The 45457-nt window shown below is 72.7% G+C and carries 38 protein-coding genes and 2 tRNA genes; 25 read left to right on the forward strand and 15 right to left on the reverse strand.

Annotated elements, in window-relative coordinates; translation table 11 throughout:
* Nucleotides 1-90 precede the first annotated feature (90 nt).
* From dnaX to H3C53_00040, 8 genes are all read left to right on the forward strand, one after another.
* Nucleotides 91-1722, forward strand: a complete 1632-nt coding sequence (dnaX, locus tag H3C53_00005) for a DNA polymerase III subunit gamma/tau (GenBank protein ID MBW7915058.1) — start codon at nt 91-93, stop codon at nt 1720-1722.
* Between the two features lie 302 nt (nt 1723-2024).
* Entirely contained in the window at nt 2025-2489 is a 465-nt protein-coding gene (locus tag H3C53_00010; protein ID MBW7915059.1) for a hypothetical protein, read from the forward strand.
* A 69-nt stretch (nt 2490-2558) separates the two neighbouring features.
* Nucleotides 2559-2879 (forward strand): YbaB/EbfC family nucleoid-associated protein, encoded by a 321-nt coding sequence (locus H3C53_00015; GenBank protein ID MBW7915060.1) that lies wholly within the window; start codon nt 2559-2561, stop codon nt 2877-2879.
* Nucleotides 2880-2922: 43 nt separating this feature from the next.
* Entirely contained in the window at nt 2923-3525 is a 603-nt protein-coding gene (recR, locus tag H3C53_00020) for a recombination protein RecR (GenBank protein MBW7915061.1), read from the forward strand.
* Between the two features lie 90 nt (nt 3526-3615).
* Nucleotides 3616-6564: a type I DNA topoisomerase gene (gene topA / locus H3C53_00025; protein ID MBW7915062.1), complete on the forward strand. Its 2949-nt coding sequence runs from the start codon at nt 3616-3618 to the stop codon at nt 6562-6564.
* The gene (locus tag H3C53_00030; protein ID MBW7915063.1) at nt 6561-6863 is read left to right on the forward strand and encodes a hypothetical protein; all 303 of its coding nucleotides are present in this window, start codon (nt 6561-6563) and stop codon (nt 6861-6863) included. Before topA ends, H3C53_00030 begins: the two co-directional genes overlap by 4 nt.
* 9 nt (nt 6864-6872) lie before the next feature.
* A complete protein-coding gene (gene recO / locus H3C53_00035) occupies nt 6873-7610 on the forward strand; it encodes a DNA repair protein RecO (protein ID MBW7915064.1) in 738 nt (245 codons plus the stop codon).
* Nucleotides 7610-8278 carry a glycerol-3-phosphate acyltransferase gene (locus tag H3C53_00040; protein MBW7915065.1) on the forward strand — a complete coding sequence of 223 codons (669 nt, stop codon included), beginning with the start codon at nt 7610-7612 and terminating at the stop codon, nt 8276-8278. Before recO ends, H3C53_00040 begins: the two co-directional genes overlap by 1 nt.
* Here H3C53_00040 and H3C53_00045 read toward each other — a convergent pair.
* Both H3C53_00045 and H3C53_00050 read right to left on the reverse strand, forming a co-directional pair.
* A complete protein-coding gene (locus tag H3C53_00045) occupies nt 8238-9536 on the reverse strand; it encodes a bifunctional folylpolyglutamate synthase/dihydrofolate synthase (protein MBW7915066.1) in 1299 nt (432 codons plus the stop codon). The genes H3C53_00040 and H3C53_00045 overlap by 41 nt on opposite strands.
* Nucleotides 9523-10047: an HDIG domain-containing protein gene (locus H3C53_00050; protein MBW7915067.1), complete on the reverse strand. Its 525-nt coding sequence runs from the start codon at nt 10045-10047 to the stop codon at nt 9523-9525. Before H3C53_00050 ends, H3C53_00045 begins: the two co-directional genes overlap by 14 nt.
* An 82-nt stretch (nt 10048-10129) precedes the next feature.
* Between H3C53_00050 and H3C53_00055 the strand changes: the two genes are divergently transcribed.
* The gene (locus H3C53_00055; GenBank protein MBW7915068.1) at nt 10130-11308 is read left to right on the forward strand and encodes a hypothetical protein; all 1179 of its coding nucleotides are present in this window, start codon (nt 10130-10132) and stop codon (nt 11306-11308) included.
* On the opposite strand, the gene H3C53_00060 is transcribed toward H3C53_00055, so the two are convergent.
* The 6 genes from H3C53_00060 to H3C53_00085 form a co-directional block, all read right to left on the reverse strand.
* Nucleotides 11305-12195 carry a hypothetical protein gene (locus tag H3C53_00060; GenBank protein ID MBW7915069.1) on the reverse strand — a complete coding sequence of 297 codons (891 nt, stop codon included), beginning with the start codon at nt 12193-12195 and terminating at the stop codon, nt 11305-11307. The genes H3C53_00055 and H3C53_00060 overlap by 4 nt on opposite strands.
* A gap of 50 nt (nt 12196-12245) precedes the next feature.
* Nucleotides 12246-13259 carry a tryptophan--tRNA ligase gene (gene trpS / locus H3C53_00065; protein MBW7915070.1) on the reverse strand — a complete coding sequence of 338 codons (1014 nt, stop codon included), beginning with the start codon at nt 13257-13259 and terminating at the stop codon, nt 12246-12248.
* A 26-nt stretch (nt 13260-13285) separates the two neighbouring features.
* Nucleotides 13286-14893: a DUF3459 domain-containing protein gene (locus H3C53_00070; GenBank protein ID MBW7915071.1), complete on the reverse strand. Its 1608-nt coding sequence runs from the start codon at nt 14891-14893 to the stop codon at nt 13286-13288.
* Complete coding sequence (locus H3C53_00075; protein MBW7915072.1) at nt 14890-15531, reverse strand: M23 family metallopeptidase; 642 nt, start codon at nt 15529-15531, stop codon at nt 14890-14892. Before H3C53_00075 ends, H3C53_00070 begins: the two co-directional genes overlap by 4 nt.
* Nucleotides 15532-16055: 524 nt before the next feature.
* The gene (gene hpt / locus H3C53_00080) at nt 16056-16583 is read right to left on the reverse strand and encodes a hypoxanthine phosphoribosyltransferase (protein ID MBW7915073.1); all 528 of its coding nucleotides are present in this window, start codon (nt 16581-16583) and stop codon (nt 16056-16058) included.
* Nucleotides 16584-16676: 93 nt separating this feature from the next.
* Nucleotides 16677-17573, reverse strand: a complete 897-nt coding sequence (locus H3C53_00085) for an rRNA pseudouridine synthase (protein ID MBW7915074.1) — start codon at nt 17571-17573, stop codon at nt 16677-16679.
* Nucleotides 17574-17611: 38 nt separating this feature from the next.
* On the opposite strand from H3C53_00085, the gene H3C53_00090 reads away from it, so the two are divergent.
* The 3 genes from H3C53_00090 (at nt 17612) to H3C53_00100 (ending at nt 19371) form a co-directional block, all read left to right on the forward strand.
* Nucleotides 17612-18070, forward strand: a complete 459-nt coding sequence (locus H3C53_00090; protein MBW7915075.1) for a hotdog fold thioesterase — start codon at nt 17612-17614, stop codon at nt 18068-18070.
* A 10-nt stretch (nt 18071-18080) separates the two neighbouring features.
* The gene (locus H3C53_00095) at nt 18081-19169 is read left to right on the forward strand and encodes an aminopeptidase (protein ID MBW7915076.1); all 1089 of its coding nucleotides are present in this window, start codon (nt 18081-18083) and stop codon (nt 19167-19169) included.
* 115 nt (nt 19170-19284) lie between these two features.
* A tRNA-Leu gene (locus H3C53_00100) sits at nt 19285-19371 on the forward strand.
* Between the two features lie 149 nt (nt 19372-19520).
* On the opposite strand, the gene H3C53_00105 is transcribed toward H3C53_00100, so the two are convergent.
* Together H3C53_00105 and H3C53_00110 are read right to left on the reverse strand one after the other, a co-directional pair.
* Complete coding sequence (locus H3C53_00105) at nt 19521-21689, reverse strand: glycine--tRNA ligase subunit beta (protein MBW7915077.1); 2169 nt, start codon at nt 21687-21689, stop codon at nt 19521-19523.
* Nucleotides 21682-22551 (reverse strand): glycine--tRNA ligase subunit alpha, encoded by an 870-nt coding sequence (locus H3C53_00110; protein MBW7915078.1) that lies wholly within the window; start codon nt 22549-22551, stop codon nt 21682-21684. The genes H3C53_00105 and H3C53_00110 overlap by 8 nt, the downstream gene beginning before the upstream one ends.
* Before the next feature lie 263 nt (nt 22552-22814).
* On the opposite strand from H3C53_00110, the gene H3C53_00115 reads away from it, so the two are divergent.
* The 11 genes from H3C53_00115 to H3C53_00165 all read left to right on the forward strand — a co-directional run bounded on the left by H3C53_00115 (nt 22815) and on the right by H3C53_00165 (nt 36354).
* Complete coding sequence (locus H3C53_00115; GenBank protein MBW7915079.1) at nt 22815-25028, forward strand: ATP-dependent Clp protease ATP-binding subunit; 2214 nt, start codon at nt 22815-22817, stop codon at nt 25026-25028.
* Between the two features lie 33 nt (nt 25029-25061).
* Nucleotides 25062-26396 carry a DNA repair protein RadA gene (gene radA / locus H3C53_00120; protein ID MBW7915080.1) on the forward strand — a complete coding sequence of 445 codons (1335 nt, stop codon included), beginning with the start codon at nt 25062-25064 and terminating at the stop codon, nt 26394-26396.
* Nucleotides 26393-27523, forward strand: a complete 1131-nt coding sequence (locus tag H3C53_00125; GenBank protein ID MBW7915081.1) for a hypothetical protein — start codon at nt 26393-26395, stop codon at nt 27521-27523. Before radA ends, H3C53_00125 begins: the two co-directional genes overlap by 4 nt.
* A gap of 39 nt (nt 27524-27562) precedes the next feature.
* Nucleotides 27563-27638, forward strand: a tRNA-Ala gene (locus H3C53_00130).
* Nucleotides 27639-28078: 440 nt separating this feature from the next.
* Entirely contained in the window at nt 28079-28741 is a 663-nt protein-coding gene (locus H3C53_00135; GenBank protein ID MBW7915082.1) for a cytochrome c3 family protein, read from the forward strand.
* Nucleotides 28738-31722: a TAT-variant-translocated molybdopterin oxidoreductase gene (locus H3C53_00140; GenBank protein ID MBW7915083.1), complete on the forward strand. Its 2985-nt coding sequence runs from the start codon at nt 28738-28740 to the stop codon at nt 31720-31722. The genes H3C53_00135 and H3C53_00140 overlap by 4 nt, the downstream gene beginning before the upstream one ends.
* Nucleotides 31722-33161: a polysulfide reductase NrfD gene (gene nrfD, locus H3C53_00145; protein ID MBW7915084.1), complete on the forward strand. Its 1440-nt coding sequence runs from the start codon at nt 31722-31724 to the stop codon at nt 33159-33161. The genes H3C53_00140 and nrfD overlap by 1 nt, the downstream gene beginning before the upstream one ends.
* Nucleotides 33158-33727, forward strand: a complete 570-nt coding sequence (locus tag H3C53_00150) for a DUF3341 domain-containing protein (protein MBW7915085.1) — start codon at nt 33158-33160, stop codon at nt 33725-33727. Before nrfD ends, H3C53_00150 begins: the two co-directional genes overlap by 4 nt.
* Nucleotides 33728-33798: 71 nt before the next feature.
* Nucleotides 33799-34317, forward strand: coding sequence for a cytochrome c (locus H3C53_00155; protein ID MBW7915086.1), 519 nt, complete (start codon nt 33799-33801; stop codon nt 34315-34317).
* Nucleotides 34314-35510, forward strand: a complete 1197-nt coding sequence (locus tag H3C53_00160) for a hypothetical protein (GenBank protein ID MBW7915087.1) — start codon at nt 34314-34316, stop codon at nt 35508-35510. Before H3C53_00155 ends, H3C53_00160 begins: the two co-directional genes overlap by 4 nt.
* A 238-nt stretch (nt 35511-35748) precedes the next feature.
* Nucleotides 35749-36354, forward strand: coding sequence for a cytochrome c (locus H3C53_00165; protein ID MBW7915088.1), 606 nt, complete (start codon nt 35749-35751; stop codon nt 36352-36354).
* 114 nt (nt 36355-36468) lie between these two features.
* Here the strand turns inward: H3C53_00165 and H3C53_00170 are convergent, their stop codons facing one another.
* Together H3C53_00170 and H3C53_00175 are read right to left on the reverse strand one after the other, a co-directional pair.
* The gene (locus tag H3C53_00170; protein MBW7915089.1) at nt 36469-38445 is read right to left on the reverse strand and encodes a type IIA DNA topoisomerase subunit B; all 1977 of its coding nucleotides are present in this window, start codon (nt 38443-38445) and stop codon (nt 36469-36471) included.
* A 208-nt stretch (nt 38446-38653) separates the two neighbouring features.
* Complete coding sequence (locus tag H3C53_00175; protein MBW7915090.1) at nt 38654-40012, reverse strand: glutamate-5-semialdehyde dehydrogenase; 1359 nt, start codon at nt 40010-40012, stop codon at nt 38654-38656.
* A gap of 52 nt (nt 40013-40064) precedes the next feature.
* Between H3C53_00175 and H3C53_00180 the strand changes: the two genes are divergently transcribed.
* On the forward strand, nt 40065-40805 hold the full coding sequence (locus H3C53_00180) for an SDR family NAD(P)-dependent oxidoreductase (GenBank protein ID MBW7915091.1): 741 nt from the start codon (nt 40065-40067) through the stop codon (nt 40803-40805).
* Nucleotides 40806-40824: 19 nt separating this feature from the next.
* Here H3C53_00180 and H3C53_00185 read toward each other — a convergent pair whose 3' ends face one another.
* The 3 genes from H3C53_00185 to H3C53_00195 are packed head-to-tail and all read right to left on the reverse strand — an operon-like array spanning nt 40825 to nt 43563.
* Entirely contained in the window at nt 40825-42399 is a 1575-nt protein-coding gene (locus H3C53_00185) for an amidohydrolase (GenBank protein MBW7915092.1), read from the reverse strand.
* A complete protein-coding gene (locus H3C53_00190) occupies nt 42400-43176 on the reverse strand; it encodes an enoyl-CoA hydratase/isomerase family protein (protein MBW7915093.1) in 777 nt (258 codons plus the stop codon).
* 48 nt (nt 43177-43224) lie between these two features.
* Nucleotides 43225-43563 (reverse strand): RNHCP domain-containing protein, encoded by a 339-nt coding sequence (locus H3C53_00195; protein ID MBW7915094.1) that lies wholly within the window; start codon nt 43561-43563, stop codon nt 43225-43227.
* 117 nt (nt 43564-43680) lie between these two features.
* On the opposite strand from H3C53_00195, the gene H3C53_00200 reads away from it, so the two are divergent.
* On the forward strand, nt 43681-45457 hold a 1777-nt coding region (locus tag H3C53_00200; protein MBW7915095.1), incomplete at its 3' end, for an ABC-F family ATP-binding cassette domain-containing protein.

Genomic DNA, 45457 nt, shown 5'->3' on the forward strand with positions numbered 1-45457 from the left:
AGCCGGCCGCGCGGAGCCGACCGCGCGCATGGCCGACCGCCCGCGGAGCCGACCGGCCGGGCGGGAGGCCGGTGGTAGACTCCTTGGGTCATGTCGGCTCTGTACCAACGGGCGCGGCCGGTCACCTTCGACGAGGTCGTCGGGCAGGACCACGTCAAGGACGTGTTGACGTCCGCCATCGCGCGCTCCCGCGTCGGCCACGCCTACCTCTTCTCCGGGCCCCGCGGCGTCGGCAAGACCACGACGGCCCGCCTCCTCGCCATGGCGGTCAACTGCGAGGCTCCCGCCGCGGAGCGGCCTTGCGGCCGGTGCGAGTCGTGTCGGCTGGTGCAGGCCGGGTCTCACCCCGACGTGGTCGAGCTCGACGCCGCCTCGAACAACTCCGTCGAGGACGTGCGCGACCTGCGCGAGCGCGTCATGTTGACGAGCATGCGGGGCGGCACGCGGGTGTGGATCCTCGACGAGGCGCACATGCTCAGCAAGGCCGCCGCCAACGCCCTCCTCAAGACGCTCGAGGAGCCGCCGCCCGGCCTGGTGTTCGTCCTCGCGACGACGGAGCCGGAGCGCCTACCGCCAACCGTCCTGTCGCGCTGCCAGCACTTCCGGTTCAGGCGCCTCACCGACGACGAGATACGGGGCAAGCTGGCGCGCCTCGCGAACGCCGCCGGGGTGGCGGCCGAGACGGCCGCGCTCGACCTCGTGGCCCGGAGCGCCGACGGCGGCATGCGCGACGCAGAGTCGCTCCTCGAGCGGCTCTTGGCCTCCGGCGAGGCGGTCACCCTCGTCCGCACGGAGGACGCCCTGGGCCTGCCGCCTCACGAGCGGCTGCGGGCGATGGCGTCGGCCCTGGCGAACGGCGACCTGGCCTCCCTGCTGGCGGAGGCAGACGCCCTCTACCGCGCCGGCTTCGCTCCGCGGACGGTGGCGGACCAACTGGCGCGCAGCCTACGCGGCGCCCTCCACGCCCTGCTCGCCGGCGAGCCGTGGCTGGCAGCGGGCGAGGACGACCTGCTGAGGTTGCTGCACGCCCTCGACGACGAGCAGGAACGCTTCGTGCGCCACGACGACCTCTACTCCCTCGAGGTCGCCCTCATCAAGGCGCGTAACGCCCTGCTAGGGAACGGGCCTGCGGCGGGCGCCGCGGTCGCGGCGTCCGCGGCGGCGGCCGCCGCGGCGGGCGCCGTGGCGGACGGCGTCATGCCCGTGGCGAGGGGCGCGGTGACCGGGACGGTGGGCGAGACGGCGAGCGAGACGGTGGGCGAGGCCGTGTCCGGGGACGCGACCGGCCCTGCCGTCGCGCGCCGCCGTCCGAGCGGCAGCACCCCCCGCGCCGCCGGGGCCGAAGCGCCGCCCTCGGGCGGTGCTCGCGGGGCCTCCCCGGAGCCGGACGCCGCTCCCGGCGGGGACCCCGCGCAGGTCCCTGCTGACGGGGAGCAGGTCGGTCAGTTCTCCTGGCACGCGGTGCGCAGCCAGGCCGACGTGCGCCTGAAGGCCTTCCTGGCGCCGGTGCGCGTGGAGCACTCGGGCAGCGCCGTGCGCGTGACGTTCCCCGAGGCGAACGAGTTCCACCACAAGCAGTTGATCATGCGCCTGGCCGCGTTCGAGGAGCTGCTGACGGCCGTCGTCGGTCCCGGCTTCGACGTCACCATCGATGGCCCGGCGGGCACCTCGCGCTTCACCACGAGCGGGAGCACCCGAGGGGGCGGTCCAAAAAAAGCGTGACGGGGCAGGCGGCGCCTGGCCCCGAGGTCACGGAGCGCGGCCCGCTTCCCACCGCCTCGCCCGCGGCGCCGCGGTCGGCGCCCGCCAATGCGGCCGGCCCGCAGGCACCGGCCGCACCGGGGGCCGCTGGTCGCGGCGCGGGACGCGGCGCGGGACGCACCGCGGGACGCAGCGCAGGACGCGATGCGGTCGCCGCGCCCGACCGCGCCGGGGATCACGGCGCGGCCCCACGCCCACAGGCGGCCGGCGCGGACCGCCCCCCGCCTCCACAAGCGAGCCCACCAGGAGCGAACCCACCGGAGGTGGGCGACCTAATCCCCGACGACGTCGTCTCCTCGGCGGGCGGGGGTACCGGGGACCTGTGGGGGGAGCCTTGGGGCGAGCCGCCCGTCGAGCCTTGGGAGGACGAGGCGCGCACCCCCCAGGCGGCCGCGGTGTCCACAGCTGACCCGGCCGCTGGCCCGGCCGCCGCCCCCGCTCAGACCAGGGCCGCCGGCCGGGCGCGCTCGGCCGCGAAGCGGCAAGGGGGCGGCGCGCGCTCCGAGCGGCGGGGCGCGGCGGGGTCGGCGCACGGTCGCGGACCTGTCGACAGCGACACACCCCAGGGCAAGGCGTTCGCGGAGGTCGTGGCGCTCTTCCCCGGCCGCGTGATCGAGGTGTTGCCGCTCGGCCGCCCCCCGGACACCGACGACAAGGGCACCGGCGACGAGACCGAAGCGCCGTTCGCTGCCGGTTACGATGACCCCATGGAGGCGGGCTCCGAGTAGGGCGACGCCTGACCCGCCGACCCGTCGCCGCGCCCGCGCGCCGCGCCGGGCCGCGCCTTAGGAGTGGACGTGAACATCCAGAAGCTGATGAAGGAGGCGCAACGCGCCCAGCAGAAGGTCGCGGAGGCGCAGGAGCGCCTGGCGAGCATGTCGGTCGAGGGCTCCGCCGGGGCGGGGCTCGTGCGGGCGGAGGCCACCGGCGACGGCACCGTCACCAAGGTCCGCATCGACCCGAAGGTCGTGGACCCGTCCGACGTCGAGATGTTGGAGGACCTCGTCACGGCGGCGGTCAACGAGGCGCAGCGCAAGGCCAAGGAGCTGCAGGAGCGGGAGATGGGCGCGGCGATGGGCGGCGTGGGCGGCCTCGGCGGCCTGGGGGGCATGCTCTGAGCGAGCTGTCCGCCGGCCGGAGCGGCACCCGAGGGGCGCCACGTTGAGCGTCCGCTTCCCAGGTCCGCTCCTGACCCTCATCCGCGAGCTCGGGCGCCTGCCGGGGATCGGTCCCAAGAGCGCACAACGCCTCGCGTTCCACCTCTTCAACCGCCCCGAGGCCGAGGTCAGGGCGCTGGCAGAGGCGCTCGTCGAGGCCAAGACCGGCCTGGCGCGCTGCCCGATCTGCTACAACGTCATGAGCGCCGACGCTGACTGCTGCGCGGTGTGCGCCGACGCGCGCCGCGACCGCGGCCTGCTCTGCGTCGTCGAGCAACCGGCCGACCTGCTCGCCATCGAGCGCTCCGGCGAGTTCCAGGGGCTCTATCACGTCCTCCACGGCGCCCTCAGTCCCATGAACGGCGTCGGGCCCGATCAGCTCACCATCGCGGCGCTCGAGCGCCGGGCGGCGGGGCTGCGCGAGGTGGTGCTAGCCACCTCCACCACCGTGGAGGGCGAGGCGACCGCGCACTACCTGGCGCGTCAGCTGGCGCGAAGCGGCGCGACCGTCAGCCGCATCGCCTACGGACTGCCGGTCGGTGGCGACCTGGAGTACGCAGACGAGGTCACGCTGGGGCGCGCCATCAGCAACCGCCGCCCCGTCTGAGCGCCCCCCCTTGACCTCGCAGGGGCCGTGCGTATAATGTGCGCGCTTCGCGGGAGGATTGGGGTCAGTGCATTGTCGTCAACTCATGCCATGAAGCGGCTCGTCATCGTGGAGTCGCCCACCAAGGCACGCACGATCAAGCGGTTCCTGCCGGCCGACTACCAGGTCGAGGCGAGCATGGGTCACGTGCGCGACCTGCCGTCCAGCGCCGCCGAGATCCCCGACAAGTACAAGGGGAGCGAGTGGGCGCGCCTCGGGGTGAACGTGGACGCCGGCTTCGAGCCCCTCTACGTCGTCTCGCCCAAGAAGAAGGCCGTGGTCAAGAACCTGCAGAGCGCGCTGGCGCAGGCGGGCGAGGTCTACATCGCGACTGACGAGGACCGCGAGGGCGAGTCGATAGGTTGGCACCTCGTCGAGGTCCTGAATCCGCGGGTGCCGGTCAAGCGCATGGTGTTCCACGAGATCACCGAGCGCGCCATCCTGGAGGCGCTCAGCAACACGCGCGACATCGACGCCCACCTCGTGGAGGCGCAAGAGACGCGCCGCGTGCTCGATCGGCTGGTCGGTTACGCCATCAGCCCGCTACTGTGGCGCAAGATCGCGCCCAAGCTGAGCGCCGGCCGCGTCCAGAGCGTCGCCGTGCGCCTCCTCGTCATGCGGGAGCGCGAGCGCATGTCGTTCGTGCCGGCCGCCTACTGGGACCTGAGCGCCAGGCTCGCCAAGGGCGGCGCAGGCACGAGCGGGCGCTTCGAGGCCGCGCTCACGCATGTCGGCGGGCGCCGGGTGGCGGGTGGGCGCGACTACGACGCGGCCACTGGCCGCCTCAAGGCGGAGCTGCGCCGCGGCGACGACGTGATCGAGCTGGCCGAGGCGGACGCGAGGCGCCTGGCGGCCGCCGCGGAGCGGGCCGCCTGGAAGGTGCTCGGGCTGGAGGAGCGGGAGCAGACCCGCGCGCCTGCCGCGCCCTTCACCACCTCGACCTTGCAGCAAGAGGCGAGCCGCAAGCTGGGCCTCGCCGCGCGCGACACCATGCGCGTCGCCCAGAGCCTGTACGAGAACGGCTACATCACCTACATGCGCACGGACTCGACCAACCTGTCGGAGGAGGCGCTCGCGGCCACGCGCGCCGCCATCGAGGCGCGTTACGGCCCCGATTACCTGGGCGGGGCACGGAAGCACAAGGGCGCGGCCCGCAACGCCCAGGAGGCGCACGAGGCGATCAGGCCCGCCGGCACCGAGATGCGCACGGCCGACGAGCACGCCCTCAAGGGGCTCGAGGCGGCCGTCTACGACCTGGTGTGGAAGCGAACGGTCGCCTCGCAGATGGCCGACGCGCGCCTCAAGTTCGTGACCGCCCGCATCGGCGCCACGCCTGACGGCGAACCCGAGCTGAGCTTCCGGGCCAGCGGCCGCACCGTCCTCTTCCCGGGCTTCTTCCGCGCCTACGTGGAGGGAAGCGACGACCCCGACGCCGCGCTAGACGACCGTGACCAGCCGCTGCCGCCACTGACGCAGGGCGACTCCCTCGACTGCGCCGGCGTGACGGCGGCGGGTCACGAGACCAAGCCACCGGCCCGCTACACCGACGCCTCGCTCGTGAAGCTGCTCGAGACGGAGGGGATCGGGCGGCCGAGCACCTACGCGAGCATCATCGACACCATCCAGGCGCGCGGCTACGCCCGCAAGCAGGGTCAGCAGCTCGTGCCGACGTTCACGGCGTTCGCGACCAACAACCTGCTCGAGCGGCAGTTCAGGCAGCTCGTCGACACGGAGTTCACGGCGCGCATGGAGCGCGTCCTCGACGACATCGCGGCCGGCGAGCGCGCCTCCGACACCTACCTGAAGGACTTCTACCTGGGTGACAACGGCATCGTGCGGCTGGTGGACGACGCCCTCGGCGCCATCGACGCGCGCCAGATCTCGACGGTCGAGAACGCCGCCTGGGCGCCGTACGTGGTGCGGGTCGGCCGCTACGGACCGTACGTGGAGGGCCCGCTGGACGGCGAGGTCAAGACGACCTCGCTCCCCGCCGACCTGGCACCCGGCGACATCACGAAGGCCGAGCTGGAGCGGTACCTGGTGGAGGCCAACATGGGCGACGTCGTCGTCGCCACCGAGCCCGCCTCGGGCCAGCCGGTGCTTCTGAAGCGCGGTCCGTTCGGGCCGTACCTGCAGCTGGGCGACGCCGGCCCCGGCGGCGAGAAGCCCAAGCGCGTGTCGCTCCCGCCCAACGTGGCGCCCCACGACGTGGGCGCCGAGCTCGCCCTCGAGCTGATCGCGCTCCCCGCGCGCCTGGGCGAGCATCCAGACGACGGCAAGGTGGTGGAGGTCGGCATCGGCCGCTACGGTCCGTACGTCAAGCACGGCGGCGTCTACGCCAGCATCCCCAAGGGCGAGTTCCTGCTGGACGTCACGCTCGCGCGCGCCCTCGAGCTCCTGGCGCAGAAGAAGCGCCGCGGCAACGCCCCGCTCAAGGAGCTGGGCCCCGACCCGCGGACCGGCGAGCCCATCGAGCTCTACGAGGGGCGCTTCGGTCCCTACGTCAAGCGCGGGAGCGTGAACGCGTCGTTGCCCCGGACGCTGCCCCTCGACGTGGTGACCGTGGAGCAGGCGAGCGACCTGCTCGACGCGCGCGAGGCGGCGGGCGGCGGTAAGCGCCAGGCGAAGGGCAGGGCCGCAGCGAGGGGGAAGACGCGACCGGCGACCAAGGGCGCGACCAAGGGCACGGCGAGGGGCAAGAAGGGCAAGGCGGCCAGCAAGGCGGGCAGCGCCCGGGCGAGGGGCGCCAAGGCGCGGGCAGCCGACGCCAAGCCCAAGGCGACGCCCGAGCAACTCGCCGCCTACCTCGACGAGCTGGCGCCCGACGACGCCGCCGTCCTGCGCCTGACGCTCGGCGCCGGAGCGCCGGCCTTGAACGTGGCGGAGGCCGCCGAGCGCCTGGGAATCGACGAGGCGGACGCCCTGGCGCGCAACAAGCGCGGGCTGTTCAAGCTGCGCATGAGCTTCGGGCGGGACCGCACGCGGGGTTCCGGCGGGTGAGGCCGGCGGGGCCCGGCTCTGCCCTGAACCTGCCGGCGCTCGCCGCGTCCGCCGCGGGGGAGCCGCTCGCCGTGCCCGGCGGGCCGTTCGTCGTCCAGGAGCTGCGCGCCAGGAGCGCCATGACGGGAACCGGCCCCCGCTGGCTGCTGGTGCTCAGCGGCGAGGTCATCGTGGACCTGCCGGGGGGCGACTTCCGGGTGCTGCGCCGGGGCGACGCCCTCCACTTCCCCGAAGGCGAGGGGGCGACCTTGAGCAGCGTCGCAGCGCCGGCGGTCCTGGTGTGGCACGCCTCGCGCTAGACTCGCCGCGTGAAGCGCTACACCGTCGCCGACGGTCTGGTGATCAAGCGGCAGGCCCTGCCCTCGGGTGACGTGATCGTCACGCTTCTCGGGCGCGAGGGCAAGTGGCGCGCGGTCGCGCGCAAGGGCAAGCTGCCCGGCGGCAACGTCGGGCGCCTCTCCCTGTTCCACGACGTGACGGTCCAGTTCTACCGCCGCCAGGAGGACGACCTGGCCCTCCTGACGCAGGTCCAGCTGAACGGCGCGCTGCCTGGGCTCACCGAGCCGACGGCCTACCCCTACGCCCACCTGCTCTGCGAGCTCGCCGACGCGCTCACCGTGGACGTGCACCTGGAGTCGCGCGTGTACGACTACCTGACCTCGGCGCTGCGCGGCCTGGCCTCCCACCACGACACCGAGCTGGTGACGCTGCTCTACGCCTGGCGCCTCCTCGGCGTGGCTGGCCTCGCGCCGCGGGTCGACGCCTGCATCGCCTGCGGCTCGGCCGGTCCCCTGGTGGCGTTCGACGTCGAGGCCGGCGGCCTGACCTGCGCCGATTGCCGCGCGGGACGGGCCCTACAGGGGGCGGCGGCCGACGAGTTGGCCCGGCTGGTGGCCGGCCCGATGAGCGCCGCCCTCGCGACCGACTACCCCGACCGACGGGGGCAGTGGCGCCTGCTCGAGGCCTACGTCGCCTACCACGTTCACGACCTGCGGAGCTTCGCCGCCGCCCGCGAGCAGGGGGCGGCTCGCCCGGAGCCGGCCTGATGGGGGCGGCGCTGGCGGCGCTCGCGGTGGGCTACCTGCTCGGTTCGGTGCCGACCGCCGCGCTGGTGGCGCGGGCCCGGGGCCAGGACGTCTTCCGGCTGGGCTCGGGGAACATGGGCGCCATGAACACCGCGCGCAACCTCTCGCTCGGCTGGGGCGTGATCGTGCTCCTGCTCGACGTCGGCAAGGGCGCCCTCGCCACCTACCTTGGGCTGCTCATGGCCTCGGCCACCGCCAACGCGCTACAGCTGGCGCCGAGCCCGGCGGCGCCGAGTCCGGCGGTCCCGCTCGCCGCCGGCCTCGGCGCCGTGCTCGGGCACGCCTTCTCCATGTTCGTGCGGTTCAGGGGCGGCAAGGCGCTCGCCACGACCCTCGGCGTATCGCTGCCCTACTACCCCGCGGTGGGGCTGGCCGGGCTCGTGCTGATCGTGGCGCTCTACCTGATCACCAGGCGCGCGGGCGCCGCCGCCGTCGTGACCATGCTCGCGTACCCTGCCTTGGCGTTCCTGGCGCTCGAACGGCTCGGGTGGCCGCGCGACGAGACGTTCGCCGTCGTCACCGGAGTCTTGCCCATCGTGGCGATAGTCCTCCTCAAGCACCTGTTGGCGCGGCGCAAGGAGGCGGCGCTCACTGCCAACGCTGACGGCGCTCGGGAACGGCGCCGCTGAGCAGGTCCCGCGCCTCGCCCACCAGGAAGAGGCTGCCGGCCACGACCACCGTGTCGCCGGGGGCCGAGAGGTCGAGGGCCGCGCGCAGCGCCGCGCCCACCCCGGGCGCCGCCACCGCGCCCGGCAACCACGCGGCCAGGTCGGAGGCGGGCACGGCCCGCGGGCTGTTGGACGCCGCCGTCACGACGAGGCGCCGCGCGCGGGGGGCAAGCGCGGCGACGATGCCGGGCACGTCCTTGTCGGCCGAGGCGCCCACGACGAGCACCGCCACCTCCCCCGTCAGTTCCTCGATGGCGCGCGCCAGCGCCCGCGCGCCGGCCGGGTTGTGGGCGCCGTCCAACACCACGCGCCGCCCCTCGCACCAGAAGCTCTCCAGCCGCCCGGGCCAACCGGCGGCGGCCACGGACGCCACGGCGCGGCCGGGCTCCACGCCGAGCGCCACGGCCGCCTCGAGCGCCACGGCCACGTTGGCCACCTGATGCAGACCGACGAGGGGGGTGCGCACCCACGCCCCGTCCTGTGTCGCGCCGGGGTGACGCCAGACGAACTCGCTGCCGTCCCAACCGATGCCGCTCACCTCGCCCCAGAACCCCGCGCCGTACTCGAGGAGCGGCGCCCCGAGCCCGGCCGCCCGCGCGGCCACCACCGTGGCGGCCGCCGGCTCCGTCACCCCCGAGACGACGGGCACGCCCGGGCGCATGATCCCCGCCTTCTCGAAGGCGATCTGGGCCAGGTCGTCGCCGAGGACGGCCGTGTGATCCAGTCCCACCGAGGTGATGACGCTCAGGACGGGCGTCACGACGTTCGTGGCGTCCAGGCGCCCACCCAACCCCACCTCGAGCACGGCGACGTCGACCGCGGCGTCGGCGAAGCTCACCAGCGCCGCCGCCGTCATGACCTCGAAGAACGTGTTCCCGAGTCGTTCCGCCGTGGGCCTTAAGGCGGCCACCGTCGCCTCGAGGCGATCCGCGTCGGTCTCGCGCCCGTCCACGACGACCCGCTCGCCCACCCGCTGCAGGTGAGGGCTCGTGTAGAGGCCGACCGTGCGGTCGGGCGCCACGAGCGCCGCGGCGAGGGTGTGCGCCACGCTCCCCTTGCCGTTCGTGCCGGCGACCAGCACGCTCGAGTAGCGCTCAGCGGGCGCCCCGAGCGCCGCCAGCAGCGCCCGCATGGGCCCCAAGCCCGGCTTCACGCCGAAGCGCTGCAGCCCGAAGAGCCAGTCGAGCGCCGGGGTGGGCGCGGCGTCAGGTGCTTTCATCGCACTCCCTGAGTAGGGCGGCCTCGGGGTCGGCGCCCGCGCCGGGACCGTGGTGACCGGCCACGAGGTCGACGACCCGAGGCGTCACGCCGGCGCGCGCGAGGAGCGACGCCCCGTAGGCGGCGTGGTGGACCCGCGCCTGACGAGCGCCCGCCAGGCCCCGCAACCGCGGTTCGCCGGGCAGCGTCACCGGGGGCAGTAGGTGGGTGAGGACGCGCCACAGGGCGGCCTGGGGCGTGTCGAGCTTCCCGACGTCGTGCAGCAGCGCGGCCGCGACGAGCTCGCGTGACGCCCGCGGGGAGAGCACCAGGACGCGCCGCGCCACCTCGAGCCCATGGGCCCTCTCGTGGGCCGGCATGCGCCCGAACAGCGCGAACTCCGCGGCCGTCAATCGCGCGCGCGCCCAGTCGTCGTCGGGGCGGGCCAGTGCCGGCGCCGCCGCGAGCAGGGTGCGGCGCGCGGCGTTGACGTACCAGGCGCGTGGTCTCCTGTTCGCGGCGGCCCCTCTCATCCCACCGCCGAGTCTACGGCCGCCGACCGGGCCCGGACGGTATGCTGGCCGGGTTACCGCCGCCATGGCGGCCCAGGAGTAGATGGTGTCCACCACTTCCGACCGCCCCTCCCCCCTGCCCGCCGCCCTCGCCGTGGCCGCGCTGCTGTTCGCCTTGGGCCCGGGCTGGGTCCGGGCGCAGCCCGGCGCCGCGCCCACCGACGACGCGTCTCGGAGCGCCGTCACGCGAGAGGCCACCGTCGACCCGGTGCCCGCCGCCGCCGACGCGGCGGTGGCGACCTGGCTCGCCAGGAAGCCCGTCTCCCTCGAGACGCTGGCCGGGCTCGACCCCAAGGAGCTCTGCCTGCGGCTCCCCGACCTCGTCACCAACCCAGCGCCGCCGCCCGGCACGCAGGTGAGGATCGAGGACCGCATCGAGGGTCCGAGCGACGACCCCGACGTGCGCCGCTTCACGTACGCGGCCGTGAGACCCGGCAACCAGCTCGACGTCGTCGAGGTGGTGATGGAGCGCGGCGCGGGCGAGTGGCGGGCCGCCCGCGTCGGCTTCCGCGCCGCGGGCCAGCCGACCGGCGTGCGCGCCTGGTTGCAGACACCCGCCGCCGGGTGGGCGTTCGCCGCCTTCTCGTTGCTCGTGCTGTTGGGGCTGCTGCGGCGGGGCTCGCTGCTCAGGCGCTGGCTTGCCGGCGGGTTCCAGGCCATCAGGGAGCACAGGCGCCTCGTGACCCTCACCCTGCTGGGACTCTACGGGCTGTTCGCCCTCGGCGCCTACACGGGCACGACGCTGCCGCAGGAGTGCGAGCAGGCGGTGCTCGACGTCGTGAACGCCGCCATCGGGAGCGTCGGCGCTACCGCGGCCTACGGTAGCGGCAACGTGCTGCGGGCGGCGGCCACGACCTACTTCCAGAACTTCGGGGTGGTGACGGCGTCCGTCACCTTCCCGTTGGCGGCCCTGTTCGGGGTCCCCGCCTACGCCTTCGCGGCGGCGTCCTTCTTCACGCAGGGAGTGCCGTTCGGGCTGCTCGCGACGGGCGGACCCCTCTACCTGTTCTTCCTACTGGTGCTCCTCGCGCTCGAGCTGACCTCTTACTTCCTCGTGGTCGCGGGCGGCGGCATGCTGCTTGCCACGGTCGTGGGGCGCGGGGCGCCGGGCAGGTTCGCGCGCGGGTTCCGCAAGCTTCTGCTCATGCTGCCGGTGGCCGGCGTGCTGCTGCTGATAGGCGCGTGGTACGAGGCGCTCATCATCATCCTCGGGCTCGCCTAGGCGCGGGGCGGTTCCCCCCACACGCGCCTGACGGCGGGGGCGACGTCGAGTAGCGAGCGGGCCACGCCGAACTCGGCGGCGCGCGGTCCGGCGGCGAGGAGCGGCACCGGGTTGCGCGTGTGGTGACCCGACGCCACGTCTTCCAGGTTCCCGTGGTCCGAGGTGACGACCACCGTGACCCCCCCGGCGAACAGCACGGCCAGGAGCTCGTCCAAGCGCCCGAGCAGGGCGACGGCGCCGGCGAAGTCGCGAGCGTGACCCAGGGCGTCGGTGGGCCACACGTCGAGGAACACGAAGCTGGCGCCCTTCGCGAGGTGCAGGAGCACGGCGCCCGCCGCAGCTGCGCTCTGCGGCGCCAGGTTCGCGTCGAAGCCAAGGAGGCGCCCGCCCCCCACGTCGGGCGCGACCGCCTGCCCCGCGCGGTAGGCGTCGAGATCGCGCAGCTCCACGCCGGCCGCCATGGCGGCGACCACGGGCGCGTTGGGCCGCTGCCTCCGGCCACCCAGGTGCTCGAAGTACGGGGGCGGGTAGGCGTTCGCCAGCACGGCGCCACGCCGGCGCGCGCCGTCCTCGAACAGCGTGCCGTGTTGCAGCAGGGCCTTGAGGGTCGGGCCGGGCCACGGCCCGTAGTGGCGCCCCATGGCGAGCGCGCCGTTCACGCCCGTCAGCAGGGTCGTCTGGCCCGTGGCGGACTGCGGCAGGCCCTCCACGCCGAGGGTGGCGTCGAGGCGGCGGTAGACAAGTGTCTCCTCGTCGAGCTCGTTCAGGTCGCGCGTGAGCGGTCCGCCCAGCACACCGCGCAGGAACGGCATGGCGGCCGCCGCCAACGGGTTGGTGGCAGCGTCGTTGGCGCCGAGCCCCACGCCGTCCAGGAACACGAACAGCACGCCGTCGGCCGGCGGCGCGCCCTGACCACCCCGCGGCCCCTCGGTCGGCGTCAGCCCACCCCCATGGCGGTCCGCACGCGGCGCATGGTGGCGTCGGCGATGCCGCGCGCGCGCTCCGCGCCCTTCGCCAACAGGTTGTCGAGCTCGGCGGGGTCGCTCATGTAGTCGCGGTAGCGCGCCTGCACGGGCGCCAGCGTGCTCACGACCGCCTCGACCACCGCCTTCTTCAGCTGCCCGTACCCAGCCCCCGCGAACTCGCTCTCGATCTCGGCCATGCTCCGCTTGGTGAGCACCTGGTAGATGGCGAGCAGGTTGCGCACCCCCGGCGAGGCGTGGTCGAAGCGCAGCTCGCGGCCGGAGTCGGTCACGGCGCTCATGACGGCCTTCTTGACGGTGGCGGGGTCGTCGAGGAGGTTGATGGCGTGCCCGGGCCGATGCACGGCCACGCTCTTCGACATCTTGGCCGTGGGCTCGTCCAGGCCCATGATGCGGGCGCCCACCGCGGGGACCTGCGCCTTGGGCACCACGAACACGTCGCCGAACAGGTGGTTGAAGCGTTGCGCCAGGTCGCGCGTCAGCTCGATGTGCTGCACCTGGTCCTCGCCGACGGGCACGCTGACCGTGTCGTACAGGAGGATGTCGGCCGCCATCAGCACCGGGTAGTCGAGCAGGCCGGTGCCCACGCTCTCGCGCCCCTCCGACTTGGCCTTGAACTGCGTCATCCGGTAGAGCCAACCGAGCGGGGTGACGCAGTTGAGGAGCCAGGTCAGCTCCGTGTGCTCGCGCACGGCGGATTGCACGAAGACGACGTTGCTCTCCGGGTCGATACCCGCCGCGAAGTAGATGGCGGCGGCGCTCCGCACCTGATCGCGGAGCCTCGCGGGGTCCACCTCCTCGGGGACGGTCAGCGCGTGGAGGTCGACCACGCAGAAGATGCTGTCGCGTTCGTGCTGCTGGGCGACCCACTGGCTGAGGGCCCCCACGTAGTTGCCGAGGTGGAGGGCGCCGGTGGGTTGGATGCCCGAGAAGACGCGCGGCTTGACGGCGCTCGTGGTCTGGTTCATGACGGCCAAGTATACGGGGCGGGCCGTCAACGGGCCTGGAGGACGAGCAGCGCGAGGGCGGGCACCTCGAGGGCCCCGTCCGGGTCGACCGTGACGGGTTCGCCCGTCACGAGGTCGACGCCCGAGTGGGGCGGCAGGCGCCCGGCGGAGAGCGCGACGCGCTTGGTGGCGAGGTTGGCGACGACCAGCAGCCCCTCGTCGCCCGCCCGGCGCTCGAGCGCCAGCACCGACGGCGCGCCCGAGTCCACCACCCGCCACTCGCCTCGTCTCAGGGCGGGCAGTTCGCGCCGCAGCGCCAACAGCCGCCGGTAGCGGGTGAGGAGCGAGGTCGGGTCGCCCGCCTGCTCCGCCACGCTCACGCCCGGCGTGCCCTCGCCGGCGTCGGTCCATGCCGCCGCCGAGCTGAACCCGAAGCGACCGGCCGCGTCCGCGGCCTCCCAGCGCATGGGCGTGCGCTTCGCCAGGTCGCCGCCACCGGGGCCGTCCGTCATACCGATCTCCTCACCGTAGTAGAGGAAGGGCGTGCCGGGCAGGGTCAGGAGCAGGCCGGCGGCGAGCGCCAACCGGGCCTCGTCGCGGCGCGGGAACGACAGGCGCGTGGCGTGGCGGGTCTGGTCGTGGTTGGACAGGAAGGTGCCGCGCGCGGCGCCTTCCGGGTAATGGGCGAGCGTCTGCTCGAGGGCGGCCGCCAGGTCGCGCGCGCTGCGCGCCTGCAGCGCCGCCAGCACCACCTTCCAGAGTGGGTAATCGAACGACATGTCGAGCTGAGCGTCCACGTGGTAGCGGACGATGGCGGGCATCTCCGTCCAGGTCTCGCCCACCAGGAACGCGCCCGGCGCCGCCTCGTGCAGGAAGGCCTCGAAACCGGCGACCCAGGCGTAGGTGGCGGGGGTGTTGGCGATCCGACCCCCATCGCCCTCGACGAGGTGCTGGATGGCGTCCACTCGGAAACCGTCCACGCCGAGCTCGAGCCAGTGGCGGGCCGCGCGCTCGAGCTCCGCCGTGACCGCCGGGTTGGTCAGGTCGAGGTCCGGCATGCCCGCGGAGAAGAGCCCGAGGTAGCTGGTGCCGTCGCCGGCGTCGTGCCAGGCGTTGCCGCCCCGCGTGCCGCGCATGGGCGGCGGGTCGTCCTCGAAGCGGTAGTAGCCACGGTAACGCGCGTCGCCGGCCAGCGCCGCCGCGAACCAGGGGTGGCGGTCCGAGGTGTGGTTGGGAACGAAGTCGAGGATCACGCGGATGCCGAGCGCGTGCGCGGCGGTCACCAGCGAGCGCAGGTCCGCCTCGGTGCCGTAGTCCGGGTGGACGCCGAGGTAGTCGGTGACGTCGTAGCCGTGGTAGCTCGGGCTGGGGTGGATGGGCATGAGCCAGATGCCACCGACCCCGAGGTCGGCGAGGTAGGGCAACCGCGCCTCCAAGCCGCGCAGGTCGCCGACGCCGTCGCCGTCCGAATCCTGGAACGAGCGCACGAACACCTCGTACCAGACGACCTCCCGCCACGGCGGGGTGCCGTCCGGCACCCGGCCGGGCGCCGGCACCGGCACCTGCGCCTGCGAGCCCGCGCCGGACGCCAGGACGAGTCCGGCCAGGACCGCACGCCAACCGAGCCCGCGCCTCGCGCTCGGCGGGAGCTTCACGGGTAGGTCTTGCCCACCCAGGCGAGCGGGCTACTCGCCACGCCGCGCACGCGCATCTCCCAGTGCAGGTGCGGGCCGGTGGAGAGGCCCGTCGTGCCGACGAGCCCGATCACGTCGCCCCGGTCAACGCGCTGCCCGACCACCGCCCGCACCTCCGACATGTGGAAGTAGTAGCTCATGAGGCCGGCGCCGTGATCGATGGCCACCCACCCCCCCTTGATGGGGTAGGCGCCCGCGACCACGACGACGCCGGCGTTGGTGGCGTGAACGGGCGTCCCCTGCGGCACGGCGAGGTCGAGGCCGTAGTGGTACGAGACCGGGCCGCCCTGCTCGTAGCGCCGCGCGTCGCCGAAGCCGCTCGTCGTGACCCCCTCGATGGGCGGCGCGAACGGCTCCTTCCACTGCGGCGCGGGCAGCGCGCCTGCCCAGGCCGCCGCCACCGTGTTCGCCTCCAGTTCGCGGCCCTCGGGGGTGATCACCGCCAAGGTGGCGGCCGAGAGCCTGAGCTGCTCCACCTCGACCGGTAGCGGCTCCAGCACGACGCTCGCCTCTCGCGCTAGGCTCCGGCCGAACTCGTCGACCACCACGAGCCCCACCTGAAGGGTGAGCGGGTCGACGGACATGGGTGCGGCGAGCATGCCGCGATAGCCGCCGTCCGCATCGGCCAACAGCGGGATCTCCGCGCCGTCGACGGTCAAAGTCACGGAGCTCACGGCGGCGGTGGTGGCCGCGTCGGCGTTCGGTCCCGGCAGGCCGGCGACGGAAAGGCCGATCGGGTCGCCCGATCGCGCCGCGGCCGGCGCGCTCAGCACGGGCGCGAGCTCGGGCACGCCGATGACGACGGCGTCGCGCTCCGTGACGTTCCCCGCGCCGTCGGTGGCGATCAGCCGCGCCGGCTGCGCGCCAGGCACCGCCGGAACGTCGAAGGTGGCGTCCTGGTCCACCCGCTCGACCCTCGCGCCCCCGTACTCGAGCACGTACGTCACCGGCTCGTCCGCGCTGACGAACAGCCCGAGCGGCGCGCCGACCGGGAGCCGCGTGGGCGCCTCCACGTAGAGTCGCGGCGGTGTGGTGTCGCGCAGCGCCGCCGCCACAGTGAGGGTGAGCAGTACCGCTGTCAGCACGGCGAGCGCGCCGAGGGCGTAGCGGCGGGGGCGCAGCATCACCCGGCTTGGCTGGTGACGAACGGCAGGTTGCGCTGGCGGTGGTCGACGTCGAGCCCGTAGCCGTACACGAAGGCGTCGTCGATCACGAACCCGACGTAGTCGATGGGCACGTCGACCTTGCGCCGCGACGGCTTGCTGAGGAGGGTCGCCACCTTGATCGACGCGGGTTGCCGCCCCTTCAGGTACGACTGCAGGTACTGCATGGTCAGGCCGGTGTCCACGATGTCCTCGACCAGCACGACGTGCCGGCCCTTCAGGCTCTGCTCGAGGTCCTTGACGAGCCTGACCTCGCCGCTCGACTCGGTCCGCGAACCGTAGGACGACACCGACAGGAAGTCGAGCGTCAGCGGGCGATCGATGGCCCTGACCAGGTCGGCCATGAACATGAACGCGCCGTTCAGGACGCAGATGAGGTGCAGGTCGCCCTCGGCGTGGTCGGCGGCGATCTGGCGCCCCAGCTCTTGCACGCGGCGCGCGATGGTTGCCTCGTCGATGTGGACCGCGCCGTTACCGCGGTGGAAGATGCTCGTAGCCGGCGCCTCGGCGCCTGTACCGTTGGGTTGCACGCTGGGCCACTCCCTGGCGCGGACCGGGTCCGGCGCGGTGCCGCGGGCGGCTTACCCCGGCCGCTGCTCGCGAGTATAACCAAGGGCCCGCAGGTCCTTGGCCGACAACTCGCGGAAGGCCCCCACGGCCAGGTCGCCAAGCTTGAGACCGCCCACCCTGACGCGGACTAGGCGGTCCACCGTGTAACCGAGCGCCTTGAACATCCGGCGGACCTCGCGCTTGCGCCCCTCCGCGAGCACCACCGCGGCGCCTCCCGGTGCCGGGCGGGCGCTCAGGGCGGCGGCGCGACCGTCCTCGAGCTCCACCCCGTCGACCAGCCGCTTGAGGCTCGTGCCGTCGACGCGCCCCTGCTTGGTCCACACCCTGTACTCCTTCTCGAGCTCGTAGCGCGGGTGCGTGAGGTGAAGCGTCAGGTCGCCGTCGGTCGTCAGGAGCAGCAGCCCTTCCGAGTCGCGGTCCAGGCGCCCGACCGCGTGGAGGCCGGGCGTGGGCGGTAACAGGGCGAAGACGGTGGCGCGGCCGCGCTCGTCCTTGGCGGTCGTGACGTAGCCGGGCGGCTTGTTCAGGGCGTAGGTGACGTTGCCCTCCGCCACGTGGAGCTGCTTGCCGTCGACGCGCACGTCGTCACCGACCTCCGCGCGGTCGCCGAGTCGCGCCACGCGGCCGTTGATCGTCACCCGCCCGGCAACGATGAGCTGCTCCGCGGCGCGCCGGCTCGCTCGCCCCGCGCGGGCGATCAGGCGCTGCACGCGTTCGCCCGAGCGCGCCTCGCCCGCCTCGGCGGGCCCGCTGGCATGCCGCGATCCCGGCCGCGATCGGAATCGCGACCGCCCGCTCCCGGCCGTCGCCGGAGTGCGCCCGGGTCGCTGCTCAGTGGCGCGATCGGGGTGGGCCGCGCGCTGGGTCCTGCTTGCCGGGCTCCGTTTGGGGGGGCGGTGCGCGCTCATCAGCGCCAATGATAGTGGACGCGCGGGTAGCATGGCGCATGGCTCCTCGCACCGCCGAGACCCTCGACAGCACCCTCACCGCGCTCCTGGAGGGGGTCATACCGTTCAACCGGCACATCGGCGTGAAGGTCGCGAACATCGACCGCGCCGGCCTCAACCTCACGCTCACCCTCGCCCTGCGCGACGAGCACATCGGCAACGTGATCAGGCGCATGCCGCACGGCGGGCTGGTGGCGGCGCTGGTGGACGCCGCCTCGGGCGGCGCGGCCGCCCTCACGCTCGACGATCTCACGCAGGCGCCCAGCATGGCGACGATCGACATGCGGGTGGACTTCCTCCGGCCGGGGCGCGGGCCGGAGCTTCGCGCCGTGGCGCAGGTGATGCGCAGTGGCAGGAGCGTGATCGTGGTGCGCACCGAGGTGCTCGACGCCGACGGCTCGCTCGTGGCGCTCGGCTCGAGCGCCTTCACCGTGGAGCGCGGCGGGCGGACCGAGTGAGGAGTAGAGCATGATCCACCCCTTGACCTTCCGTCACGCCCAGTTGCTGGTCGACTACTGCCTTGAGGTGCGTCCCGGCCAGGCGGTGCTCGTGCAGGTCGACACGCCGGCCATCCCGCTGGCGCGCGCCTTGACGCGGGCGGTGCTGGCGGCGGGCGCGGAACCGCACCTGCGCCTCGCCTACCCGGAGCAGGCGGCCGACCTGCTCGAGCTGGCGAGCGACGAGCTGCTCGCCGCCGAGCCCGTCCTGCAACTGGAGGAGATCAGGCGCATCGACGCGTGCGTGCGCGTGAACGCGCCCACGAACTCGCGCCACCTCGAGGGGACCGACGCGGCGCGCCAGGCCGCCCTCGGGAGGCGCATGCGGGAGGTCACCCGCCACCGCGTGACGCGCACCCGCTGGGTGGGCACGCTCTACCCCACGCCCGCCGCCGCGCAGGCAGCCGGGATGACGACGGACGCCTACGAGGAGTTCGTGCACGGCGCCATGTTCCTGCACGACGTGGACCCGGCGACGCGCTGGCGCGAGCTGGGCGCCGCCCAGCAGCGGTGGGCGGACCGGCTGGCGCAGGCGGACGTGGTGAGGATCCAGGGGCCCGGGACCGACCTGCGTCTCAGCGTGAAGGGGCGTCGCTGGGCCAACTCCGACGGCAAGCGGAACATGCCGTCGGGCGAGGTGTTCACGGGGCCGGTCGAGGACAGCGCCGAGGGCACCATCCACTTCGCGATCCCTTCCAGCGTGGCGGGCACCGTGGTGGAGGGCGTGACCCTCCGCTTCGAGGCTGGCCGGGTGGTGGCCGCCACGGCCGAGCGGGGGCAGGCGACGCTGGAGGCGCAGCTCGCCGCCGACGCCGGCGCGCGCTTCCTGGGCGAGCTCGGGGTGGGCACCAACCCCCACATCACCACACCGACGCTTCAGACGCTGTTCGACGAGAAGATCATGGGAACCGTCCACCTGGCGCTGGGCGCGTCGTACCCCGAGACGCTGGGGCGCAACGAGAGCAGCATCCATTGGGACCTCGTCTGCGACCTCCGGCGCGAGGGCGTGGTGACGCTCGACGGCGAGCCGTTCCTGGTGGACGGCAAGCTGGTCGGCTGACGACCCCCACCACGCTTCGGCAGCAGCTGCTGCTGCTGCTGCTGCTTGCGTTCGAGCGCGGCGCCAGGTATCCTTCTAAGCCGCGGCCGCCCTCGGGGCGCGCCGCGAAGCGCGTGCCGAAGTGGCGGAACCGGTAGACGCGTACGATTCAGGGTCGTATGTCCGTGAGGACGTGTGGGTTCAAGTCCCACCTTCGGCACCACGCTGCAATGCTCGTCCGCAGGCAATGCTCGTTCACAGGGCGGAGCGCCCCGGTCACCCGGGGCGCTCCGTTCGTCTGCGATGCGAGTTGCAGGGCGGGTTGCCATGCTTCGGCCCATCGGCCCCGCTGGGCGCCCTCGGGGCTCCCGATCAGGCGCCCGCGAGGTGCTCGAGGCTGCCGAGGCGGCGCAGCACCCTCACGACCTCGCCGAGCAGCGCCAGGCGGTTGCGGCGCAGGTCACCGTCGTCCGCGAGCACCAGCACGCCGTCCAGGAACGCGTCGAGGGGCGCCTTGATGCCGACGACCGCCGCCACGTGCGGCTCGAGTCCGCTCAGCGCCGCGGGCGCCGGGTCGCGCAGGTCCCAGGCCGGGAGCTGCGCCTTTGCCGCGGCCAGCAGCTCGTCGACGCCCCGCTGCGCTCCGGGCAGCGCCGCCAGCAGCGGCGCCTCGAGGGGCGACTGGAACAGCTCGCGCTTCACGCCCGCCCCCGGCTCGCGCTTGGGGCGGTCGAAGGCGTGCACGTCCACCGCCTGCGGCTCGCCCTTGGCGAGGTTGGCGGCGCGCTTGTAGAGCGCCATCAGGTCGTCCATCTCGCCGAGACGCAGCATGGCCGTGAGCAGCTCGACGCGCCTGGCGGCGCCGATGGCGGTGACCGAACCCTGGATGGCCGCCCGCACCACGTTCACGGCCGCGCCGTTGCCCTCGAGGAGCGAAGCGACGCGGTCCCAGACGAACTCGACCACCTGGGCCTGCACCTCGGTCGTGGCCGTCACCGGCCCGCCGGCGTAGGCGGCGGCGCTCGCTTCAACCAGGGTGGTCAGCGGTAGCGGCCAGCCCATGGCCCCGAGGACACGGGCCACGGCCAGCCCGTCGCGCCTGAGCGCGTACGGGTCGGCGGAGCCGCTCGGGCGCTTCCCGAGCGCGAAGAAGCCGATCAGCTTGTCGACCCTGTCCGCCACGGCGAGGAGGGCGCCGGCCGCGCCAGTCGGGACGGCGTCCTCGTGCGTCTTGGGACTCACGCCGCCGAGCAGGGCGTCCGCGGTGGCGACCGGCAGCCCCTCGGCGAGCGCGTACGCGCGCGCCATCACGCCCTCGAGCTCCGGGAACTCGAAGACCATCTCGGTGGCGAGGTCGGCCCTGAAGACCGGCAGCGCCTGGGTGGCCGCGTCGGCGTCGGCCTGCGGGAGGTCGAGCGCGTCGACGAGAGCGACCACCGCCTCCCCCACCCGCGACGTCTTGTCGGCCATGCTGCCTAGTTCCTTCTGGAAGGCGATGCCGCTCAGGCCCCAGGCGTGCTGCGAGAGGCTCTTGCGTCGGTCCGCGCGCCAGAAGAAGCGGGCGTCCTCCAGCCGACCCGCCAGGACCTGCTCGTAGCCGGCGCGCACCAGCGCCTCATCGGGGACGCGGTTGTTGGAGATGCCCACGAACGCGTTGGCGAGCCGGCCGGTTGCCCCCATCGTGGGGCAGAAGCGCTGGTGCTTGATCATCACCGTCGCGAGCACCTCGTCGGGCAGCTCGAGGAAGGCGTCCGCGAAGCGGCCCAGGACGCCGAACGGGCTCTCCACGAGGTCCGTCACCTCGTCCAGGAGGGCGTCGTCGTGCGCGGGGACGAGACCGGCCTCGGCGGCGGCGGCCTCCGCGGCCCGGCGCGTCGCCTCCCTGCGTGCAGCGCGGTCGGCGATCACGTGCCGCTCGGCGAGGAGCGGCGCGTACTCGGCGGCGGAGGCGACCTCGAACTCGGCGGGCGCGAGGAAGCGGTGACCGCGTGACCGGGTTCCCGAGCGGACGCCCGCGACCTCGAGCGGCAGGAGCGCCCCGTCGAACAGGGCAAGCAGCCACGCTACCGGTCTGATGAACGGCGTGGTCTGCTCGCCCCAGCGCATCTTGCGAGGTGCCGGCAGGTCGAGGACCACGCCGGCGAGCAGCTCCGGCAGCACGGCGGCGGCGGGCTCGCCCCCCACCGGCACGAGCGCGTACAGGTAGCTGCCCTTGGCGTCGTCGCGCCGCGCGAGCTCGGCGGCGCCGACACCGTTCTTGGCCGCGAACGCCAGCGCGGCCCGGGTGTGGCCGCCGGCGGCGTCGTAGGCGACCGACGCGGGCGGTCCGCGCCGCTCCTCCACCCGCCGCGGGGTCGCCGCCGGGATGCCCTTGACCCACACGGCGAGGCGCCGCGGCGTGGCGTAGCCGACCACCTCGCCGGGCGTCAGCCTGGCGGCCACCAAGCGCTCGTTGATCAGCTCCACCAACGCCTCGCCGCCACCCTTGACGTACCAGCTGGGCAGCTCCTCCGTGCCGATCTCGAACAGGAGGTCAGGCACGGCGCGCCTCCTCCTCGGCGCCGGGCCGGCCGCCCAGGTAGGCCTTGGCGGTGGCCTCGGCCATGCGCCTGACGCGCTGCACGTACCCCTGCCGCTCGGTGTGCGAGAGGACGCCGCGAGCGTCGAGGAGGTTGAAGGCGTGTGAGCAGCGCAGCACGAACTCGTAACCCGGGTAGACGAGGCCCTTGGCGAGAAGGCGGTACGCCTCGAGCTCGAACTTCTCGAACAGCAGGCGCTGCAGCTCGGGATCGGACTCCTCGAAGTTGTAGCGCGAGTGCTGCACCTCGAAGTCGCGGCGCAGGTCGCCCAAGGTGACGCCCGGGGCGAAGTCGACGTCGAAGGCGTGCGTCTTGCCCTGCAGGTACATGGCCAGCCGCTCGAGCCCGTAGGTGAGCTCGACCGAGACGGGCCGGCAGTCGAAGCCGGCCACCTGCTGGAAGTAGGTGAACTGGGTGATCTCCATGCCGTCCATCCACACCTCCCACCCGAGGCCCCAGGCGCCCAGCGTGGGGGACTCCCAGTTGTCCTCCACGAAGCGGATGTCGTGCGCGCTCGGGTCGATGCCGAGCTCGTACAGCGACTCGAGGTACACGGCCTGCACGTCGGCGGGCGAAGGCTTCAGGAGCACCTGGTACTGGTAGAAGTACTGGAAGCGGTACGGGTTGTCGCCGTAGCGCCCGTCGCTGGGGCGGCGGCTCGGGGCGATGCCCGCCACGCGCCACGGCTCCTCCCCCAGCGCCCGCAGGAACGTGGTCGGGTAGAACGTGCCGGCGCCGACCTCGGTGTCCTGCGGCGGCGCGATCACGCAGCCGTGACCTGCCCAGAACCGGTCGAGGCGCGCCAGGATCTCTTGGAACAGCATGCTTCTCCTAAGGCGGCCCGTGACGCCTGCCGTGGCCGCGCGCGTGGGCGGCCGGGCCGTGCCCGGCCGCCGTGGCGGCGATTGTAAGCCGCGCGCACGGCGCGACGTGCGCCGTCCACGGCGCGACGGGGTTAAGGAATTGGTAACGAAGTCGCAGCCCGCGCCGGCGCCCTGCGGGTACTATGTCCGTATGTTCTTGCGGAGAGTGCCGCTCCCTACGACCATCACGCGAGCAAGCCGGCCGAGCCGGCGCGGAGGTCGCCGTGAATAGGTACGACGACAGGGCCAGGCTCGTCTTCCATTACGCGCGCGAAGAGGGCGCGAAGCTGGGTCACACCATGATCGGCCCCGAGCACCTGCTGTTGGGCCTGATGCGCGAGAGCGGCACCGCCGCCAAGGTGCTGGAGGAGTTCGGGGCGTCGCTCGACGAGTTCCGGCTCCAGGTCGAGGAGATGGTGGGGCGCGGCGACGGCCTGCCGAAGAACGAGGCCGCGGCAATCACGCCGCGCGCGCGGCGCGTCATGGAGCTGGCGGGGTCGGAGGCGCGGAGCATCGGTTCGACCATCATCGCCACCGAGCACATCCTGCTCGGCATCATCCGCGAGGGCGACGGCGTCGCGTACCGCATCCTGCAGACGCTCACGCGCGACGTCGACTCCGTGCGCTGGCGCATCCTCGCGGCGGCCGACCCGAAGGGGCAGGCGGAGGCGGTCAACACGCCGTTCCTCGACGAGTACGCCCGCGACCTCACGCGCGAGGCGGTGGACGGCAAGCTCGACCCCGTCATCGGGCGCACCGAGGAGATCAGGCGCGTCATCCAGATCCTGTCGCGTCGCACCAAGAACAACCCCGTGCTCATCGGCGAGCCCGGCGTCGGCAAGACGGCCATCGTGGAGGGCCTGGCGCAGGCCATCGTCGAGGGCCGCGTCCCACCCAACCTGCTCAACCTGCGGGTGCTCTCCATCGAGCTGAGCAACGTGGTCGCGGGCACGAAGTACCGCGGCGAGTTCGAGGAGCGGCTCAGGCAGATCATCGAGGAGCTGCGCCGCGCCCGCGTGGTCGCCTTCATCGACGAGCTGCACACGCTGGTGGGCGCCGGCGGGGCGGAGGGCACGCTCGACGCGGCCAACATCTTGAAGCCGCCGCTGTCGCGGGGCGAGGTCCAGGTCATCGGCGCCACCACCACGGGCGAGTACCACCGCTACATCGAGAAGGACGCGGCGCTCGAGCGCCGCTTCCAACCGGTCATCGTGCTGGAGCCCTCGCCGGCCGAGTCGCTCGAGATCCTCGTGGGCCTGCGCGACAAGTACGAGGCGCATCACGGCGTGGTCATCCCCAAGGAGATGCTGGAGTTGGCGGTGCGCTTCGGCGAGCGGAGCCTGCCGGGCCGGAACTTCCCCGACAAGGCCATCGACCTCATCGACGAGGCGGCCTCGCGCACGCGCCTGAACAAGTCGTTGGGCTTCCCCGTCCTGGAGCGGCCCGACGGGACCCCCGTCGTGAGCCGCGAGGACCTCGAGGCGGTCGTGAACTCGTGGGGCGGCATATACGTCGACGACCAGGACAACGAGAAGGTCGCGCACATCGAGGAGCACCTGGGGCGCAAGGTCGTCGGGCAGGGCAACGCGATCCGCGCCCTCGGGGCGGCCCTGCGACGCGCGCGCGTCGGCCTGGGCGGCCGCACGCGGGTGGCGGCGTCGTTCCTGTTCGTTGGGCCGTCGGGCGTCGGCAAGACCTTCCTCGCCAAGGAGCTGGCCGTGCTGCTGTTCGGCAGCGAGCGCTCGCTGGTGCGCCTCGACATGACCGAGTACCAGGAGCCGCACTCGATCAGCAAGCTCATCGGGGCGCCGCCGGGGTACGTCGGGCACGAGCAGGGCGGCCGCCTGACGGAGGCCGTGAGGCGGCAGCCTTTCAGCGTCGTGCTGCTCGACGAGATCGAGAAGGCCCACCCCGACATCTACAACACGTTCCTGCAGGTGCTCGACGACGGGCGCCTGACCGACGGGCTCGGCCGCACCGTGGACTTCCGCCGCGTGATACTGATCATGACGAGCAACACGGGGTTCAACAAGGCGGGCTCCAGCATCGGCTTCCAGGGCGGCGCCGGCCAGCAGGGGCCGGAGGAGCCGCTCAAGGGCATCTTCTCCCCCGAGTTCCTCGATCGCCTCGACGAGGTCATCGTCTTCGAGACCTTCGACAAGGAAGAGGTACTGATCATCACGAACCAGATGCTCGACGACATCCGCCGCGAGCTGCTGGGCCGCGACGTGCAGGTGGCGTTCGGCCCCGAGGTGGCCGCCTTTCTCGTCGAGCGCCTTCCCAGGGGCGAGAGCGTGAGGCCGATGCGCGCCGTCATCAGGGAGTACATCGAGGACCCACTGTCGCTGGAGCTCCTCGAGCACGGCGACTCCGAGCCGCTGCTCGTCACCATCGAGAACGACAGGGCCGTGTTCGCGCGGCCGGTGCCGCTGGTTTGACCGCCCTCGAGCACGCGGGGTGAGGTGAGCCGGGTGGCGCGCGGCGCCGGTTTCGTGTGCGAGGAGTGCGGGGCGCGCAGCCCCATGCAGATGGGCCGCTGCCCGACCTGCGGCACGTGGGGCAGCATGGTGCCGGTCGAGGCGCCGCCGGAGCGCCCTGGCGGTCCGAAGCAGCGCGGCGGCGCCCACCGGCAGCTCGCCACCGTCAGGCTGGAGGAGGTCACCGACGCCGCCCTGGCGCGCTTCGGGAGCGGCGACCCGGAGGTCGACCGCGTGCTGGGGGGCGGCTGGGTGGTCGGCTCGGCGGTGCTCCTCGCGGGCGAACCCGGCATCGGCAAGTCGACGCTGCTCCTGCAGCTGGCGCAGCACGCCGCCTCGGCCGCGCGCAGCGTGCTGTACGTGGCGGGCGAGGAGTCGCCGGCCCAGGTGCGCCTTCGCGCCGATCGCCTCGGCCTCGGCGCCGGCCTCTCGCTCACCCGCGAGTCGGACGCCCACGTGATCGCCGACCACCTGCGCGCGGCGGCGCCCGACCTGGCCATCGTCGACTCCATCCAGACGCTCGTGACGGAGGAGGGCGGGGTGCCCGGCACCCTCACGAGCCTGCGTGACGCCACCGCGCTGCTCGTCGAGGCGGCCAAGAGCGCCGGCGTGACCCTCGTGCTCATCGGGCACGTGACGAAGCAGGGCTCCATCGCCGGGCCAAAGGTGATCGAGCACGTGGTGGACGCCACCTTCGCGCTCGAGTCCGCGGCCGGGCTGCGCGTCATGCGCGCCATCAAGAACCGCTTCGGCCCGGCGGGTGAGGTGGGCGTCTTCGAGATGACCGCCGGCGGCATGCGGGCCGTCGCCAACCCCAGCGAGGCGTTCCTGGCCGAGCGGCCGCTCGGGGCGCCCGGCTCCGTCGTCGTGGCCGCCCTCGAGGGGCAACGACCGCTGCTGCTCGAGGTGCAGGCGTTGGCGTCGAAGAGCCCGTACTCGGCGCCGCGCCGCGTGGTGCAGGGGCTCGACGCCCGCCGCGTCGACGTGGTGCTCGCCGTGCTGGAGCGGCGCCTCGAGCTGCCCCTCGAGGCGCTCGACGTCTTCGTCAACGTGGCGGGGGGCCTGCGCGTGACCGATCCCGGCGCCGACCTGGCCGTGGCCGTGGCGGTCTACTCGGCCGTCACGAACCGGGCGGCGCCCGAGAGCACGGCGTTCGTGGGCGAGGTCGGCCTGGCGGGCGAGTTGCGCTCCGTGAGCCAGATGGCGCGCCGGCTCGACGAGGCAAGGCGCGCCGGGCACCCGCGGCTCATCGGTCCGCGGTCACGCGAGCTGGCCGCCGGAGTCGGCACCCTCCGCGACGCCCTGCTGCTACTCTGGGACGCGCCATGACCGCCCTCGACCACGACGCCAAGTCGACCGCCGCGAACCACCGGGGCGGCGACCGCGGCGTCGAGGTCGGTGCTGCGCTCGCGCGCGGGGCGCTCACGCTCGGTGGCGGACTCGTCGGCTTCCTGCTCGGCAGCCTGCTCGTCGGGCGCGGCGTGCTGTCCGGCCCTAACAACCTGCTCTTCCTCACCATCGTCGGGGTGCTCTCCGGTTACCTCTTCAGCGCGCCGGCAGCGCGCCGGTTCGGGGCGGCCTGGTCGCGCCTCATGGCGCGCCTCACCCGGGTGAGACCCGACGTCGTGTTGGCGGCGCTGGCCGGCGCCACCCTGGGGCTCCTCGTGACCGTGCTCGTCAACAACATCCTCGCCAACGTGCCCGGCTTCACCTGGTACTGGTCGCTTTTGGTGGCCGTGCTGCTGGTGGCGGGCCTGGGCGGCTTCTTCGTCGCCAACCGGCGGCTCCTGCCGCTACCGTCGGCGGACGGCCGCCGTCCCTACGGCGCCGCGCGTGGCACGCACGACAAGGTGGTCGATAGCTCGGCCGTCATCGACGGGCGGCTGCTCGCCGTCCTCGAGTCGAACTTCCTCGAGGGGCGGCTGGTGCTCCCTCACTTCGTCTTGACCGAGATCCAACGCATCGCGGACTCCGACGACCAGTTGAAGCGGCAGCGCGGCCGGCGCGGGCTCGAGACGCTCGACCTGCTCGCCGCGCAGCAGGGCGTGGTCACCGAGGTGGCGCACGACGACGTGGGCAAGGGGCCCGTCGACGACAAGCTGGTCCGCCTCTGCCTGGAGCGTGACGCCGACCTCATCACCACCGACTACAACCTCAGCCGCGTCGCCGCCTTGCAGGGGGTGCGGGTGTTGAACCTGCACCAACTCGCGAGCGCCGTCAGGGTCGCCTACCTACCGGGCGAGCGCCTGGCCCTGAGCATCGTCCGGCAGGGCCGCGAGCACGGGCAGGGCCTCGCCTACCTGGAGGACGGCACCATGGTGGTCGTCGAGGAGGCGGGCGAACTCGTTGGTAACACGATCGACGTGATCGTCACGTCCAGCTTGCAGACCAACATGGGGCGCATGCTCTTCGCCAAGCCCGCCGATCACCCAGACCGCCTTGACACGGCACCCTAGCCCCGACGTACTCTCAGGGCGCCCGGCTCAGGCGCGCGTGGGGCCTTAGCTCAGCTGGGAGAGCGTTCGCTTTGCAAGCGAGATGTCGCCGGTTCGAGTCCGGCAGGCTCCACCAACGGCGCGGCCTCGTGCCCCCGGCCCCTCGGCCGGGGGCACGGTCGTGAGGAGGGGGTCGCCGCCGCGGCCCCTTACACCGCCGCGGCGGCGCGGACCGTGGCGTATCACCCTGTTCACCGCCCCGCCAGGCTCTAGCATCTGACAACCGAACGCGCGTCTGTCACGCCCTTGGGAGGGGGAACGCGGCGGCGGGGGCCGGGACGTTGGTCCCGAAAGGGCCGGAAACCGGTTTGTGATAGATTGTGCCAGGTTCTCATGCGGTACTAACCGCGCTGAACGCGTTTGTGCGGGCCGGAGCGGGCCCGCGCCTCATAAGGAGGTCGATCCGAGCATCATGAGCGTCGAATCTAGTCGGCCAACACCCTCACGTGGATCGTGGCCGTGTCCCACAGTCTCGGCCATGCACCGCCCCGGGAAGCGCGCTGAGGTACCTGTCTGATGCCGCAGTTCTTCCCTCCGAACTCGAACGCGTTCGTAACGTGGGCCGTGTGGGGTGGAGGCGTCTTCGCCGTGCTCATGCTCATCGCCCTGCCGTTCTACGCGCGCGTGACCAACAACAACGTCGGCGTCCCCGTGGCGCAACCGATCGACTACCCGCATAACCTCCACGTGGTGCAGGTCGGGCTCGACTGCCGCTTCTGCCACACGACCGTGGAGACCTCGAACACGGCCTCGGTGCCCCCCACCGAGACCTGCATGGGTTGCCACTCGCAGCTGCGCGTCAACACGCCGCAGCTCCAGAACGTGGTGGACTCGTGGAACAGCGGGACGCCGATCCAGTGGAACCGGGTGCACGAGCTGCCCGATTTCGTCTACTTCAACCACAGCGTCCACGTGAACAACGGAGTGGGCTGCAGCAGCTGTCACGGGCGCGTGGACGAGATGGCACAGATCTGGAAGAACGAGCCCATGACGATGGGTTGGTGCCTGGAGTGCCACCGCAACCCGGAGAAGGCGCTGCGGCCCGTTAGCGAGGTCTTCAACATGGCGTACGAGCCCTTGCCCGAACCGACGGCGCAGCTGGCGCTGGGGGCAACCCTCGTGGAGCAGTACCACATCGACACCGACAAGCTCATCCAGTGCTCGACGTGCCACCGATGAGCGACGCGCAGATGGACTTCTCCCGCATCCGCGCCAAGCTGGCGACGCAGGAGGGACCCGCCTACTGGCGCAGCCTGGATCAGCTCGCCGACACCGAGGAGTTCCAGCTCTTCCTCCAGCGCGAGTTCCCCAGACACGCGGCGCCCGCCCAGGAGGGCCTCGACCGACGCGACTTCCTCAAGCTCCTCGGGGCGAGCATGGCCCTGGCGGGCCTCAGCGCCTGCGCCAGGCCCCCGCTCGCGCACGAGAAGATCGTGCCCTACGTCAAGCAGCCTGACCAGATCACGCCCGGCAAGCCGCTGTTCTTCGCCACCGCCGTCACCTACGGCGGGTACGCCGAGGGCGTGCTGGCCGAGAGCCATCAGGGGCGCCCCACCAAGCTCGAGGGCAACCCCGACCATCCGGCGAGCCTCGGCGCCACCGCCGCGGTGACGCAGGCGCAGGTCCTCTCCCTCTACGACCCGGACCGCTCGCAGGAGTTCAACGAGCGCGGCGCCGCCAAGACGTGGGAGGAAGCCGCCGCGGCGCTCACGGCCGCGCTCGAGGGCACGCAGGACGGCTCGGGCTTCGCTCTTCTCACGGAGAACGTCACCTCGCCAACACTGGCCGCCCAGATCGACCAGCTCCTCGCCAAGTACCCGTCGGCCCGCTGGTACCAGTACGACGCGCTCCATCAAGACAACGTCGTCGCCGGCGCGCGCCTGGCGTTCGGCACCGACGCCACGCCCGTCGTCGACTTCGCCAAGGCCGACGTGGTGGTCGGGCTCGACGCCGACTTCATGAACTCGGGTCCCGCCCGCCTGGCGTACGCGCGCGCCTTCGCGAACGCGCGCCGCGTCCACCGCGCCGCCGACGGCATGAACCGCCTCTACCAGTTCGAGACGACCCCCACGACCTCGGCGTCGCTCGCCGACCACCGCGTTCCCCTCAAGCCAAGCGACGTTGCCCAGTTGGCTGCCGCGCTGGCGACCGAGCTTGGCGTCTCCGCGCCCGCCGCCACGCGACCGGCGGCCGTGAGCGCCGAGCTGTTCGACGCGCTCGTCGCCGACCTGAAGCGCTACGCCGGCAAGTGCGTCGTGGTGGTCGGCGAGACCCAGCCGCCCGTGGTGCACGCCCTGGCTCACGCCATGAACGAGGCGCTCGGCAACGTCGGCAAGACGGTCACCTACCTGCGGTCGGCCGCGGCCAGGCCGGCCGTGCACCTCGACGAGCTGGCAGAGCTGGTCGCCGCCATGAACGCCGGCGACGTCAAGGCGCTCGTCATCTTCGACGCCAACCCCGTCTACACGGCACCGGCCAGTCTCGACTTCGCCGGCGCCCTCGCCAAGGTGCCGTTCACGGCGCGCCTCGGCCTCTACCCGGACGAGACGTCCGCGGCCGTGCAGTGGGTCATCCCGCAGGCGCACTTCCTCGAGACGTGGAGCGACGCCCGCGCGTTCGACGGCACCGTGACCATCCAGCAGCCGCTCATCCTGCCGTTCTACAGCGGCAAGAGCGCTCACGAGGTCGTGGCGGCCCTCCTCGGCGACGCCAAGGCGACCGGCTACGACGCCGTCCGCAACCACTGGAAGGCCAACGTCACCGGGTCGTTCGACGACTTCTGGCGCGAGTCGGTCTACCGGGGAACGGTGGCGGGCAGCCGCTCGCCAGAGGTGACCGTCACGGCGCTCCCGGTCACGGCGGCGCTGCCCGCCGCCGCGCCGCTCGAGCTGCAGCTCGTTCTCGACGCGTCCCTGCTCGACGGGCGCTTCGCCAACAACGGCTGGCTGCAGGAACTGCCGAAGTCCTTCAGCAACCTCACCTGGGACAACGCGGCGCTCGTGGCGCCCGCCACGGCCGAGGAGCTGAAGCTGAAGAGCGGCGACATGGTGAAGCTGACCGCAGGCGGGCGCGAGCTCGAGGCGCCCGTGTGGATCCAGCCCGGCCAGGCGCGGGGGGCCATCACGCTGGCGCTCGGCTACGGCCGCACCAAGGCCGGCAAGGTCGGTAGCGGCGTGGGCGTGGACGCCTACCGCCTCCTCGACCACCAGGCGGTGGGGGCCGCGGCCACGACGTTGGCCAAGACGGGCCGCCAGCATCAGCTCGTCAGCACGCAGATGCACCACAGCCTGGAGGGCACCGGCGAGCGCCGCCACATCGTCCGCGCCGGCACGCTCGAGGAGTTCAGGGCCGAGCCCGACCACCCGCACTTCGTGCACCCGGTGGCGCACCACGAGGCCGACCTCTACCCCGACCACGAGTACAACGGCTACAAGTGGGGCATGGTCATCGACCAGACGGTCTGCACCGGTTGCAACGCGTGCGTCGTGGCGTGCCAGTCGGAGAACAACATCCCCATCGTCGGCAAGTCGCAGGTGGCGGTGGGGCGCGAGATGCACTGGATCCGCGTCGACAACTACTACGGCGGCAGCATCGACGAGCCGGAGTTCTACCACCAGCCCATGCCGTGCCAGCAGTGCGAGAAGGCACCGTGCGAGCCCGTCTGCCCCGTCGGCGCCACCGTCCACGACTCCGAGGGCCTCAACGTGATGGTCTACAACCGTTGCGTCGGCACGCGCTACTGCTCGAACAACTGCCCCTACAAGGTGCGGCGCTTCAACTGGCTGCAGTACTCGGAGCTCGCCACCGACGCGAGCGAGCTGTCGCTGGCCAACAACCCCGACGTCAGCGTGCGCTCGCGCGGCGTCATGGAGAAGTGCACCTACTGCACGCAGCGGATCGCCACGGCCCGCATCGACGCCGCCAACGAGGACCGCAGGATCCGCGACGGCGAGGTCAAGACCGCCTGCCAGGCAGCCTGCCCCACCGAGGCGATCGTCTTCGGCGACCTGAACGACCCGACCTCCGAGATCGCCAAGGTCAAGTCGTCGCCCCTCAACCACGGCCTGCTCGAGGAGCTGCAGACCTTCCCGCGCACCACCTACCTGGCGAAGGTCAAGAACCCCAACCCGGCGCTCGGCAGCACTGAAGGGAGAAGTTGATGGCGGTAACCGCCGGCAAGCCCAAGGTGCCCTTCCGGGAGACGAACCGCGTCATCCGGCCGGGCGAGACCTACGGGGGGATCGACGACGCCGTACTGACGCCGGTGCTGGCCACCGTCGAGAAGACGCCCCTTTGGTGGTGGATCGGCTTCGGCATCTCCGCCACCGTGCTGGTGATGTACCTCGTGTCGGTGGTCAAGCTGATCACGACCGGCATCGGCATCTTCGGGAACAACATCCCCGTCGCCTGGGGGATGCCCATCATCAACTTCGTCTGGTGGATCGGCATCGGCCACGCCGGGACGCTCATCTCGGCCGCGCTGCTCCTCTTCCGCCAGCCGTGGCGCACGACCGTCAACCGCTTCGCCGAGGCCATGACGATCTTCGCCGTCGTCTGCGCGGGTCTATACCCCATCCTCCACTTGGGAAGGCCCTGGGTCTTCTACTGGCTCGTGCCGTACCCGAACACCATGGGCCTGTGGCCGCAGTTCCGCAGCCCGCTCGACTGGGACCTGTTCGCCATCGGCACCTACTTCACGATCTCGGTCGTCTTCTGGTTCATCGGCCTCATCCCCGACCTGGCCACGCTGCGCGACCGGTCCAAGACGAAGTTCCAGCAGTTCGTCTACGGCATCTTGAGCCTCGGCTGGAACGGCTCGACCAAGGCGTGGCAGCGCTACCAGCGCGCCTACCTCCTCCTGGCGGCTCTGAGCTTCCCCCTCGTGCTGAGCGTGCACTCGACCATCGCCATGGACTTCGCCGTGGCCCAGCTGCCGGGCTGGAACAACACCATCATGCCGCCCTACTTCGTGGCGGGCGCCGTGTTCGCCGGCTTCGCCATGGTGCTCATCCTGGCGGTGCCGCTGCGCAAGGCGCTCAGGCTCGAGCACCTCATCACGCTCCGTCACCTCGACAACGCCGCCAAGCTGATGCTGGCCACCGGCATGATCGTGGTGTACGGCTACTTCATCGAGATTTTCACCGCCTGGTACTCCGGCGTGGAGTTCGAGCGCTACATGATCTGGAACCGCATGTTCGGGGACCACGCCATCTTCTTCTGGGCGCTGATCTTCTGCAACTTCGTGGCCATCCAGCCCATCTGGTTCCGCCAGGTGCGCCAGAGCCCGTGGGCGCTCTTCATCATCGCCATCATCGTCAGCGTGGGCATGTGGCTCGAGCGGTTCGTGATCTTCGTGGTCTCGTTGACCAAGGACTTCCTGCCCTCGTCGTGGGCAGACTACGTGTCGACCGTCTGGGACTGGTCGCTGTTCATCGGTAGCCTCGGCCTCTTCTCCACCCTGTTCTTCCTCTTCATCCGACTGCTGCCGTCCATCGCCACGGCCGAGACGAAGGAGACTGCCTTCCACGATCACCATCACGGCAGCGACGCCTTCGAGCTCGCCCGCATGAAGTACTTCAACGCGGAGGAGCCGGCATGAGCAGCGTCACGCTCGGACGCAACGCGGCGGCACCGGCCCCGGCCCTCTACGGCCTGGTGGCTCAGTTCGACAGCGTGGAGGCGATCAGGGAGGCGGCGACGCGCGTGCGCAACGCCGGCTACACGAAGATCGACGCCTACACGCCGTTCCCCGTCGAGGGGCTCGACCTCGACCTCGGCATGAAGCCCACGCGCCTCGGCTGGGTCGTGCTCATCATGGGCATCCTCGGCGGCCTCGGCGGCTTCTGGATGCAGTGGTGGGCCAACACGAACTACTACGCCATCAACATCGGGGGCAAGCCGTTCAACAGCTGGCCGAACTGGATCGTCATCATGTACGAGTGCACCATCCTGTTCGCGGGCCTGACCGCCGGCATCTTCATGATCGTGCGCAACGGCATGCCGCGGCCCTACCACTCGATCTTCAACACGCCGGGTTTCGAGAACGCCATGCGCGACCGCTTCTTCCTCTGCATCGAGGCGAAGGACCCGAAGTTCGACCTGGCCGCCACCCGCGCCCTCCTCGAGGGGCTCGAGCCGCTCGTCGTGTCGGAGGTGGAGAAGTGAGCCGCCGCAGGCTGCGCCTCCTCGCCGTCGCCGCCATCGGCGCGCTGCTCCTGAGCGCCTGCGGTCGCAACATGTACGACCAGCCGAAGGCCAAGGCGTTCCAGTCGTCGCCCTTCTTCGCCGACGGCTCCGCCATGCGGCCGCTGCCGACCGGGACGGTGTCGCGCGAGTTCGGCGCGCTGGAGCCCACGTACCTGACGGGCCTCGGGCCCAGCGGGTTCGTCAGCGAGCTGCCGGTCGAGCTGACCGCGGACCTGCTCCTCAGGGGCCAGGAGCGGTTCGACATCTACTGCTCGCCCTGCCACAACTACAACGCCGACGGGCGCGGCGCCACCGTCCTGAAGGGTTTCCCGCAACCGTCCGACTTCACCACCACCCAGCGCCTGCTCGACGCGCCGGTGGGGTACTTCTTCAACGCCATGACGAACGGCTTCGGCCGCATGTACAGCTACGCGTCGCGCGTGCCGGTCGAGGACCGCTGGGCCATCGCCGCGTACATCAAGGCGCTGCAGCTCAGCCAGAACGCCGCCATAGCCGACGTGCCGGCCGGCGCGGCGCTGACGAGCTCGACCACGGAGGCCAACCGATGACTCCGCTGAAGCTACCGCCCATCGACACCGCCAAGGCGCAGATGGCCGGGTTGGTCATCGGCGGGGCCGCGCTGGCGGCGGCCGTGATCCTCGGCTTCACGGGCCGCGCCGACGGCTTCTTCCAGTCGTACCTGGTGAGTTACCTGTTCTGGGCCGGCCTGTCGATCGGCTCGCTCGCACTGCTGTTCCTCGTGCACCTGGCGGGCGGCTCGTGGGGCGCCCTCATCGTGCGGCCGCTGGAGGCGGCGGCCAGCGCCGTGCCTCTCTTCGCGCTCCTGTTCGTGCCGATCATCCTCGGCATGGGCCGGCTCTACCCCTGGACGGACGCGGCCTACGTGGCGTCGCAGCCCACGGTGGAGGCCAAGACGCTCTACCTGAACACCGCCTTCTTCATCGTGAGGGCCGTGGTCATCTTCGGGATCTTCACGCTCGGGGCACTGCTCTACCGCAACCTGAGCAAGCGCCAGGACGCCCAGGCCGCCGGTCCCGACGCCGAGCGGACCGGCTACCGCATGAAGAACCTGTCCGGCCTCTGGTTCGTGGTGTACGTCCTCACCATGACCTTCGCGGCGTTCGATTGGGCCATGTCGCTGACCCCCACCTGGTTCTCGGGCATCTACCCGGGCATCATCATGGCGGGTCAGGTCGTGTCGGCGCTCGCCCTGATGATCCTGGTGATGGTGAACCTCTCGACCAAACACCCCACCATCGACAAGCTGTTCACCCCCAAGCGGCAGCAGGACCTCGGCAACCTGCTCATGGCCGTGATCATGTTCTGGGCCTACACGCAGGTGTCGCAGCTGATCATCCAGTGGTCCAACAACGTGGTGGAGACGGCCAGCTGGTACGTCGTGCGCTTCGACCCCACCTGGATCGGGCTCTCCGCCTTCATCCTGTTCTTCGGCTTCTTCGCGCCGTTCATGATCCTCTTCTCCCGCTGGGTGAAGCGCACGCGGCGCGCGCTGTCGATCGTGGCCGTGTGGGCGCTCATCGTCCAGTTCATCAACTACTTCTGGTTCGTTGTCCCCGCCTTCGACCGGCCGGGGTTCCAGTTCACCTTCCTCGACCTGCTCCTCCTGGTGGGCCTGGGAGGCGTGTGGGTGGCGGCGTACGCGCGCGCCCTGGCAGGCCGCAACGTGCTGCCCGCCAACGACCCGCGGCTCGTGAAGGTGGTGGCCGACCAGCATGCCTGAGCAGAACCGCAGGTACCTGATAAGCGAGAAGCAGATCCGCCTGGCCGTGTTCCTCGGCACCGTCGGCATGATCGTGGCGGTCGCGGTGCTCTTCTTCCTCGCCACGTCGAGGCCGAAGGGCTCGTTCCAGGTCCTCGACGGTGCGGCGTTCCAGCAGCAACTGGACGCGGCCGTGGCCAGCATCACCGGCTACGAGGACCTGGGCGGCGGGAAGGCCCGCATCGACATCAACCGCGCCATGGAGCTGGTGGCGCAGCGCGGCGTGGAGGACCCCGGGTTCTTCACGGCGGCGGCCCCCGCGCCCGCGGCGGCGGCGCCCACGGCGGCGGCGCAGGAGGCGCCCGCCGCGTCGGCGCCAACGGGAGCGGCGCCGGCGGGAGCATCGTCAACCGGTGAGGCGGCCGCCGGTGAGGCGGCCGCCGGCACCGGGGCGACGCAGGTGGCGGCCGGTCCGGACGGCGAGGCCCTGTTCGTGAGCACCTGCTCCGCCTGTCACCAGGCGAGCGGCCAGGGCATCCCGTCGGCGTTCCCGCCCTTGGCCGGTCACGCGCCCGACCTCTACAAGGCTGACCGCGACCTGCCGCTCGAGATCGTCGTCTTCGGCATGCAGGGGCAGATCACGGTGGCCGGCACGGCCTACAACGGCGTCATGCCGGACCACCTGCGCCTCGAGGACGCCGCCATCGCCGCCATCCTGGATCACGTGATGACCGCGTGGGGCAACGACGCGAACCTCCCCGCGGACTTCGAGCCGTACACCGCCGACGACGTCGCCGCTGTGCGCGCCAAGATGCTGACGATGGGCGAGGTGCATGACGCACGGGCGGCGGCCGGCCTCGACTGAGTAGCCGGCCGCGCACCAGCGGCACGCAGCAGGCACACGGGGAGGGCCCCGCGCGACGGTTCGCGCGGGGCCCTCCCCTTCTCGTTCTCGGCGCCCGGAGAGGGCGCCGATGGTTCACACGTCGAGGTGTGCCAGGTGGGCGTGCGTCTCGATGAACTCGCGGCGCGGCGGGACCTCGGTGCCCATCAGGATCTCGAACGTCTCGCTCGCCTCCAGCACGTCGTCGATGGTCACGCGCTTGAGCACGCGGGTCTCGGGGTTCATGGTGGTCTCCCAGAGTTGCTCGGCGTTCATCTCGCCGAGGCCCTTGAAGCGCTGGATCTCGTACTTGCGGTCCTTGTACTGCCGCTGCAACTGGGCGAGCGCCCCCTCGTCGTAGACGTACTGCATCTCCTTCTGACGCGGCAGGCGGAGGCCGTAGAGGGGCGGTTGCGCGATGTAGAGGTAGCCGGCGTCGATGAGGGGCCGCATGTAGCGGTAGAAGAACGTGAGGAGCAGCGTGCGGATGTGCGAGCCGTCGACGTCGGCGTCCGTCATGATGATGATCCGGTGGTAGCGGACCTCGTCGATGTTGAAGTGGGCGTCGTCGCCCGTGCCCTCGACGCCCGCGCCTATGGCGGCGATCATGGCCCGGATCTCGGCGTTCTTGAGGATCTTGGCGAGGTTGGCCTTCTCGACGTTGAGGATCTTGCCCCTCAGCGGCAGGATGGCCTGGAAGCGGCGCTCGCGACCCTGCTTGGCGGTGCCGCCGGCCGAATCGCCCTCCACAATGTAGACCTCGCTCACTGACGGGTCGGACGACTGGCAGTCGGCCAGCTTGCCGGGCAGGTCGTCGTTGTCGAGCGGGTTGGCGCGGCGCACCAGGTCGCGCGCCTTCCGGGCCGCCTCGCGGGCGCGCGCCGCCTGGGTGGCCTTCTCGATGATGGCTCGGCCCGTCTTGGGGTTCTCCTCGAGCGCCTCGGTGAGCTTCTCGTACACCACGCTGTTCACGGCCGTCTGCGCCTCGGCGTTGAGGAGCTTGACCTTGGCCTGCGACTCGAACTGCGGCTCCGGCAGCTTGACGGAGATCACGCAGGCGATGCCCTCCAGGAAGTCGTCGCCGGTGGGGGGCGTGTCGCCCTTCTTGATGAGGTTCTTGGCCTTGGCGTAGTTGTTGAGCACGCGCGTGTAGGCGCTCTTGAACCCCGTGAGGTGCGTGCCGCCGTCGCGGTTGGTGATCATGTTGGCGTACGTGAGCACCGTCTGGCCGTAGCCCGTGGTGTGGGTCAGCCCGACGTCGACCTCCACGTCGTGAGCGCCCGAGTCGGTGGGCACGCTGGCCGTGCCCTTGATGACGACCGGCTTGTCGTAGAGGGCCGTGCCCTCGCGGGCGAGGAACGCCGCGTAGGCGCCGACGCCGCCGACCTCGTGGAAGGTCTCGGTCTTGGGGCTCGCGCCGCGCTTGTCGGTCAGCACGATCTTGACGCCGCCCGTGAGGTAGGAGAGCTCGCGCAGCCGGCGCCGCACGCGGGCGTAGTCGAAGCCCTCCACGTCCTTGAAGACGTGCTTGTCGGGGTGGAAGGTGACCTTGCTGCCGGATTCGCCCTGCGGGGCGGTGCCCACGACGTGCAGCGGCTCCACGACGACGCCGTCCTGGAAGCCGATGCGGTAGTGCTTGCCGTCGCGCTTGACCTCGGCCACGAACCAGTTGGATAGCGCGTTCACGACCGAGCTGCCAACGCCGTGCAGACCTCCCGAGACCTTGTATGCGCCCGCGTCGAACTTACCGCCGGCGTGGAGCTCGGTGAAGATGACCTCGATGGCGGGGCGCCCCTCGCGCTCCATGACGTCGACCGGGATGCCGCGCCCGTTGTCGGCGACGGAGGCCGAGCCGTCGGGTTCGAGCGTGACCTCCACCGTGTTCGCGAAGCCGGCGAGGCACTCGTCGATGGCGTTGTCGATGATCTCGGTGAGCAGCTGGTGGTAGCCGTCGACCCCGGTGCCGCCCTGGACGTACATGGCGGGGCGCTTGCGCACGCCGTCGAGCCCGCGCAGCACCTTGATGTTCTCGGCGGTGTAACCGTTGCCGGTACCGTTCTCGTGTTGACTCAAGACTACCTCCGCGGGCCGCCCGCCGGTCCCGGCGGGCCGCGCTGGGCCGTGAGCCCTGGCGCAGACCCTGCCCGGAGGACGCACCCCCGGAGCCCACACATCTTACCCTTCGGCACGAGCGTTGGTCAATCGATTTTGAGCGTCCAGGACAGGTTTTATGCCCACTTCGACACGGCCCTTCGGCTTGCGTCCGCGGCTTGGCGAGGCCTCAGGTCCGCGTCTGCCCCTCGCCGTCCACCAGGTACTTGTAGGTGACCAGCTGCTCGAGCCCCACCGGGCCGCGCGCGTGCAGTTTCTGCGTGCTGATGCCGATCTCTGCCCCGAAGCCGAACTCGAAGCCGTCGGTGAAGCGCGACGAGGCGTTCACCACGACCGCGGCCGCGTCCACCTCGCGCCGGAAGCGCTCGGCGCGGCCCAGGTCGCGGGTAAGGATGACCTCCGTGTGCTGCGTGCCGTAGCGCGCGATGTGACCGAGCGCCTCATCCAGGCTCGGCACGACCCGCACGGCCAGCTCCAGGCCGAGGAACTCCTCCGCCCACTGCGCCTCGCCGGCCGGCTCCATGTCGGGCACCAGCGCCCGGGCGGCAGCGCAACCGTACAGGCGCACGCCCTCGGCCCGCAGCCTGCCCGCGGCCGCGGGCAGGAAGGCGGGCGCCTCGGCCTCGTGGACCAGCAGGGTCTCGATGGCGTTGCAGACGCCGGGGCGCTGCACCTTGGAGTTGAGCACGATGGCGAGCGCCGATGGGAGGTCGGCGCCCTCGTCGACGTAGAGGTGACAGTTGCCGACGCCCGTCTCGATGACCGGCACCCGCGCCGTGTCGACCACGTGCCTGATGAGCCCGGCGCCGCCGCGCGGGATGACCAGGTCCACGTGGCCGCGGGCCCTGAGCAGGGCCGTGACCAGCTCGCGGTCGGGCGAGTCGATCAGTTGCACGGCGTCCGCCGGCGCCCCCGCCTCCGCCAGGGCGCCTCGCATCAGGTCGACGAGGGCCCGGTTGCTGGCGAGGGCGTTGGAGGATCCGCGCAACACGGCGGCGCTTCCCGCCTTGAGGGCGAGCACGGCAGCGTCGACCGTGACGTTCGGGCGCGACTCGTACACCATGCCGACGACCCCGAACGGCACCGTCACGCGCCGCAACCGCAGCCCCCGCTCGGTCTCCCACCCCGCCAACACCCTGCCGAGCGGATCCGGTAGGTCGGCAACCTGTTCGACGGCCCGCGCCATCGCCTCGAGGCGCTCGGGGGTGAGCGTGAGGCGGTCGACGAGAGCGGCGCTCGTCCCCCGCTCGCGCTCCGCCGCCACGTCGGCGGCGTTGGCCGCCAGCACCGCCGCCGCCCCCGCCCGCAGGGCCGCCGCCACGGCGAGAAGCGCGGCGCGCCGGTCGGCCGCCTGGAGCCGACGGGCGGCCGTGCGGGCGGCGGCGAGCAGGGGCGCGAGCGCGGCGTCCGCCGCCGACGCGGCGCCCGCGCCGGGCGCCGTCCCGGTCCCCCTTACCGGCGCCCCACCGCCCGCGACTCCCCCGTCGGCGGTCCGCACGACCTCGCTCCCTGCAGCGTCGACGTTCATGCGCGACTATACCCAACACGGGCGGCCCGCCCCGTCGGCGTTAAGGTGACGCATGAGCTTGTCACGAGAGAACAGCGGCGGGCGCCTGGCCATCGTCACGGGCGCGGGCGGCGATCTGGCGGGCACGGTGGTGCCGCGCCTAGTGGAGCAGGGGTGGCGTGTCGCCCTGACGACCAGGCCCGGCTCGGAGGCGAGGACGACGGCGCGCTACTCCGACCTGGGGGTGCCGGCAGAGCGGTTGCACGCCTTCGGCGTCGACCTCGCCGCGAGCGCGTCCGTCGAGGTGGGCTTCGAGGCCATCCGCGCCGCCATGGGCACGCCGGCGGCGCTGGTGCACCTAGCGGGACGCTTCGAGGGCGGGCCCCGGCCGGACGCGTCGGTGGCCGACGCGGCCGCCGTGCTCGAGAGGACCCTCGACGGCAACCTCCGCAGCGCCGCCTACGCCGTCGCCGCCGTCCTCCCGGCCATGCTGGCCGCGGGCACAGGCGCCATCGTCGCCGTCGGGGCGGCGGCGGGGACCTCCCCCGCTCCCGGCTCGGTGGCGTACGCCGCCGCCAAGGCGGCGCTGGCGGCCTACCTCCGCTCCGTGGCCGCGCAGGCCGGCAAGGGCGGCGTCAGCGTGGGGCTCGTCGTGCCACAGGGGGCGTTCGACACGCCAGGCAACCGGGCGGCGATGCCGAAGGCCGACCCGGAGGGCTGGATCTCGCCGGTGGCGTTCGCGGAGGCCGTCGAGTTCCTCCTCGCGCGCGGACCGCGAGGCATGGTGCACGAGCTGCCGCTCAGCGCCCACTGAGGGCAGCCGCGGCGCCGGCTCAGCCGGGACCGCCGTGAGTGAACACGCCGCCCTTCATGGTGGCCACCACCTGCAGCCCGTCGAGCGACACGAGCGGGTCGTGATCGAGCACCACGAGGTCGGCGTCGTATCCCACCTTGAGGGCCCCGGAGCGCCCCTCCGCCCCTATCGCCCAGGCCGCCCCGGTCGTGTACGCGGCCAGGGCCGCGTCGGGCGAGATGGCCTCCGTCGCCGGCAGGCGCCTGCCGGCGGCGTCGGTGCGGCGGCAGGCGGCCCGCAACCCGTCGAACACGCCCGGCGGCGCCACCGGCGTGTCCGACCCGAACGCCAACACCGCGCCCGCCGCCGCCAGGGAGCGCAGCGGGTAGGCGCGCTCCAGCCGGTCCGGTAGGAGCGCCTTGATGGACGCGATGTCGAAGGTCAGGTGGACGGGCTGCATGGACGCCACCACGCCGAGCCGCCCGGCGCGCGCCACGTCGACCGGGTGCATGTGCTGGGCGTGCTCGAGCCGAGGGCGCAGCCCCGCGGCCAGCCACTGCGCCCGCGTGGCCTCGAAGGCGTCGAGGGTGGCGCGCGTCGCGGCGTCGCCGATGGCGTGGACGACCGGGGTGAGCCCGGCGGCGAGCGCGAGCGGCACGCGCTCGCGCAGCACCTCTGGGCCGTCCATGGCCATCCCGACCCCGTCCGTTCCGGCGTACGGCTCGAGCATCCAGGCGGTCCGGCTGCCGAGGGCGCCGTCGGCGAAGAACTTGGCGCCCCCCACGCGGAAGCCCGCGCCACCCTGGCCGGTGGCGAGCCCGATCGCCGCCGCCGCCTCGATGTCCTGCTGCGGGATGCAGGCCCACACGCGCAGCTCGTAGGCGTCGTCGCTCGCCACCAGCGCCAGCTCGCGCCAGAGGGCGGCGCCCTCGGCCGCCATGTGGTGCACGGTGGTTATCCCGAGCGAGGCGAGGTGACGCCCGGCCCGCACCAGCGCCGCGCGCAGGGCCTCCCGCGTGGGCGCCGGCACCGCGCCTTCGACGAGGTCGACGGCGTGCTCGAGCAACAGGCCCGTCGGCTCGCCCCCCTCGTCACGGATCACGGCGCCGCCCTCGCCGCCGCCGGTGGCGGTGCTCACGCCCGCCGCGGTCAGCGCCGCAGCGCTCGCCCACGCCGAGTGGTGGTCCTGGCTGTGAACGAGCACCTTGCGGCCGGCCGCTGCCGCCTCGAGCGTGGCGCGTTCCTCGGCGCCGATGGTCGCCAGGCCCCAACGCTGCAGCCCGAGGCCTGTCGCGATGACCCAGTCACCCTCGCCGGCGGCGCGCCGCCGCAGGAGCTCCGCGGCGGACGCCAGGCTCGTGGTGGCGCTCAGGTCGAGGTAGTCGAGCTCGAGGCCGTGACGCGTGAGGTGCAGGTGCGCGTCGTGGAAGCCCGGCATGATGCACGCCGAGCCGAAGTCGAGGACGGTGGCGCCCCGGCCGGCCGCGTCGTGGAGGTCGGCGGGTTCGCCCACGGCGACGACCCTGCCACCCGCCAGCGCCACCCCATGGGCGCGCGGCCGCGCCGGGTCCATGGTGAGGACCGATCCGTACAGGACGGTGTCGGCGCGCGGCACTCAGCGACCCTCGAAGCGCGGCGCGCGCTTCTCCCTGAAGGCCGTCACCCCCTCGCGCGCGTCACCGGAGGCAGCGGCCTCCGACTGCGCGCGCGCTTCCAACGCGAGCTGCGCCTCGAGGTCGTTCGCGGCCGCGGCCCGCAACTCCTCCTTCACCAGGGCGTAGGCTCGGGTCGGCCCACGCGCGATGGTCACGAGCTCCGCCATCACCTCGAGGTCGAAGCTCTCGTGCGAGATGACACGCTCCACGAGGCCGATGCGCAGGGCCTCGGCGGCGTCGACCCGGCGGTTGCCGAGCGCCAGCTCGTAGGCCCGGCCGGGCCCCACCAGGCGCGGCAGGAAGTAGCTCGCGCCGGCGTCGAGCGCGAGACCGATGCCCGTGAAGCCGAGCGCGAACGTGGCGGTGGCGGACGCGATCCTCAAGTCGCACGCGAGCGCCAGGCTGAGACCCGCGCCGGCCGCGACGCCGTTGACGCCGGCCACCACGGGCTTGGGGAGGGCCGCGATGGCCCGCACCACCGGGTGGTAGCTCTCCTCGAGCACCCGGCCGATGTCGGCGTCGAGTGGGGTGGCGCCAAGGTCGGCGCCCGCGCAGAAGCCGCGCCCGTTGCCGGTGATGAGGACCGCCCTGACGGTGTCCGCGGCGGCCTCGCCGGTCAGGACCTGGGCCAGCTCGCCCAGGAGGGTGCGGTCGAGGGCGTTGAGGACGTCGGGGCGGTTCAGGCCCACGCGCAGCGCGCCGCCCTGCTCCTCTAGGGTCACGGATTGGTAGCTCATGTCGGGCTCCTTGGGGTTGCTGACAGCCTAGCAGGCGGCGGGGAGCCGTCAGGGTGCCAGACCGCCGCTCGCGAGGGCAACGATCACGTCGAAGTCGTCCGGCCGTTCGGCGTCGTCGAGCGCGGCGCGGTTGCGGACGAGCGCGCCGCAGCTCCGGCAGCGGTGGACGACCACCCACCCCTTCTTGGCGTTGTGTTCGACCGCGACGGGTTCGAGCACGCCGCGGCACGGGTTGGCGCGGTCACCGGGGTTGACGTCGACGTGGAGGGAGTGGAGGCAGTAGGGGCAGTGGTTGCGGTAGCCCCCGCCCTGGAGCGGCGGCACGGTGGCGCCGCACTCCACGCACGTGAACGGCTGGTTGGCCCCGCGACCCGTGAAGCGCTTCACGTGACGAGCATAGCCAAAGCGCCGTGGCGCCCCGTCGCCCACGGAGCACGGCCGCGGCTAAGATGGGCGCGTGACCGCCCCCAGCCGCGCCGCCGGGAACCGGCGCAGGCGCTGACCGTGGAGTTGTTGCGCGCCGGCGCCGTCGCGGTGGGCGCGGCGGGAGCGGAGTTGGTGGCCGGCCTCGACCTCCGGTTGGCGACCGGCGACCGCCTGGGGCTCGTCGGGCCGAACGGCAGCGGCAAGAGCACGCTGCTCCGCGTGCTGGCGGGGGTGGCGGCCCCGCTCGACGGGCGAGTGGCGCGCCCGCCTGGCGTTCGCGTCGGGCTGTTGCCGCAGTCCGTGGCGGCGCTGCCCGGCCGCACGGTGACCGAGGTCCTCCGAGCGGCCACGCTACGGGCCCGCGAGCTCGAGGCGCGCCTGCGGGAGTCGGAGACGCGCCTCGCCTTTGGCGGCACCGCCGACGACGCGGTGGAGCACGCCGCGCTCGCCGCCGAGTTCGACCGGGCGGGGGGCTACGGCGCGGAGGCGGCGGCGCGGGAGGTGGCGGCCGCCCTCGGCTTCCGCGCCGGCGGGCGCGACCTCACGTGCGCGGAGCTGTCTCCCGGTGAGCGGCGCCGCCTGCAGTTGGCCGTGACCCTGGCCGCGGCACCCGACGTCCTGCTGCTGGACGAGCCCACCAATCACCTCGACCTGACGGCGCGCGAGTGGCTGACGCGCCGCCTCGGAGCGTACGCGGGCGCCGTCGTCGTGGTCAGTCACGACCGCGCCCTCCTCGACGCGGCCACGACCCGCACGCTCTTCCTGGCCGAGGGACGCGCCTGGCACGAGCCCGGCCCCTACTCCCTGGCGCGCCGCCGCCGCGACGCGGCCGTCGGCGCCGGGCACAAGCGCGCCCGCGAACTGGAACGGGACGCGCGGCGCCTCGAGCGGATGGCGGTGGAGCTCGCCGCCTTCGGTCGCAAGGCCGCGGCCCGCCGCCGCCGCGCCGAGCGCGACGGCCGGGCGCTGCGCGTCGAGGCGCGGGTCGCGGCGCCCGCTGAGCGCGTCGCCCCGCCGCAGCTCGCGCCTCGCCAGGCGCCATCCACCCGCCTGCGGGCGGCGGGCGGCGAGACGCTCGTGACCGTCCGTCACCTGGCGGCGGAGGGCCTCCTGAGCGACGTCGGACTCGAGCTGCGCCGCGGCGAGCGCGTGGTTCTCGTGGGCCCGAACGGGAGCGGCAAGAGCACCGTCCTGAGGGCAGTGGCCGGAGACCTGACGGGCCTCGGCCCGCGCGCCGAGCTCGACTACCTTCCGGGCGTCAAGTTGCGCGTGGTGGATCAGCTCGACAGGGGACTGACCCCGGGCGTGCCGCTGCTCGAGCAGGTGGCGGCGGCGGTGGGCGAGGCGGCGGGGCGGCGCCTGCTCGCGGACGCCGGAGTGCCGGCGCGCACCTGGGAGCTGACTCCCGAGCAGGTCTCGGGTGGCGAGAGGATCCGGGCGGGACTCGCCCTGGCGTTCGCCCACCCCGCCGACCTCTGGCTGCTGGACGAGCCTACGAACGACCTCGACCTGGCGGCGGTCGAGGCCCTGGAGACGCAGCTGACGGCGATGCTGGCCGGCGGCTCGGCCGCCCTGCTGCTGGTCACCCACGACCGGCGCTTGGCCGAGAGGGTGGCGGACGAGGCGTGGTCGGTGGTCGACGGTAGCCTGCTCCGATACCGGGACGTGGGCGCCTACCTGCGAGGGGAGCACGAGCCGGACGCCCCCGTTCCTCCCGCCGTGGCCACGACGACCGTCGCCACGACGGCCGTCGCCTGGGCCGACCCGCCGGGCGTGGCGGAGACCCATCCGCCGGCCGCGGCGGCGGCCGTGGCGCGGCGACCCCGGCCGGGCTGGTCGGACCCGGCGCTCCTGG

Source organism: Trueperaceae bacterium (assembly GCA_019454765.1).
GTDB lineage: Bacteria > Deinococcota > Deinococci > Deinococcales > Trueperaceae > JAAYYF01.

Bases quoted from the DNA above. Each gene is read 5' to 3' on its own strand.
- dnaX (MBW7915058.1), top strand. From the start codon at position 91: ATGTCGGCTCTGTACCAACGGGCGCGGCCGGTCACCTTCGACGAGGTC.
- topA (MBW7915062.1), top strand. From the start codon at position 3,616: ATGAAGCGGCTCGTCATCGTGGAGTCGCCCACCAAGGCACGCACGATC.
- H3C53_00040 (MBW7915065.1), top strand. From the start codon at position 7,610: ATGGGGGCGGCGCTGGCGGCGCTCGCGGTGGGCTACCTGCTCGGTTCG.
- H3C53_00045 (MBW7915066.1), bottom strand. From the start codon at position 9,536: ATGAAAGCACCTGACGCCGCGCCCACCCCGGCGCTCGACTGGCTCTTC.
- H3C53_00050 (MBW7915067.1), bottom strand. From the start codon at position 10,047: ATGAGAGGGGCCGCCGCGAACAGGAGACCACGCGCCTGGTACGTCAAC.
- H3C53_00055 (MBW7915068.1), top strand. From the start codon at position 10,130: ATGGTGTCCACCACTTCCGACCGCCCCTCCCCCCTGCCCGCCGCCCTC.
- trpS (MBW7915070.1), bottom strand. From the start codon at position 13,259: ATGAACCAGACCACGAGCGCCGTCAAGCCGCGCGTCTTCTCGGGCATC.
- H3C53_00075 (MBW7915072.1), bottom strand. From the start codon at position 15,531: ATGCTCGCCGCACCCATGTCCGTCGACCCGCTCACCCTTCAGGTGGGG.
- H3C53_00085 (MBW7915074.1), bottom strand. From the start codon at position 17,573: ATGAGCGCGCACCGCCCCCCCAAACGGAGCCCGGCAAGCAGGACCCAG.
- H3C53_00090 (MBW7915075.1), top strand. From the start codon at position 17,612: ATGGCTCCTCGCACCGCCGAGACCCTCGACAGCACCCTCACCGCGCTC.
- H3C53_00095 (MBW7915076.1), top strand. From the start codon at position 18,081: ATGATCCACCCCTTGACCTTCCGTCACGCCCAGTTGCTGGTCGACTAC.
- H3C53_00110 (MBW7915078.1), bottom strand. From the start codon at position 22,551: ATGCTGTTCCAAGAGATCCTGGCGCGCCTCGACCGGTTCTGGGCAGGT.
- H3C53_00125 (MBW7915081.1), top strand. From the start codon at position 26,393: ATGACCGCCCTCGACCACGACGCCAAGTCGACCGCCGCGAACCACCGG.
- H3C53_00135 (MBW7915082.1), top strand. From the start codon at position 28,079: ATGCCGCAGTTCTTCCCTCCGAACTCGAACGCGTTCGTAACGTGGGCC.
- H3C53_00140 (MBW7915083.1), top strand. From the start codon at position 28,738: ATGAGCGACGCGCAGATGGACTTCTCCCGCATCCGCGCCAAGCTGGCG.
- nrfD (MBW7915084.1), top strand. From the start codon at position 31,722: ATGGCGGTAACCGCCGGCAAGCCCAAGGTGCCCTTCCGGGAGACGAAC.
- H3C53_00150 (MBW7915085.1), top strand. From the start codon at position 33,158: ATGAGCAGCGTCACGCTCGGACGCAACGCGGCGGCACCGGCCCCGGCC.
- H3C53_00155 (MBW7915086.1), top strand. From the start codon at position 33,799: ATGTACGACCAGCCGAAGGCCAAGGCGTTCCAGTCGTCGCCCTTCTTC.
- H3C53_00160 (MBW7915087.1), top strand. From the start codon at position 34,314: ATGACTCCGCTGAAGCTACCGCCCATCGACACCGCCAAGGCGCAGATG.
- H3C53_00165 (MBW7915088.1), top strand. From the start codon at position 35,749: ATGGAGCTGGTGGCGCAGCGCGGCGTGGAGGACCCCGGGTTCTTCACG.
- H3C53_00175 (MBW7915090.1), bottom strand. From the start codon at position 40,012: ATGAACGTCGACGCTGCAGGGAGCGAGGTCGTGCGGACCGCCGACGGG.
- H3C53_00180 (MBW7915091.1), top strand. From the start codon at position 40,065: ATGAGCTTGTCACGAGAGAACAGCGGCGGGCGCCTGGCCATCGTCACG.
- H3C53_00190 (MBW7915093.1), bottom strand. From the start codon at position 43,176: ATGAGCTACCAATCCGTGACCCTAGAGGAGCAGGGCGGCGCGCTGCGC.